Source organism: Lysobacter capsici (assembly GCF_018732085.1).
Taxonomy (GTDB): domain Bacteria; phylum Pseudomonadota; class Gammaproteobacteria; order Xanthomonadales; family Xanthomonadaceae; genus Lysobacter; species Lysobacter capsici_A.
Genome location: NZ_CP076103.1, coordinates 1,438,894 through 1,496,564, shown reverse-complemented (window position 1 = coordinate 1,496,564; position 57,671 = coordinate 1,438,894). Strand labels below are relative to the sequence as shown.

Genomic DNA, 57,671 nt, shown 5'->3' with positions numbered 1-57,671 from the left:
AAGCAGCCATCCAGGGTGCCGTCGTCGGGCAACAGCGCGGCCGGGCCGCACACGCGGATCTCGCCGGCGCCCAGGGCGCGCAGCGCCTGCAGGTCCGAACGCGCCACGCGCGAATGCTTGACGTCGCCGATCAGCGCCACGCGCAACGCGGAAAAATCCGCGCCCTTGGCCTGGCGCAGGGTCAGCATGTCGAGCAGGCCCTGGGTCGGATGCGCGCTGCGTCCGTCGCCGGCATTGACCAGGCAGGTGCCTTCGCGCGCCTGCTCGGCGAGCGCGGCGACCGCGCCGTCCTCGCGATGACGGATGACGAAACCGCGCACGCCCATCGCTTCGATGTTCTTGAGCGTGTCCAGCGCGGTCTCGCCCTTGCTGGTCGAGGAAGTGGAGGCGTCGAAGTTCAGCACATGCGCGCCGAGCTGCTGCGCGGCCAGCTGGAAACTCAGGCGGGTGCGCGTGGACGGTTCGAAAAACAACGTACACACCGCGATGCCGGCCAGCGCGCGGCTGTCGTAATGACCTTCGGCGAAGGCTTGCGCGCGGATCAACAAGGCGTCGAGCGATTCGCGCGTGCTGTCGCGCAGGCTCAGCAGATGGCGCGAACCGGCGGGGGAAACGGAGGAGTTCATGGGAGCGGGCTGTAAGTCAGGGCGGAAGCAGGTCGATATCGGTGGCGTCGCCGGGCGAAGCGGCCCAGCGCTCGACGATCACCGCCGCGGCCACCGCATCCAGCGCTTCGGCGTCGCGGCGGCGCTTGCGGCCTTCGGCGCGATCGGCGGCGAAACGGTGCGCGGCCTCGACCGAGCTGGAACGCTCGTCGACCATCACCACCGGCAGTTTGTAGCGCTGGCGCAATTGCCGGGCGAAGCTGAGCGCGCGCACGCGCGCGGGTTGATCGCCGCCTTCGAGCGTCATCGGGTCGCCGACGATCAAGCCATCGGGGCGCCATTCCTTGAGCACGCGATCAATCGCGCCCCAATCCGGGCCGCCACCGTGGACATCGATCACCGCCAGCGCACGCGCGCCATAGCCGAACGCGCTGCCCACCGCGACCCCGATCCGGCGCGCGCCGACATCGAATCCGAGCACCGTGCCGTCGCTGCGGATGGTCGATTGGCCCGAATGGCCAGGCTCGGAGCTCATGCGTGCCCGGCGTAATCGGCCAGATGCGCGAGGTCCACGCCGATGCGGCCGGCCGCGGCCTGCCAGCGCGCGTCCAGCGGCAGTTCGAACAGCAGCTCGGCGTCGGCCGGCGCGGTCAGCCAATCGTTCTCGGTGATTTCGTGTTCGAGCTGGCCCGAACCCCAGCCGGCGCACCCCAACGCGACCACGGCGTTGTCCGGGCCTTCGCCGGCGGCCATGGCTTCGAGGATGTCGCGCGAGGTGGTCAGGTACAGGCCGCTGCCGATGACCAGGGTCGAATCCCAGCGGGTGCCGCCGTCGTGCAGGACGAAGCCGCGCTCGGGATGAACCGGGCCGCCGGCGAGCACGACCTGCGCGCGCAGCGATTCGTCGCCGCCGTCCACGCCCATCTGTCCGAACACTTCGCCGAGCGTGTATTCCGACGGACGATTGACCACGATGCCCATGGCACCGTCGTCGTCGTGTTGGCAGATCAAGGCGACGCTGCGCGAAAAATTGGTATCGGCCAGCGCGGACAGCGCGATCAGGACCTGATTGGCAAGGGGCGTTGGCATCACGGGCATGCCCCATTCTAACGTGCCGGGCGCGGCTGCGGGCCGCGAAAACGGGTGCTGGCGCGCAGCTTGGGGTTCGGCCTCGGACCGATGTCCGCCGTGACGGGGTCGGTCCGGGCACGGCCGAATCCGGCCAGGCCTGGAAATATCTCGCCCGCGCGGCGCGTGAGCCGGCGTGAGCGGCCGGGGTCGGGCTTCGCGGCGATCCATGGCGGTCTACGGCCCATGGGTCCGCACGCCACTGGATTCGCCCGCGCGCCGCGCCGACAATCCAGTGCCGCGCCGGTTCGAGCGCGCTCCTTCGAGGCTTTCATGTCGGGCTACTGCAACATCGCCCCGAACCATCCCGTCCACGGCGAGTACCACGACCGCGAGTACGGTTTCCCGCAACGCGACGAATCAGACCTGTTCGAACGCCTGATCCTGGAAATCAACCAGGCCGGGCTGAGCTGGGAAACCATCCTGCGCAAGCGCGAGGGCTTCCGCCGCGCCTACGACGGTTTCGCGGTCGACAAGGTCGCCGCGTACGGACAGGCCGAGCGCCTGCGCCTGCTCGAGGACGCCGGCATCATCCGCAACCGGCTCAAGGTCGATGCGGCGATCCACAACGCCCAGGTGATCCAGGGCCTGCGCGCCAGCCACGGCGGCTTCGCGCAATGGCTGGACGCGCATCAACTGCTCGACGGCCGGCCGCGCGAGAAGGCCGACTGGATCAAGCTGTTCAAGAAGACCTTCCGTTTCACCGGCGGCGAGATCACCAACGAATTCCTGATGAGCCTGAGCTACCTGCCCGGCGCGCACCGCGAAAGTTGCCCGGCCTATCAGCGCATCGACAAGCTCAAGCCGTACTGGCGGCGTGCGCGGGAGCAGGCGGCGTCGCTGAAACCTGCTTCGAAGTCCGCGGGAACAACTGCGGGGAAAGCCGGCGACGCAAAGGCCGCGCCCGCCAAGGCCGTCAACAAAACTGTCGCCAACAAGAGCGTCAGCAAGCCGGCACCGGCCAAGAAAGCAGCCGCCAAACCGGCGGCAAGCAAGAAACCTGTCGCTAAGAAAATCGCGAGCGCCAAGCCCGCGGCGAAGAAAACCCGCTGATCGTCACGCCCCGCCCATCGTCATGGACGACATCGCGATGCGCGCCGCCCCGGCGCGCGCCGCGCGATGCTCCGCTCACCCAGCTCATCGCAAAGGATTCCGCATGACTGCGCCTCCCACTCTGTCCTCCGCCACGCGCTCGTTCATCGTCCTGGTCGCGCTGTTGCAGGGCCTGCTGCTGTATCTGCTGCGGATCGGCCCGTTCGCCGACAGCGGCCTGGAAGTGTGCGGCTACGTGATCGTGCTGTCGGTGCCGACGATGATGATACTGTCGGTGCAGCGCCTGAACGATGCGCGATTCTGGCAACACGCGGTCGGCATCGGCGTGATCTATCTGCTGCTGGCGTGGTGGGCCGGCTGGAGCGCGACAGGCGCGCCCGACATCAACGCCAGCGCGGTGCTGTGGCCGTTCGGCGCGAGCCTGGCGATCGCCCTGTTCGTCGCCCTGCCCTATCTGCAATGCCGGCTGGACAGCGGCCGCTGGCGCGCGTCCTATCACCAGTTGTTCGAACACGGCTGGCAGAACGCGCTGACCTTGCTGCTCACCGCGGTGTTCGTCGGCATCTGCTGGGCCGTGCTCGGCCTGTGCGCGGTGCTGTTCAAGCTGATCGGCATCCAGTTCTTCGCCGATGCGTTCAGCATGCGCAGCTTCATCCATCTCGCCAGCGGGATCATGATCGGCCTGGGCGTGCTGGTCGGCCGCACTCAGCAACGGCCGGTGCAGGTCGCGCGCCAGATCCTGTTCGCGATCTTCAAGGGCCTGCTGCCGCTGGTCGCGGTGATCGCGCTGTTGTTCGTGATCAGCCTGCCGTTCACCGGCCTGGACGCGCTGTGGCAGACCCGCTCGGCGACCTTGATCCTGATGTGCCTGATCGCGGTGATGGTGCTGTTCGTCAACGCGGTGTACCAGGACGGCAGCGGCGAGCCGCCGTATCCGCGCTGGCTGCGGCGGGTAGTCGAAGCGGCGCTGCTGATCCTGCCGATTTACGCGATGCTCGGGCTGTACGCGCTGGCCTTGCGCATCGGCCAGTACGGATGGACCGCCGAACGCCTGTGGGCGGTGATCGCCTCGGTCGTGCTCACCGCGTACGCGTTTGGCTACGCCTGGGCCGCGCTGCGGCCGCGCCTGGGCTGGCTGCACGGGCTGATGCGGGTCAACGTGATCGTCTCGCTGGTGGCGATGGCGTTCGCGGTCGCGGCGAACTCGCTGCTGCTCGACCCGCACCGCCTCACCGTCAACGACCAACTCGCGCGCCTGCGCGAAGGCCGCACCCCGGCGGAAGACTTCGACCTCAGCCATCTGCGTTTCCAGAACGGCCGCCGCGGCTACGAGGCCCTGCAGAGCTTGCGCGGCGATCCGCAATTCGCCGGCGACAAGCAAAGCGCCAAGCTCGAGCGCGTGCTCAAGATGAAGAACCGGTGGGAATACAGCATGGACGATCGCGTCCAGGCCCAGGCCGACACGGTCGCGGCCGCGCTGCGGCATATCCAGATCGCGCCGGGCGCCGATCAACCCGATACGGTGTGGCTGCAGGCCTTGATCGCGCAACGGCTGCCTACGCCGGACTGCCTGAACGCCGATTCGCAATGCGTGCTGATGACCCCGGACCTCGACCGCAACGGCCGCAACGACTACCTGTTGTGCAACACCGTGCAATACGGCGCGACCTGCTTCGTCTACAGCCTGGAAGACGGCCTGTGGGACAAGATCGGCCGCAGCTATCTCGGCGATCGCGCCGAGACCGTGGCTCCGGCGATGCGCGCGGGGCGAGTCAAGGCGGTGCCGCGCCGCTGGTCGGACTTCCAGTTTGGCGACGACAGCAAACTGGTGCAGTTCGAAATGGATTCGGAAGAGGAACGCGCGAAGACGCGGCTGGCGATGAAGTCGGACAAGACCTCAGCGCCGGTCGCGGCGGACAAGAAGCCAACGACGGACTCGCACTGAACTGAGCCCCTGCATCGGCCTTACAGCAGGATCCGCACCTCGCGGGCCTGCTCATCGACCGGTGCTTCACCGGTCTGCCAGAACGCTTCGACCCACGGCCGGACCAGATCGAGCTGGGTCGATGCGCCGCGCGCGCCGGGAAAACGCTGCATGTTGACCGCCTGCATCGCCAGTATCCGCGCGTCCTGATCGTTGACGCGCTTGAGCAGCGGCCACACCAGACGACGCACGAGCCACGCCGGCGCCCAGCGGTTTTCCACGTGCAAGGTCGCGAACACCGAGGTGATGTCGCGGGTCTGCGGAGTGAAATGCAGGGTGATGCGAACGATCCCGCCGTTGACGTAGCGGTATTCGATCTGCGCGCTGCCCGGCGCGTCGAAGATCGCCTGTTCGCTTTCGCGCGGCGATTCGAACAGGCGGTACAGCAGGCCCGACTGCTGCGGCTGGTCGCGATAGACCACCTTGAATCCGGCATCGTCGGGTTCGAATCGCGCCGTCATCGGCTGCCGGTTATCGCCGCTGCGCACCAGGCCCGGATGAATCCAATGCGTGTGCATCGGATCGAGGAAATTTTCGATCGCATCGATCACATGCGCCTGCCATTGGGTCTGCCACAGGAACCGCCGCGAACCCGCGGAGTTCTCGCTCAGCATCCGCGGCAACCCGCCTTGGTCGCGCCCGTCCAGACGCAGCCAGATCAGGCCGTCATGCTCGCGCACGGCGATGTTGCGCACACGCACTTGCGGTAACGGACAGTCCGCCGGCATGCCGGGAATCTCGCACAAGCGACCATCGGCATCGAAACGCCAGCCGTGGTACGCACACGCAATGCCCGACTCGGTGACGGTCCCGGCCGACAGCGGCGCATGCCGGTGCGGGCAGCGGTCTTCCAACGCGAACAACCGCCCATCGCGGGCACGGCCGAGCACGATCGGGCGATCGAGCACGGTGACCGCCACCGGCCTGTGGCCCAGGCGGTCCGCGCACAGCGCGGGGAACCAGCGTGCGTAGTGCGAGGCATGCCAGGTCGTCATGCCCGGATTATCCCGCGATTTGCCGTCGCCGCGCATGCCGGTCGCCCCGTTTGCGCAGACGCGGGTCGAGCCGCCGCGCTCACAACTCGAACCTGCGCATGATCGGCACGCCGGCTCGCCGCGTCAGCGCCGAGATGATCGTCAAAATCCGCCGCGTAGGTCGAGGCAGATGCCGCATATACACCGCGCTGTACTCGATGCTAGGCGTCCCACCGCGCAGGCGCTTGAACCCCGCCGCGCCCGCGCTGAAGTTGATGTCGAAGCCGCTGGCGATGGCGTGTTCGAAGGTGCAGGCCGTCAGCAGGCGATACAGTCCCATGCGCTGCGGCAGGTCGGTGTCGTAACCGACGATCGGCGTGGTCAGCGTGTGGCCCTGGCGGAACTGCCCGGCGATGCACAACAGCAGCCCGGCCTCGTCGCGATAGCCGTCGAACTCCAGCAGACCGGCACGGTGCCACTGACGCATGAACTGCGCGTTGTAATGCGGGTTGCAACGCGAATACTTGTCCATGTACAGCCGTTCGTAAAGCTCAGCGATGCGCGGATAGTCGGCATCGACGATATCGCCGTCGTGCGCGCGGCCGGGTTGCTTCGCCGCTAGTTTCAGGTCGATCTTCAGATTGTGCCGCTCGCGCGCCAGGCGCGCGACATCGTGGAACACATACACCTGCCGGCTCGGGATCAGCGCGAATCCCAGCCGCTCGCACTCGGCCAGCCAGTCGCGATGTTCGAGATCGTTGAGCGAACGCAGCCAGATCGCATGCCCGGGCCAGCGCGCCAACGCCTGCCGCAACAGGCTCGCCAGCGACACAGCCTGCAAAGGCGGATACAGATTGGTCGACAGCAGCCAGTTGTTGATCGCCACCGCGCGATCGATCTGCGCCGATCGCAGCCAGGCCTTGCTGCCGCGGCCGAGCAGGTTCAACGCCGGCGACAGCCAGCGCGGCGCATAACGCACCGCTTCTTCGAGTGCGTAGTCGCCGTAGGTCGTGTGCGGCGAACACACCCAGGCATTGCCGGCCTGCGCATCGTTCACCGTGACCGGAAACATCGCCTCGCCCGCGCTCAGCGTTTCGACCTGCGTATGCAGATTGGCCGCGAACGCGGTCGATGGCATCCTCGTGTGGATCTGCGCGAACGCCCGCACGCGTGCGTTGAACGATTCGACCTGCGTGGACGCCGACGACTTCATAGGTCCGGCAAAGGCTCGCCGTCCCACTCGATATCGCGCGTCGCCGCCTCGCGCAGATTACAGCCCTGGCGCAGCGCGGTGGCCGCGTACGAGCCCATGTCGACCAGGCCGCCGAGCGGCGGGCGTCGATCGCCGGCCATCGCCAGCACATCGTCGGCGCGCCGGTAATCGCGCCACCACGTCCTCACGTTGCCCTGCGCGATCGCCTGCAGCAGACCCGCGCTGACCATCACCCCGGCCAGCATCTTCGGCTGAGGCCGACTGGGCTCGACGCACTCCATGGTTTCGCCCATCAGCGCCGCTGGCAGCGCGTCGTCATCAGCGAACAGATGGACCCCGCTGGTCGCACGTGGATTGCACTCCAGCACGGTGGTCAGACCGTCATCGCCGACGATCCAGTCGAAGGAGATCTGTCCGGTGAATCCGATCTTGGCTACAAAGCGCTCGACGAATTCGCGAATCGCCGCATTAGGGCTGGGTTCGAAATAGAAACTCGAACTGCGCCGCAATCGATAGCTCGGCCGGTACACCGAATGCGCCAGCAAGCGCCCGCGGTCGGCGACGCTGTACGAGCACAGCTCGGTGCCGTGGTAATAGCGCTGCGCCACCCAGTCCTGCGCCAGCCCCAACGGCGCCGCGTCCGCCGGCAGGCCGTGCGGATACAGCCGGACGTGTACGCCGAAACGCGAGTACTCGGGCTTGAGCACCAGCGGGTCGCCGGCCGCCCATGCGCGCGCTTCGTCGATGCCGGTCACGATCGCGCTGTCGGGCACGTTGGCACCGCAGTCGCGTGCCAACTCCAGGAAGTGGCGCTTGCTGTGCAACGCGCGCAGTGTTTCGAAGTCGTCGACCAATACCCGAACGCCATCGGGCAAGGCCGAGCGATAGCGCGAAACAAAGAACACTTCCTCGCAGGTCGGCACGATCAGGTCGATGCCTTCGGCGGCGACGATACGCGTCAACGCGGCGACGAACTCGCCGGCCCGCGAACGCGGCGGCGGCAGCCGATGCGCGCGCGCCACCGAGCGCGACCACGCGCTCAAGCGACAAGACACGCTGTCGGCGACGTGGACGCTCCACCCCGCACGATCGAAGCGCCGCGCCAACTCCAGCGCCGCGGGAGCCCGGGGGCCCAATATGAGTACCTTGACCATGCGTCGTTTCGGTCCGGCGATGCGCCGGCGGCGTCGTCCTCTCGCGTTGCGGTGTCGTCGTGGGAACCGCGTTATTAGGCATCACCGCCGGGGCAAAGGGAACGCGGGGAGCGCAGCGGGACGTGCCGATCGAGGCGATCGGTCGCGATCGGTGCGCGCGTGGGTCTCGTGAAGCTCGTCGTGCGGCTCGTCGGTTGTGCGGTTGGCCCGGCGCCCAGCTTGCGCTGCGCGCGACGCATGTCTCGCATGCGATGCCTGCCCGATGGCGCTAGGCAACGATCCGACGGACGCGAACACGCGTTTGTCGGCCATGTTCGAGGACCAATCTGTTGCACGGCGCAGCGGCCCCGGACCGGAATCAAGCCAGACCGGCGGCTCCGCCCCGGACTAGGGCCGCCCCCAGGTTTCTGCGCCGCCGCGGAGTTGCTACGGTGCGCTGACAGAAACCGTTTTCATCAGGGCTGATTCTCAAGGGACCCCGTCCCAAGGAGCACTCTCATGGCAGACGCAAGTTCCGGAGTCTCGGGCTCCTCGCACGATTCGGCCGCCTCCGCGCAACAGAGCCAGGCCGCGAACGAAGCCGCCGAAGCGCAACGCGCGGCCGAAGCCGCCGCGGCTGCGTCAGCGGTCAACGCCACGCCGACGCCTTCGTTGACCACGGTCGAAGCCGCGCCGGTCGACCTGAGCGTGCCGATGAGCGCGCTATCGCAACTCAACGCGATGCAGGTCAACACACCCGCGCTCGACTTCTCCTCACTGACGACGCTGGGCGGCGTTCCCACCAACGCCACCTACGCCGATGTCGCCCTCTCCGCGATCGCCACTCCGGCACCGCCTACAGTGGAAGAGTTCAACGCCTTCTCGCCGACCTTCAGCATCGACGGCTTCAACGCCGCCAACATCGCCAACACCGACATCAGCAACGTCGGCGTCAACGTCGGCCTGAACTACACCGGCTCGCTCGACGCGACCATGAACGCCCGCTTCGGCCTGGACCCGGCCAACGTCACCGTGAGCGGCAGCATCGGCTACAGCAACGACCTGAGCAGCTTCAACCTCAGCGCCACCGCCGGTCCGTTCGGCCCCGAGGCGACCCCGAACTACGGCGCGACCGTCAAGGGCAGCCTCGACCTGGGCAACCTCAACGCCTTCGATTTCAGCGGCACCGCGAACTTCAACGCCCAGGGGTTCCAGAACGCCAACGTCAGCCTGGGCCTGACCCGCGACTTCTCCGAAAACCTCAGCGGCTACACGCGAGGGAACGTGGGCTTCAATCGCGATGGCCTCAGCAACATCACCGGCGAGACCGGGCTGAATTTCAACCAGGGCGGCACCTCGGTGGGGCTGACGGGGCGGGTAAGCGTGGATACGAATACCGGGGATTTCACTGGGTATGTGGGGGCGCGGGCTGGGATCAAGTTTTGATTGAGCGGCAGTCGCGGCTGGCATAGCGCCGCCGCGAAAAGCTGCTCTGGCCCCAATTTTCGTATTTCGTCTCTGTGCTGGAGAGGTTGAGCGCACGCTCGCCTGCGTTCCACCGTCGTAATACCTCTTGGCCGCCACTGCGCCAGTGACGGCGGTCGAAGCGCAAAGCCTAAGTTCGCCGCTGGCGCAGACCGGCGCCGCCGAGCGGAACCCCAACCGCAGCACCCCGATCGCCCCGCGCAACATCCGGCGGCCTACGTCCAAAGCGATTTATCCCGACGCCGTCTCAATGATCCTCAGCGCCGGGCCGGATTGGGCGGGTGCCGGGCGTCAATCGGCCGCCCGCAGCCCCAAAACGCCCCGCGCGCCATCAGCGGATAGCCGAAGCAACCCCGCAAGTCCCAGCCGCGAAGCAAAACCCTCTGCGCGCAAGCCAGAAAGCCTTGCGATCGGAGCTCCACCGCTTGCGAACGCAAGGTGTCTTGCCTTGCAAGCGCACTCCACAAGGCCGCGCGCGAAGCATTTAGCCTTGCGCTCGGCCCGATGAACCTTGCGCTTGAGGCTCAGCCACTCGCCGTCGCGAGCCTTTTGGCTTGCGCGCAAGCTCGCGAGGCTTGCGTGCGGCATTCGCACGGTCGTCCTCGGGCATTTGGACCTTGCGGGCAAGGAAAAACCTCTGCTGCGCAAACTTTCGCATCGCTAAGCAGTTGCGCCGCACGACGCATTCGGCGCGCAAAACCGCGACCCAGGCTGTCCGCGCTCGCCCGTCCCGGTGAATCTGACACCCCCCAAGAAACGACGATGAGTCAGAACCCTATCGTCCCGTACCTGCCAGCGCGAAGCCTCGGCGAACATGGAGACCACCCTGTCGGCCCCTTGAACCCGAACTCCAAGCCCTGCGCCGCCTGAGCCCCAAGCGAACTGACAGGGGAAAGAAGGAGCTTTTCCAAAAGGCCACTCTGACCCCTATTTTGCTCGCTTCAGCCTAGATCTGGCGAACATCACCGTGAGCGGCAGACAAATAGGGGTCAGAGTGGATTTTTTCGAAAGTTCACTCTGACCCCTGTTTGTTGCATACCCCATGCATTAATTACCGCCGCTACGCATCCTATTTTTTTGCATTCAAAATTAACGCCCAAAACTCACTGGAAACATTATTTTGCCATACCCCATCAAGCATCCGCCTAAAGGCATCATTTTTTTTTGCTGCGCCGATAATTACCCTCACAGCCATAGCTTCATCTTTAAAAATCATCGATTCAATTGGACCGGCCGCCAAATTATCCATGACATATTCACTTGAATCTTTTTCAAGAACATTGTTCACAAACTCAACAATCAAATCAAAGTTCTTGTCCCTGCTTATTATTGCCTGCAACTGATGCAAAACCCAGTCAGTTTCATCCACACCATCCGACCGTGAATCCAGCTCTCCACCAGTGATTTTTTTTAACCTAAGCAACCACGCATCAGCCATTTTGTCCACGCCACCAAACATGTGATCACCTCGGCAATGGCGCATCAGGAAAATTAGCAGTGGCTAACGTGATGTCCTCTGATGAAACCCGGCAACCTTTAGATATCGCATCTTTTATTAGATCAAAAAGTTGCTTCTGCTTACCTTCAAACTGTTGCTTATGACCTAACCAAGTTCCTTTTCTACGCATGCCGTCAGCTTTAACCGAAAACGCAATAATGAATAAGTTATTTCTGTCGGAAAGCGCCGCGAGGTAACGTTGCCTAACCTCAAAGGCAACCGCTTTAATCTGCGCCTCCAAGTATCTACAATAATAATCGAATCGGCAGTTATCCGCCGCTACAGATAACAGATCGGATATAGCACTAGCGTTTCTGTCATGAATGTAACTGCCAACCTGCCACCCAGCCCAGCCGGCAAGACCTACCCACCCGGCTCGTCCTGCAGCACCGCCAACCAATGACCAGTTGGATGGAGGAGCGGCCGGCGCAGATTGCCACGCGGCCACGCCCGCCAAGCCGTAAGGATCGACCATAATTAATGGCGACCCATCTACATAAGCATAGGTTGAAATGCCTCCGCTTAATCCAATAGAATCGCTTTGAACATACCTTCCCGCGCTTGAATCATAATATCTTGAATAGTTAAAATTTAACCCGCTAGCTGAATCGAATACCTGACCAGCAAAGCGCATATCTAAAGTAAAAGCTTGCCCATCCGTATCGGGATCCTGATTTGGCGGGCTATTGCCGAACGCCTCCCCCCTCAAGTCCCAATTCCAAACAGCTAAATTCCGAATGGGATCGATCACCACCCGCGGCGTACCCAGATGATCCGGCTCGAGATAGTGCAGCGCTTGTTGCGCGCCGCCACTCGCCCATAGACCAACGGGAAAATCATCCATCCAGATCGCTTGCTGAATCGCAATGCCGTTACTGCCGTATTCGCCTATCCAATGACCAGCTTCGTCATAGATTATGTATCTATCATTCAAGGCCGTGTACTTACGAACTTGCTCGCCCCGGCCGTTGTACTGGTAAGTCTGGACTAACGTCGCACCCTGTTTAAGTTCGCTGCTACGGCCGGCATCGCTGTAGACGAAGCTGTTACCGCCGATCTGAATGGAATTACCACTAGCGTCATAACTACGCGGACTATCCGGACCAGCCTGAGTCAGACGATGGCTGTCGGCCGGGTACGTATACGTCTTAGTGCCACTAGCCGTGGTGACGCTCTGGCGGTTGCCGGTGGCATCGTAGGTATACGCCTCGATCGCCGTGTTACTCGGCCCGTCGCGCAACGCGGTCAATCGATTCAGCGCGTCGTAGCCGAAGGTCAACAGCGCATTGGTCGCACCAGCCGGCGTGAGCTTGTCGATATTGCCGACCGCGTCGAAACCGAAGCCGACCGAGAGGCCGCCGGCGGACGGATCGATGACAGCCGTGGTGCGGTAATCCAGATCGACCGGTCGCGCGAAGGTTCGGCCGTTGCCGTAGGTCCAGCCCGCGGTCGGGCCGAACGGGTGATACGTGGCCTGGCTCAACAGCACCTCGGTCGTCGCGCCCGCGACCGCGCGCTTGGTGTCGATCTGGCTGATGCGGCCTTGCGCGTCGCGCTGATACGTTACGACCGCGCCGTCGGGATAGGTCAGGCTGCTCAGCTGCCCCGCCAGCGTGTACGCATAGCGCACCACGAACACTTTGCCGTTGGTGGTCTGCACCTTGCGAACCATGTGGCCGAAGCGGTCGTAGCAGTACTGGGTGCTGCCGCTCGCATCGGTCATCAACGACAAGCGGCCTTTGGCGAAGGTCTCGCCCGCCGCGCAAACGGTGGGCACGGCGTCGTACTCATAACCCACGTTGAGGCTGGTGGTCGGGTACGCGACGGCGGTCGGTCGGTTGAGCGCATCGTAGCTGTAGGTGCGCGTGATGTTGCGCGCATCGGTTTCGGTCTTGCGATTGCCGGCGCTGTCGTAGGTGTAGGTCGATACGCCGGTGTCGGGACTGGTCAGCTGCACCTGATCGCCGAAGCCGTTGTAGGAGTATGTGGTATCGAGATTCTTCGGGTCGGTGACCTTGGTCATGCGGTCCAGTGCGTCGTACTTGAACTCGGTCTTCGCATTGATGCCGCCGACGTCCTGCAGCGTCTTGGCCAGACGGTTGAGCGGGTCGTAATCGTTGTCGACCTTGCGGCCCAGGGCGTCGGTGGTGACATCGCCGTTGCCGCTGGCATCGTAGGTGAAGCCGGTCGGGTGATCGTAGGCCGTCTTGGCGGTTTTGAGCTGACCCAGTTGGTTGTAGATTCGCGACAAGGTGCGCTTCAGCGCGCCGCTGCTGTCGCGGGTGTCTTCCTTGGTCCGCGCGCCGGCGGCGTCGAGCGTGTAGTGGATGCGGTTGCCGGCGTTGTCGTAGATGTCGGTCAGGCGATGCGCCGCGTCGTACTCGTAGCGAATGAACGCGCCATCGGGCTGGATGACTTTCTTGACCTGCCCGATCAGGTCGTATTCGTAGCGGGTGATCACGTCATCGGTTTCGGAGCTTGGATTCGTGCCCCGCACCTTCGTGCTGGCCAGCCAACCGCGCGGCAGGTACTCCATATCGGTGACGACACCGTTGGCGTCCTTGCTGGACAGCAAACGGCCGCTGTAGTCGTAGCGCAGGAACTCGGTAACGTGTCCCAGCGAGTTGGTAATCTTCCACAGATCGCCCTTGCGGTAGGCGCAGGTCGCCGGCGACGTGGCGCACGCGGCGTCATCGTTCGCGTAGTAGGTATAGCTGGCGACGTCGTTTACGTCGGAGCGAGGACCATCGACCGACTTGACCGCCCCCACGACCGGGCACATGCCGGCCGTCACGTCGCTGGGATCGCAGTACGCCGTGGTTACGGTTCGCTCGATTGCGGTGGCCGGATCGACCTGCGTCGACGTCAGGGCTTGGCCGCGATCGTTGTAGGTCCACTTCGACTTGGCGACCAACGCATTGGCGTTGTCCAGAATGCGTCGTTCGCTCGGCAGCGAGTAGGAGGGAAACCAATCCGTCTGAGTGGTACGAGCAAACGCCGTTGCGGCACCTCCTGATGTGAGGCCGGTCTTGCGCGTAAGCTCGTGAAAATAATCGTAGGTGTACTGGGTACGCATGCCACGCGCGTCCTGGCTCCATTGTCGACGGTTCCCGGTGTAGAACGCTGTATCAGTTCCAGCCACGGACCCGTCGGTGACGGACATCGCGACCTTGGTCGGCTGGCGAAAAATCTCCGTGGAGAAGGTATAGGCCTTGGTCGACCCCGTCGGCAGCGCCACCGTGGTCCCGCCCGAAGCGTCGTAGGTCAACGTGACCTTACCGGCGCCGCCCGCGTGATCGCTGATCACGACACGGCCGAATTCGTCGTAATCGTAGGTCGCGTAGCGTTGTCCGTTCTCGTCGATGACGCCGGTCAGGTGATGACTGAAATTGACGACGTTGCATCCTGGCACCGTGGTGCCGGCGGCGTTGCGGCATAGATGGCCGGCCTCGGCGTAGAGATATTCCCTGCCCTCGCCGGCGCCGTCGCCCGCCTTGCTCGCATGGGTCAGGCGCCCCGAGCCATCGTAAACATATTCAGCCAGAACCACGCCGTCGGCGGTGATGCGCGCGAGACGGACGCCGTTGTCATCGAGTTGCGGCGCTATCGCGGCGGCATAGACGAAGCTGAGTGAGCGGCCTGACGGGCTCCTGACCCTGAGAAGGTCGCCAGCAGCCAGGCAGGTTCCGGACTGGACATCGCTGTCGGTGCAGTAATCGAGGAAGAACGCTCGACCGGCGCGATCGAAGCTGACCAAGCGCCCGTTGTCGTTAAACCATTGCAAGCCCTGCGAAGCCGCGGAAAGACGCCAGCGGCCACGCTGTGCGGCGATCTCATCGGACTCTTTGACCAGGACGACGCCGGGCCGGTTGGTGGACGCATAGGACGAGGTGGTCGAATCGAACTTCAGCGCTTCGAGATAACCTTCGGGTGTGATCCATATCTGCGGCGCGCCGGCGGACATCATGAGTCGGGTGGAAAACGAATGCGCCCAGCTATCGGTCAGGCCCGACTGCAGAACCAGGTCGTTGATCGAGTTGTAGGCGCGCGAGAATGCGCCACCTTCCCAGTCGAAATCGGATTCGCGATATTCCTTGTTGCCGGTTGCAGCGACCGCGGGATTGCCATCTTTGCAGCATGAGTCGTGCTGAGCGGATTTCCAGTAGATTTCGCCACGCGAAGTGTTGGCGCACGCGTACGGCCATTTGTCGACGTTGGGGTTTGCCCATGTTCCCTTGAATAATTCCGGGCACTTGAACCAATCCGTGCGTCGAACGCTCCAAGACCTGAGAGCAGTGCTGGACAGTCTTGCAAAGTACTTGCGCACGCTCGGATTGCTCGACAGATAGTCACGCCGCAAATAGACGTACTGCCCACTGTTTCCCCAACCAGGGCCATTCTCAAGATTGTAAGAACCCTCGTAATAGTGATCCAGGACCGGAACTGTATACGAGGCGTTGATGTCAGCCGCCAATTTATCTTCGTCGTCGCAAGCGATCTGCCCATTCGGTTGAGATACACCGTTCGAGCTGCAACCACGGCCCTTGCCCCACTCGTCGTCGGCTACGTAATAGTCTCCATAGAACGTAGGAGCCACCGGCTTGACGGCATAGGTTTCCGAAAAATTCCCTCCGCCCGCCGTCGTCGACTTCAACTCCAGCAACGAGTTTCCACTCGGCGTGGCCGGTTCGGTCCGAATGAACTGCTCTGCCTCAGCCTTGGTCTTGAAGCATGCCGACTCCTGGTTCAACGGCATGTAGCGATTGGCGCAATACCGATCGGCGGCCTGGGACAGATTGGGCACGAGGGCCGCCGCAAGCGCAAAACAAGCAAGCAGCAGGGAGCGGGTAGAAACGCTGAAAACCATGTCATTCATCCGGTGAAGAGAGCCGCGGGGAACGGTGGAACATCCGTGATCGTACGTACGCTGTCGATCGAGCGCATCGGGCAGGCAAGGAACTGGCCGTACTCTGGAGAAATCCCAGATCGATCATCACCGCCGCGCATACCAGCTTTCAAGACATGAAGCTTGCGTAATGCAAACAGTCACATACCACTGTCTCAAAGCTCGCGACCTTGATGGGAAGCACAAAAAAGCCCGGCATTGCCGGGCTTCTTCGTGAATGCGGCGACCTCACCTGACCTCAGCCACCTCAACCCCATCCAACCCCTGCGACAAGGTCCGCGCATCGCCACCTTGCGCCAGCTTGATGCGCAAACGCACTTCGTTCTGCGAGTCGGCGTAGCGCAGGGCGTCTTCGTAGCTGATCTCGCCGGCCTGGTACAGCTCGAACAGCGCCTGGTCGAAGGTCTTCATGCCGAGCTGCACGGAGTCCTTCATCAGTTCTTTGAGCTTGTGGATTTCGCCGTCGCGGATGTAGTCCTGGGCCAGCGGGGTGCCGAGCAGGATTTCCATGGCGACGCGGCGGCCCTTGCCGTCGGGGGTCGGGATCAGCTGCTGCGCGACCACGCCCTTGAGGTTCAGCGACAAGTCCATCAGCAACTGGTTGCGACGGTCTTCCGGGAAGAAGTTGATGATGCGGTCCATCGCCTGGTTGGCGTTGTTGGCGTGCAGCGTGCACAGCACCAGGTGACCGGTTTCGGCGAAGGCGATGGCGTGGTCCATGCCTTCGCGGGTGCGCACCTCGCCGATCATGATCACGTCCGGCGCCTGGCGCAGGGTGTTCTTGAGCGCGGCTTCCCAGCTGTCGGTGTCGATGCCGACTTCGCGCTGGGTGATGATGCAGCCTTCGTGGCGATGCACGAACTCGATCGGGTCTTCGATGGTGATGATGTGGCCGGTCGAATTCAGATTGCGGTAGCCGATCATCGCCGCGAGCGAGGTCGACTTGCCGGTGCCGGTCGCGCCGACGAACAGGATGATGCCGCGCTTGGTCATCGCCAGCGTCTTGATGATCGGCGGCAGGTTCAGTTCTTCGACGGTCGGGATCTTGGTCTCGATCCGGCGCAGCACCATGCCGACCTGGTTGCGCTGGTAGAAGCAGCTCACGCGGAAGCGGCCGATGCCGGTCACGCCGATGGCGAAGTTGCACTCGTGGGTCTTTTCGAACTCTTCGCGCTGCTGCGGATTCATCACGTTGAGCACGAGGTCGCGGCTTTGCTGCGGCGTCAGCGGGTTCTGGGTGATCGGGCTGATCTTGCCGTGGACCTTCATCGACGGGGGCATGCCCGAGGTGATGAACAAGTCCGAGGCGCGCTGGTGCGCCATCAGCTTGAGGAAGGAGGTGAAGTCGATCGCGCCGGAGGCGGTGGTCGGGTTGGTCGGGGCCGGGGTATTCATGGGGCTACCTCCTCGGGAGGTGTGGAGCTAGAGGGGGAATCGTGCCAAGGCCGGTTCGTCCGAGGGCCAGTGCCGGCGCGCGCGCAGCGCGGCGCCGGCGCGTGCGATCAGTCGAACAGGCGCTTGTCCTTCGCGTACTCGCGTGCCTGCGGGCGCAGGATCATGCCGCGCTTGACCAGATCCTGCAGATGCTGATCGAGCGTCATCATGCCGTAGCCCTGGCCGGTCTGGATCGCCGAATACATCTGCGCGACCTTGTCCTCGCGGATCAGGTTCCGGATCGCCGGGATGCCGACCATGATTTCCCAGGCCGCGGTACGGCCGCCGCCGACCTTCTTGAGCAGCGCCTGCGAGATCACCGCGCGCAGCGATTCCGACAGCATCGAGCGCACCATCGGCTTTTCGCCGGCGGGGAACACGTCGATGATGCGGTCGACGGTCTTGGCCGCCGAGGAGGTGTGCAGGGTGCCGAACACCAGGTGGCCGGTTTCCGCCGCGGTCAGCGCCAGGCGGATGGTTTCCAGGTCGCGCAACTCGCCGACCAGGATGTAGTCGGGATCTTCGCGCAACGCCGAGCGCAAGGCTTCGTTGAAGCCGTGCGTGTCGCGGTGGATTTCGCGCTGGTTGATCAGGCACTTCTGCGAGGTATGCACGAACTCGATCGGGTCTTCCACCGACAGGATGTGCGCGTACTCGTTCTTGTTGATGTGGTCGATCATCGCCGCGAGCGTGGTCGACTTGCCCGAGCCGGTCGGCCCGGTCACCAGGATCAGGCCCTGCGGCTGTTCGATCAGCTGACGGAAGATCGGCGGGCAGCCGAGGTCTTCCAGGGTCAGCACTTCGGAGGGAATGGTACGGAACACGGCGCCGGCGCCGCGGTTCTGGTTGAAGGCGTTGACGCGGAAGCGCGCCAGGCCAGGGATTTCGAAGGAGAAGTCGACCTCGAGGAATTCTTCGAAGTCGCGCCGCTGCTTGTCCGACATGATGTCGTAGACCAGCGCATGGACCTGCTTGTGGTCCAGGGCCGGGATGTTGATCCGGCGCACGTCGCCATCGACCCGGATCATCGGCGGCAGGCCCGCCGACAGATGCAAGTCGGATGCTTTGTTCTTAACCGAGAACGCCAGTAGTTCGGCGATATCCATGCGTGCTCCCCGCACTGCAGGGACCCGTCAGCCGGGTCCGTTAAAGCCAGCCACATTGGGCCCAGCCGCTTTGTGGTCAGATGCAACTCTAAGCTGGAACCAAACCACCCCCAAGAGGCAGTATAGCCCCCGAACGGCACGGCCGATCCAGCCCCCTCATCACAGGATTCCCCTCGTGCCCGAGCACGTCTTGCACGATATCTTGCATCAGTTGCAGCGCGCGGCGTATGACGCCGGCGGGCCGGTTCCTCGATTGCTTGCGGTCAGTAAGACCCAAGGTGAGACCGCGGTCGCGAATCTGGCCTTGATGGGGCAAACGGCGTTCGGCGAGAACTACGTCCAGGAGGCCGTGGCCAAGCATGCGGCGATGGCCGGCACCGCCGCAGCCGGTCTGGCACTGGAGTGGCACCTGATCGGTCATCTGCAATCGAACAAGGCCGCGCAGGCGGCGGCGCTGTTCGATTGGGTGCAGACCGTCGACCGGGTCAAGCTGGTGACCGCCCTGGCCCGCCACCGCGATCCGCGGGCGGCGGCGTTGAACGTGCTGATCCAGGTCAATATCGACGACGAGGCCAGCAAGCACGGCTGCCGGCCGGAGGATGTCCCGGCCCTGGCGGCATCGATCGCGGCCGAACCGCGCTTGCGCCTGCGCGGGCTGATGGTGATCCCGACCCCGCACGACGACCCGGCGCTGCGGCGGCCGGCGTTCGCCGAGGCCAAAGTCTTGTTCGATGCGCTGGCCGCACAGCACGGCGCGGCGGTGGACACCTTATCGATGGGCATGAGCGACGACTATGCGATCGCCATCGCCGAGGGCGCGACGATGGTGCGGATCGGGACGGCGTTGTTCGGGGCTCGGGTCCGGGCGGCGGGGTGATTCGGGATTCGGGATTCGGGATTGGGGATTGGGGTTTTGGGTTGGGGCGCGCGCTTAATCGCGAAGTCTCTGTGGGAGGGGCTATTGGCCCGACTGTCTCCGGTCGCCGCGTATCCGCGTGAGGACGTGTCGCTTCGAGTGTCGGGGCAAATAGCCCCTCCCACAAAAAACCTCGTTGCCCATGCCTGCTCGGTATATCGACCTCGCTCCGATGCGCTTGCGATTGCCCGCACCGCGGCCTTCGCCGTGACATGCACGGAGCGACGCCGACCGCCGGCGATGGCAAACAAAGCCGGCGGCATAGCGCCACCGCGGTTGTTATCCTGAGCCGGATTCTTCAACCGCGTGGTCGCTCATGTCCGAACCCTCTGCCCTTCCCTCCGGCCCGGTCGCCTTCATCGGCGGCGGCAACATGGCGCGCAGCCTGATCGGCGGCCTGGTCGCGCGCGGCGTCGCGGCGGGCGACATCCGCGTGGCCGAGCCGGTCGCGGCCTTGCGCGAGGCGCTGCAGCGCGATTTCGGCGTGGCCTGTTTCGACAACGCCCAGGCCGCGGCCGAAGGTGCGTCGGTGTGGTTGCTGGCGGTCAAGCCGCAGGTGATGCGCGAAGTATGCGCGTCCCTGGCCGAACAGGCGCGCGCGCAGCGGCCGCTGGCGATCTCGATCGCCGCCGGCATCACTGCCAGCCAGCTTGATCGCTGGCTCGGCGGCGAGGTCGCGGTGGTGCGGGCGATGCCGAACACGCCGGCCCTGCTCGGCGTAGGCATCACCGGCCTGTACGCCAATGCCGCCGCCGTGCCGCGATTCGCGCAGGCCGCGGGTCTGCTCGACGCAGTCGGACCGACCGTGCGCATCGATGAGGAAGCGCAGATGGACGCGGTCACCGCGGTGTCCGGCAGCGGCCCGGCCTACGTGTTCCTGCTCGCCGAAGCGATGCAGCAGGCGGGTCAGGTGCAAGGACTGTCGACCGACGCGGCGCGCGCGCTGGTGCAGCAGACCCTGCTCGGCGCGGCCACCATGCTGACCCAGAGCGAAGAACCCGCCGAGGTCTTGCGCGCACGCGTGACCTCGCCCGGCGGCACCACCCAGGCCGCGATCGAGACCTTCGAAGCCGGCGGCTTTCGCGATCTGGTCGATCGCGCCATCGCCGCGGCGACCCGGCGCGGACGCGAACTGTCGGCGGCCAACGAATGAACCGCCCCGGCCGCTATTTCATGGCTGCATGCGTATTGACTTTGCTCGCCGGTTGCGGACGCGAGCCTTCGGCCCGGCAACCCGACAGCAACGCCGCGCGCAGCGAGGAAGTGGTGCGCGCGGGCGATGTCAGCATCCGCGCCAGCGCGATCCAGACCGGGCAGTTATCGCCGGCCATCGCCCAGCGTTACGGCGCCGCCCACGACGCGCGCACCGTGCTGGTGGTGGTGTCGCTGCGCAAGGGCGACGACGCGACCTCGGTCTCGTTGCCGGCCAAGGTCACGATCGGCGTTGGCGATCTGCTCGGCCGCAAGCAGGAACTGGCCGTGCGCGAAATGCGCGATGGCGAACTGCTCGACTACGTCGGCGTGGCGACGGTGTCGCCGCCCGATACGCTGCGCTTCGAGGTGGCGGTGGTGGGAGAGGACGGCAAGCGGCATGTGTTGAAGTTCAATCGCGATTTTTTCTGAAGTTGCATCGCGTCGCGGCTTGGACAGGCGTTATTTTCTGAGCCGCCGCTGCGATCTGATGGCATCGACGCATGTGTGGTTTCGCGGTCGCGGCTTGCGCCGCTCCTACATGGACTACCTGTAGGAGCGGCGCAAGCCGCGACCGCGCTATTTCGTCAACGGCGCAAGCCCCGGCAAGCGATGTAGGCGCGTGACCTGCGTCTTGGCAACGCCCCGTCAAAACATCACCCTCGAAACCGATCGCGCAACCTATTGCCCCGGCAACATCCCGTTGCGGGTCAACGCATCCACCCGCCGACGTTCGTTCGGATCGAATCCCTGCATCAGCCCGGACAAGCGCTGCTGACGCTGTGCATCGCTGAGGTCGACATCGGCCAGCACCCGCTGGCGCTGCGCGGCGTAGCTGCGCACGCGGTCGTTCCACTGCGCCTTGCGTTGATCGAGCTCGGCCAGGCGTTGCGCGGCATCGTGGCCGTACAGCGCTTCGCGCTGCGCGAAGCGCGTGCCCGCGTCGGTGCGATTGCGTTCGAACTCGCGGCTTTGCTGCATCGCCACGTCGAGCTGCGCGCTGCGCGCCTGCAGTTCGCGCTGCTGCGGGTCCAGATCGGCATCGAGTTCGGCCAGACGGCGCGCGCGCTCGGCCGGGTCGAGACTGCGATCGGCCCATAGCTTGCGCCGCGCATCGGCGCGGTCGTAATCGCGTTCTTCTTGCGCGTACCAACTGTCCGCGAGCGCCTGGCCCAGTCGTTCGCGACGCAGCGCGCGCACCCGCGCCATCGCCGCCGCCGGCTCGGTTTCGCGTTGGGCGATGGCGACCGAATCGCGCTCCAGCGCGACGTAGGCATCGAACCACGCCAACACCGTCGCCAGCGCTTCAGATCGCAATCCCAGCGCCGGCGAATGGCCCTGCAAATGGCCAAGCAAGGCCGACCGGATCGCCTCAGGCGACTGTTCGCCGCTGCGCGCCAGGAAATAATCGAACAAGCGGCGCAGTTCGCGATCGGGCACGGGCTGGCCGCGGGCGTCCAGACTCAGCGCGCCATCGACTTCGGTATCGCGCAGCGAGTCGCTGGACGAGGACGCGGGCGCCGATGCAATCTCCGAGCGCTCGTCCTGCGAAGCGGAGTCGTCGGACTCGCCGACCGGGCCGGCATCCACTTCGCTGACCAGCGGCTTCGAACCCAGCCACGGAGACGAGCCCCACCAGCCCGCCACAACGACCGCGGCGAGCGCGAGGCCCGCCGCGATCGTGATCGCCTTCGGCCGCATCGACTACAGACCGGCGTTCTTGAGGCGGTTGAGGTGAGCGCGGTAGACGCTGGTCGGGCTGGAACTGAACACCCCGCGCAGACCGGCGATCTGGTTGACCTCGTCGAGGTGATTCCAGTCGTAGTCGTCGCGCAGCACCTGGCCCCAATGCGAGGAGCAGCGGCCGACCAGGCCGTCGTTGGCTTCGCCGCCGAACAACAGGCCGCCGGCGACCATCGCCACGTCCGATCCGTCGAACACGTTGGTCGAACGCGAGGTGCCGCCCATCGAGTAATAGCCGATGCCGTTGACCTTGGCCGCGCCCGCGCCGCAGGCGGTGCTCGGCTTGCCTTGCGGATAGCGCGCGTTGAACCGCGCCGAGCCGGCGCTGTCGAGCGCCTTGAGCGCGGCCAGCGAATCCTGCGGCGTGTTGCTGCCCGACACCAGTCCGATCAAATCGGCGAAAGCGTTGACGAACGACGCCACCAGCGGACGCAAGGGCGAGCCTTCGGGCAAGGCGGTGCCGACGAAATCGGCGACCTTGCTGCCGGCGTGCGGCGAGCCGATCGAGGTCATCGACGCGACCAGGTCCGGACGCACCGCCGCGACGTAGCGCGCGGTCGGGCCGCCCTGGCTGTGGCCGATCAGGTTGAACTTGGTGTAGCCGTGCAGGGCCTGCAGGGTTTCGAGCTGATCGATCAGCTCCTCGCCGCGCACTTCGTTGGACTGGGCCGCGGTGACCTGGGCGACATGCACCTTGGCGCCGCCGGACGTCAGCGCCTGCGGAATGCCGAACCAGTAGCCGTAGACCCCGGCGATGGAATCGAAACCGAACAGGCCATGCACCAGCACCACCGGGTAGCGGGTCTTGGTGTAGTCGTCGGCCGCGGCCGGAAACGCGGCGGCCAACAGCAGGCCGAGCAAAAGCAACGGCGCGCCGAGCAGGCGGCCTAAACGGAGTCGCGACATGATCCCTCCCGATCGTGTGTGGACGTCAGCGGTGCTGACGGGCCGACTGTACGAATGGGTATGGTTCTGGCACGCCGCAGCGCACCATACGGGGGTGAATTGTGATGAACGGGCGGGATTGGGCTGAACGCCGGGGCATTTTGGCGGGTTTATTGTTGCGGTGCAGCCAAATTGCGCGGCCGCGCCGTTTGGCGGTCTCGCAGCAGGGCGCCGCAACCCAGCACGCAACCTCGCGCCAAATCCCCCGCTGACCGACAATCGCGCTTCCTTCCTCACCGCAAAGGCCGCATGGGCCCGCAACGCATCGTCTGCCTCACCGAGGAACCCACCGAAACCCTGTACCTGCTCGGCGAGCAGGACCGCATCGTCGGCATCAGCGGTTTCACCGTGCGCCCGGCGATCGCGCGCAAGGAGAAACCCAAGGTCAGCGCCTTCACCAGCGCCAAGATCGGCGAGATCCTCAAGCTGCGCCCGGATTTCGTGATCGGGTTTTCCGATATCCAGGCCGACATCGCAAGCGCGCTGATCAAGCACGGCATCGAGGTGTGGATCAGCAATCACCGCAGCGTCGAAGGCATCCTCGATTATGTGCACCGGCTCGGCGCGCTGGTCGGCGCGGGCGACCGTGCCGGCGCGCTGGTCGCGCAACTGGAACAGCGCATCGCCGACGCGCGCGAACGCGCCGCCGCGCTGCCACGCCGGCCGAAAGTGTATTTCGAGGAATGGGATACGCCGCAGATCACCGGCATCCGCTGGGTGTCGGAACTGATCGGCATCGCCGGCGGCGACGACGTGTTCCCCGAGCATGCGGCGATGTCGCTGGCGCGCGACCGCATCCTGGCCGATCCGCTGGAAGTGGTGCGCCGTGCGCCGGAGTTGATCCTGGGCAGCTGGTGCGGCAAGAAATTCCGTCCCGAGCAGGTGGTAGCGCGCGAAGGCTGGAGCGAGGTGCCGGCGGTGCGCGACGGCGAACTGCACGAGATCAAGTCGCCGATCATCCTGCAGCCCGGCCCTGCGGCGCTGACAGCGGGGTTGGATGCGTTGGGTGAGGTGATTCAGGGGTGGGCGAAGCGGCGGGCGGGTTGACAGACAGCGATCTGTGTTCGCCGCGTCGTTGCCGCTTGCCAGCCGGCAATGCCTCAACCTCGAGAGGTCTTCGAGGTCTTTTGTGGGAGGGGCTTCAGCCCCGATGCTTTTCGCTCAGCAGCGATGATGCTTATTACTTGCTGGTGAATTCGGCGATCTGAGCCGAGAGCATCGGGGCTGAAGCCCCCTCCCACAAAAGACCTCGCAGCCTAGGTGGGAAGTTGGATGATTCGCAGCTCAGCGCGAATTCCAAGCCCAATCACAAATCCCGACTCCAAACTCGCAACCCGCAATTCCCGATTCCCGATTCCCGATTCCCGATTCCCGAATCCCGAATCCCAAGCATGACGAACATCAGTTGTGCGCCCCACGCCACGATGCGATCTTGCCGCGCATGAGCCCATCGCCCGCCATCGTCTACGCCCGCGAACCCACGATCGACGTCGCCGATTTCCGCCGCGTGCTGATCGACTCCGGCCTCGGCGCGATCCGCCCCGTCGACGATGCGCCGCGCCTGCAGACCATGCTCGACCACGCCAACCTGATCGTCACCGCGCGCCGCGAGCACGCGCACGGCGAGCTGATCGGCGTGGCCCGGTGCTTCACCGATTTCTCGTGGTCGTGCTATCTGTCCGAACTCGCCGTGTCGCCGTCGGCGCAGGGCCTGGGCATCGGCAAGGGATTGCTCGACGAAACCCGCCGCCAGCTCGGCCCGAGCGTGAGCCTGATCCTGGCGTCGGTGCCCGAGGCGGTGGGGTTCTACGAACGCGCCGGCATGGCGCGCATCGCCGATGCGTTCTGGTACAAGCGCGAACGCTGACTGCGCACGCGCTCAAGCGACGCTTCTGTAGCGCTGTCGCGCTTCACGCGGAAACGGACACGCAACGAAATCCAACGCCCTGGCGCGATGCACGCGCCGACTGACGCTTACGGATACAACATCCGCTTGGACCACTCGCCGGCGCGATCGGCCTCGTACAACCAGCGCTCGTGCAGGCGGAAATCGGCGCCGTACCAGAATTCGATCTTCTCGGGACGCACGCGCAATCCGGTCCAGCGCGGCGGCCGCGGGATCTCGCGGCCTTCGAACTGCTGCTCGACCTGAGCCAGGCGTTGTTCGAAGGTATCGCGGCCGTCCAGGGTTTCCGATTGCTTCGACGCCCAGGCGCCGAGCTGGCTGCCGCGCGCGCGGGTGGCGAAGTACGCATCGGCCTCGGCATCGCCGACGATTTCCACCGCGCCCTCGATCCGCACCTGCACCGCATGCCGCACGCGCGGCCAGTGGAACAGCAGCGCCGCATGCGGATTGGCCTGCAATTCGCGGCCCTTGCGCCCGTCGAGATGGGTGTAGAAGACGAAACCGCGCGCGTCGTGGGCCTTGAGCAACACGGTGCGCGCCGACGGTCGGCCGTCGAGCGACGCGGTCGCGACGGTCATCGCGGTGGGATCGGGCTCGCCGGCGACGCGGGCTTCTTCGAACAGGGTGTCGAAGGTGGCGAGGGCTTCGTTGAGAAGATCGTGGGTCGTGGTCATTGCGCTATTGTGATCGCATGTCGCCGCGCCTGCATCCGTCCGTCGAAAACGGCCCCGCCGCCGCGGGTTTCGATGCCTGGCTGGTCGCCGCGGTGCTGGACGATGCGCTGGCGGCAAAGGCGCGAATCTATGCGATCTGCGGCCTACAGGGCAGCGGCAAATCGACGCTGGCGCAGCAGGTAGCGGCGTTGGCGCAAAGCCGCGGGCTGTCCACCGCGGTGCTGTCGATCGACGACTTCTACCTGGGCCGCGGCGAACGCCGACGCCTGGGTCGCAAGGTGCATCCCCTGCTGGCCACGCGCGGACCGCCGGGCACCCACGATCTCGCCTTGGGCTGCGAAGTGCTCGACCGCCTGCGTGCAGGCGAGCCCACGCGCCTGCCGCGCTTCGACAAGCTGCGCGATACGCGCGTGTCGCCGTCGCATTGGCGCCGCGTCGGACCGGTCGACCTGACCGTGTTCGAAGGCTGGTTCCTGAAAACGCCGGCGCAGAGCGACGACGCCTTGCGTACTGCGATCAATGCGCTGGAACGCGAGCACGATCGCGACGGCGTATGGCGCGAGTACTGCAACCATGCGCTGGCCCACGTCTATCCGGCGCTATGGTCGCGCCTGGACCGGCTGCTGTTTCTGCAGCCGCCGGGGTTCGAGATCGTTGCCGACTGGCGTTGGCAGCAGGAGCAGGCGATGCAGGCGCGACGGCCGCTGCGCCAGGCGATGACGCGCGAGCAGGTCGAACGGTTCGTGAGCCTGTTCGAGCGGGTGAGTCGGCAGGCGCTGGCCGAATTGCCGGCAATCGCGGATTGGACGTTGGTGCTGGATGAGGCGCGGCGGGTGGTTTGACGGGCAGACGAGTTTCGGCGAGATGACGAGCGAAGACGGCGCGCGGGGTAGATTCGCGCGCTATGCGCCGCGGTGTCGCCTTGCGCTGTTTCGACGACCGCGCCGGCTCCTACCGTCATTCCCGCGAACACGGGAATCCAGCGACTTGAACGCAGGCCCGGTAGACATCGTCGTTCCCGCTGTCGCGCCAAAGTCGCTGGATTCCCGCCTTCGCGGGAATGACGAGCAAAAGCCAGATATCAGACTCAAGCCGCACTTCCTGACTTGCCCGCAATGCCGTCATTGCGACGACCGCACCCTCTCCTGCCGTCATTCCCGCGAACGCGGGAATCCAGCGACTTGAACGCAGGCCCGGCAGACGTCGTCGTTATCGCTGTCGCGCCAAAGTCGCTGGATTCCCGCCTTCGCGGGAATGACGAGCAAAGGCCAAATATCAGACTCAAGCCGCATTTCCTGACTTGCCCGCAATGCCGTCTTTGCGACGACCGCGCCCTTTCCTACCGTCATTCCCGCGAACGCGGGAATCCAGCGACTTGAACGCAGGCCCGGCAGACGTCGTCGTTCTCGCTGTCGCGCCAGAGTCACTGGATTCCCGCGTTCGCGGGAATGACGAGCAAAATCGATATCGCGGGACCGACGAGCAAGAACAAACCCCGGCAAACGAAACCCCGACGCCCCGCGCTGCGGGACCCCGGGGTCGTCGTTGCGGCCCGAAAGCCGATCGGCGCAAAAGACCGCTCGACGGCTCACTTCACCACGAACGTCACCTTCAGATTGACCCGCCATTCCTGCACGTTGCCGGAGGCGTCGGTGACGACCTTGATGTCGTTGACCCAGGCGCCCTGGATGTCCTTGACCGATTCGGCGCACTTGGCCAGGCCGGTCTTGACCGCGTCCTCGATGCCGAGCGTGGAGGAACTGTTGAGTTCGATGACCTTGGCGACCGACATGGGCTTTCTCCTGGTAACGGTTGTGGATGAAACGATTGGGTCGACGCGGCCGCCGCGCGCGCGAGGCGGCGACGGAACGCAGAGCCTAGGCCGGCCCGCGTTAAGGCCACGCAAGCGCAGGCCGCCGTGGCCTACAATCGCGGCATGAATCCGGCGAGCAATCTGATCCTGGTCGGCCCCATGGGCGCCGGCAAAACCTGCATCGGCCGGCGTCTGGCCGAGCGCTACGGCCTGCGCCTGGCCGACGCCGACCGCGAAATCGAGCAACGCACCGGCGCCAGCGTGACGGCGATCTTCGAACACGAGGGCGAGGCCGGGTTTCGCGCGCGCGAAAGCGCGGTGCTGGCCGAACTGCTGCAAACCGACGGCCTGTTGCTGGCGACCGGCGGCGGCGCGGTGCTCGCCGCCGACAACCGCCGCCTGCTGCGCGAACGCGGCTTCGTGGTGCAGTTGCAGGTCAGCGTCGAACAGCAACTCGAACGCCTCGCCGCCGACCGCAGCCGGCCGCTGCTCGCGCGCGGCGATCGCGAACAGGTGCTGCGCGATCTGGCCCAGGCGCGCGCGCCGTTTTACGCCGAAGTCGCCGACCTGCGTTTCGACACCGCGGCGCTGACTGCGGCCGAAGCGGCGGTTCAACTCGCGCTCGCCCTCGATCGTCACTGGCAGCGCGTCGCCGCGCCGCCGTCCCCATCCGTTTCCGGAGTCAATGCATGAGCGCGGTCCGCAAGGTCGAAGTCACAGGCGACAACAGCTACAGCATCGAGATCGCCCCCGGCCTGCTCGACGACGGCGCGCGCCTGGCCAGGCCGCTGCGCGGGCGGCATGCGTTGATCGTCAGTGATCGCAACGTCGCGCCGCTCTATCTCGATCGGGTCCGCGACAGTCTGAGCTCGACCAAGCCGCAGCTGAGCGTGGCGAGCTTCGTGATCCCCTCGGGCGAACACGAAAAAACCCTGGCCCGTTTCGGCGAATGCCTGCACGCGCTGGCCGAACTGGGCGCGACCCGCGATGCGACCGTGGTCGCGCTCGGCGGCGGCGTGGTCGGCGATCTGGCCGGGTTCGCCGCGGCCTGCTGGATGCGCGGCATCGACTGCGTGCAGTTGCCGACCACGTTGTTGGCGATGGTGGATTCCTCGGTCGGCGGGAAAACGGCGGTCGACTTGCCGTCCGGCAAGAACTTGGTCGGCGCGTTCCATCCGCCGCGCGCGGTGATCGCCGATACCGCCGCGTTGCGCAGCCTGCCCGAACGCGAACTGCGCGCGGGCCTGGCCGAAGTGGTCAAGTACGGCGCGATCTTCGACGCGAGTTTCCTGGTGTGGCTGGAGCAGCAGGCCGATGCGCTGCTGGCGCGCGACGACGAGGCGCTGGCCGAGGCGATCGCGCGCAGTTGCGGCTACAAGGCCGAAGTGGTCGCGCGCGATCCGTTCGAACGCGGCGATCGCGCCATGCTCAATTTCGGCCACACCTTCGGCCATGCGATCGAAACCGAACAAGGCTATGCCGGCACCACCGGCGATGGCTTGAATCACGGTGAAGCGGTCGCGGTCGGCATGGTGCTCGCGGCGCGGCTGTCGACCGCGCTGGGCCGCGCCGGTTCGGCCGACGCCGATCGCCTGCAACGCCTGCTCGAACGCCTGGGTCTGCCGACCGCGATTCCGGCCGGGCTCGATCCGCAGGCGTTGCTTGCGCGCATGCGCCTGGACAAGAAGGCCGATGCTGCGGGGTTGCGCTTCATCCTTTGGGATGCGGCCGGCGCGGCGAGGATCGTGTCGGGGGTGGCGGATGAGGCGGTGTTGGGGGTTTTGGCTGAGGGGTGAGTTTTAGTCGGGAATCGGGAATCGGGAATCGGGAATCGGGAATCGAAATTTGGGATCGGCAGTCGGTAAGTCAAGCTGATCGCCTTGGCTTGCGAAAGCGCGAAGTCTTTTGTGGGAGGGAGCTTTAGCCCCGACGCTTTTCGTTCCGGCACTGCGATCTGAGAGAAAAGCGTCGGGGCTAAAGCTCCCTCCCACAAAAGACCTCGCAGCTCCTCGCTAGACCCGGCTTGCTACTGCCTAATCCCTAATCCCAGACACACTCAAGCCGCCGCCTTCACCCGAGCCCTCGCCCGCTGATTCGACGCATACGGATTATCGATCTGCAAACTCGCGCCGCTTTGCACCGCGTCGATCCACTCATCGGTACTCGCCACCGCGGCGAAGCGGCTTTGGAACACCACCGAAAACACCCGGTGGATCTCCTCTGCGCTGACGAAGCCCGCGCTGTTTTCGTACGACAGCGAACCCGAGGCGTCGTGCAGGAATTCGACGTGGTAGCCAAGATGCGCGGCCTCGAACACGGTCGAGGCGTCGCAGTTGTGGGTCATGTAGCCGATCACGCTGATCGTGTCGATGCCGTGGGCCTGCAGCCAGTCCTGGAAGTCGGTGCCGGCGAACACGCTGGGCAGGTTCTTTTCGATGTAGTGATCGCGCGGGCGGCTGGCGACGACCTCGTTGAGCTGCCAACCCGGCAAGGCCTTGTCGAACACCGGCGTGCCGGCCGGCGCGGTGTTCTGCACCACCACGACCGGGATGCCGGCGGCGCGCGCGGCGTCCATCGCCCGGCCGATGTTGGGCAGGGTGCGTTCGACCGGCGGGTATTCGATCGGCAGGCCGTCGGCGAAGTAGTCGTTCTGCACGTCGATGACGACGAGGGCGCGCTTGCGGGTTTGAGTGCTCATGGCCGTGCTCCGAAGTAGAAAGAGGAAGGAACTGGCGCTCATTGTTCGCTCGCGCCGCGCGGCCCGATAGTGGCCCGAACGACAATATTCGATAGAATCGGGCCATGAACACCGACATCGCGATGAGCCGCCTGGCCGTGGTCGCCTTCGACCGGATCAGCCCGTTCCACCTGTCCGTGCCCTGCCTGGTGTTCGAAAACCGCGGCGAGGGCGATCTGCCTCTGTTCGAGCTGCGCGTATGCGCGGCCGAACCGGCGCCGCTGCGCACCCGCGCCGGTTTCGACATCGCCACCCGGCATGGCCTCAAGTCGCTGGACTGGGCCGACACGGTGATCGTGCCGTCCTGGCGCGACGGCGAGGAACGTCCGCCCGAGGCCTTGCTCAAGGCGCTGCGGCGCGCGCACGAGCGCGGCGCGCACATCGTCGGCCTGTGCCTGGGCGCGTATGTGCTGGCCGAGGCCGGCCTGCTCGACGGCCGCCGCGCGACCACCCACTGGGGCTGGAGCGAGCACTTCGCCGCGCGTTATCCGCGGGTCGAACTGCAACGCGACGTGCTGTATGTCGACGACGGCCGCATCACCACCTCGGCCGGCACCGCCGCCGCACTGGACTGCTGTCTGCACCTGTTGCGGCGCCGGCACGGCGCCGAGATCGCCAATCGGGTCGCGCGCCGGCTGGTGGTCGCGCCGCATCGCCAGGGCGGGCAGGCGCAGTACATCGAGCAGCCGCTGCCGGCCTCGGCCCAGGACGATCGACTGGCCGCGGTGTTGGCCTGGGCGCTGGCGCATCTGGATCAGGCCCATAGCCTGGACGCGCTGGCGCAACGCGCGTTGATGAGCCGGCGCAGCTTCACCCGGCATTTTCGCGACGCCACCGGCACCACCGTCGGCGAGTGGCTGGCCGGGCAACGCCTGGCGCGGGCGCAGCGGATGCTGGAAACCAGCGAGCACGGGCTGGATGCGATCGCCGTGCAGACCGGTTTCGGCACCGCGGCCTCGCTGCGCCAGCATTTCGCAGCGCGACTGGGGACCTCGCCGTCGGCGTACCGACGCGGCTTTCGCGGGGTGTGAGGCCGGCGGCGCGGCGGCGACGCGGCACCGCCGCGACCGATCGCGCCCTGGCTGCAACGCACCCGCCGAGGGACCGCGACACCCTGCCCACCCGGTTGCCGCCCCGCAGCCGCTACAATCGGCCGGTGCGCCTACTCCTTCAACAACGGCCCGACGGCCGCGAAGCCCCGCGCTTCGTGCAACTGATGCTGCAGCCCGACTTGCTCGGCGGCTGGACGCTGGTGCGCGAGAGCGGCCAGATCGGCGGCCGCAGCACGGTCCGGCGCGAGGTGTTCCTCGACCACGACGGCGCCTTGAAGGCGCTGGAACAGGCGCGCGACCAGCAGCTCAAGCGCGGGTTCCAGTTGATGTTCAGTCAGGGCGCCGAAGCGCCGCGATGATGAGGGTGTGGGGGCGAATCGGGCGGGTGGGTGAAGCAAATCCCCCCTGCCCCCCCTTTTTCAAAGGGGGGAATCCTTCTCGGGGAGGCGCGGTTGTTGTAGTCGCGCCGCTTCGGATTGATTCGTATCGCGCTGTATCAACCGCAGCACCGCAGTTCCGCGCACCCGCGAAGCTTTCCACTCCATCGAACCTACCTACCGGGTTCCCCCCTTCGTAAGGGGGGCCAGGGGGGATTTGCTCTGCTCTCCAAGCGCCCCCGTACCTACCTCATTCCTTCCGAACAACCGGCCCCGCCCGACCCCAATGACCAGCCAAGCCCCCACCAACGACCGCTTCCTGCGCGCACTGCGCCGCCAACCCGTCGACCGCACCCCGGTGTGGCTGATGCGCCAGGCCGGCCGCTACCTGCCGGAGTACCGCGCCACCCGCGCCCAGGCCGGCAGCTTCCTCAACCTGGCCAAGAACCCGGAACTGGCCTGCGAAGTCACCCTGCAGCCGCTGCGCCGGTTCCCGCTCGACGCGGCGATCCTGTTCTCCGACATCCTCACCGTGCCCGACGCGATGGGCCTGGGCCTGTACTTCGCCGACGGCGAAGGCCCGAAGTTCGAACGCCCGATCCGCAGCGCGCAGGACATCGCCAAGCTCGCGGTGCCGGACATGGAAACCGAACTGCGCTACGTGATGGACGCGGTGCGCACGATCCGCCGCGAACTCAATGATTCGGTGCCGCTGATCGGCTTCTCCGGCAGCCCGTGGACGCTGGCGTGCTACATGATCGAAGGCGGCGGCAGCGACAACTATTCCAAGGTCAAGTCGCTCGCGCTCAACGATCCGGCGGCGATGCACCAGTTGCTGAGCGTGGTCACCGACGCGGTGATCGAATACCTCAAGGCCCAGCACCTCGCCGGCGCCCAGGCGCTGCAGGTGTTCGACACCTGGGGCGGCGTGCTGTCGCCGGCGATGTACCGCGAATTCTCGCTGCGCTACCTGCAGCGTATCGCCGCCGAACTGCCGCGCGGCGACGTCGAGGACCGCGCACCGCTGATCCTGTTCGGCAAGGGCAACGATCCCTACCTGGAAGAACTCGCGACCAGCGGCACCGAAGCGGTCGGCGTGGACTGGACCATCGGCCTGGGCGAAGCCGCGCGCCGCATCGACGCGCGCGTCGCGCTGCAGGGCAATCTCGATCCGGTCACCCTGTACGCCACGCCCGAGGCGATCCGCAACGAAGTGCGCATCGCCTTGGACGATTACCGCGACGGCAACGCCGGCTCGCGCGAAGGCCACGTGTTCAACCTCGGCCACGGCATGTCGCCGGACATGAATCCCGACCACGTCGGCGTGCTGGTGCAGGCGGTGCATGAGTTGAGCGCGCGCTGAGTCCGGCGCGGTCGCAACGAAGAAAGCCGGCGTTTCGCCGGCTTTTCTTTTGCCGATGGTCGACGCGGGCCGAGCGCGAGCCACGGCGCTTTGGCGGCGCCCGGCGCGGCGCTCAACCCAACCGCGGCGCCATCGTCGAGCGCATCGCATCGATCGCTTCGCCGAGCAAGGCGCCGGTGACCGGTTTGCGCAGGAAGCGGTCGAAACCGGCCGCGCTGGCCTGCGGCTCGGCATCGGCATCGGCGCGAGCGGTCACCGCGATCAGCGGCTGGACGAAACCTTGCGCGCGCAGTTGCCGGGCCAGGTCGAGTCCGTTGATGCCGGGCAGGTCGAGATCGAGCAGGGCCATGTCGAAATTCGCCGTCGCCACCTCGGCCAGCGCGGCCAGGCCGTTGCCGACGTGGGTCACGCGATGGCCCTGCACGCGCAGCAGGCCGGCGATCACCTCGGCGACGGTCGGATCGTCTTCGACCAAAAGCAAAGCAAGCGCGCCTACCTGAAAGCCACGCAAGGAAGGCTCCGGCGTTGAACCCGCAACCACCCGCGGCGGCTCCACCTCAAGCAAAGGCAAATCGAACACAAACCGCGCCCCCTGCCCCGGCTCGCTGTAAACGGTGATATGCCCCTCCATCGCCGCGGCGAGTTCCTGGCAGATCGCCAGCCCCAATCCGCTGCCGCCGTAACGCGCCGTGGTGCGCGCGCCCTCGGCCTGCTCGAAGCGGCGGAACAGCCGCGCTTTTTGTTCTTCGTTCAAGCCCGGCCCGGTGTCGGCGACCTCGAAACGCACGCCCTGCGGCGTCAGCGCCTCGACGCGCAGGCTGACCGTGCCTTCCTCGGTGAACTTGATCGCGTTGCCGAGCAGGTTCATCAGCACCTGGCAGACCCGGCTGGAATCGCCGCGCAGCCCGCGCGGCGCGTTCGCCGCGACCTCGACCTCGAAGGCGAGACGGCGTTGCTGCGCGAGCGGCGCCATCAGCTTGCTGGCCTCGTCGACCAGCGCACGCAGGTCGAACGGCTCGTCGGCGAGTTCCAGCTTGCCCGATTCGATCCGGGCCAGATCCAGCGCATCGTTGACCAACCGTAAGAGGTGTTCGCCAGCGCTACGGATCGACTGAGTGTAACTACGCTGCTTCTGATCCAACTGCGTATCGAGCAACAACTCGCTCATCCCCAACACACCGGTCATCGGCGTGCGTACTTCATGCCCGAGCGTCGCCAAAAACCGCGTCTTCGCCAGCGACGCCTGCTTGGCCACCTCGCGCTCGTGTTCGGCGCGTTGCCAAGACAAACGCCGCTGCAGGCGATTGCGATGCGCCAGCAGCACCCACAGCATCAGCAGCGCGCACAGCGCGAGCAGTCCGACCAGCGCCCACCAGCTCCACCACCACGGCGAATCGACGTGCAGATCGATCACCTGCGGCGGCGTCCACACGTTGTCGGCGGTCTTGGCCATGATCTCGAGCCGGTAGTCGCCCGGCGGCAGCTGCGAGAACAGGCGCTCGCCGTTGGCGCCGACATCGACCCAGCCCGGGTCGTAATTGCTCAGCCGAAAACGATAGCGATTGGTCTGCGCGTTGTTGAACGACAACAGCCGCGCGACGATGCGCAGATCGCGATCGCCGTCGGCGATGCGCACCGGCGGCACCGACGAACGACGCCCGGCGGTCGCCGCGGCGATCGCATCGGCGGTGGCGCGGCCGGCGCTGGCGCGGTCGCCGGCGTCGGCCTGCGCGGATGCGGCCACGCCGGCGTTGGTCGCGAACGCGGTGCGCTGATTGCCACGCCGCACTTCGATGGTTTCGATCACCAGCGGCGGCGCTTGCCGCACCGGCCGCACCACCGCCGGATCGAACAAGACCAGGCCTTCCGGGCTGCCGATCAGGATGCGTCCGTCGCCCGGCCGCGGCACCGGCTTGCCGGCGAACTCCTGGCTCGGCAGGCCGTCCTTGACCCCGTACACGCGCACCGAACGCGCCTGCGGATCGACCCGCACCAGGCCGCGCGTGGTGGTCATCCACAAGCGGCCGGCGCTGTCGACGGTGAGCCCGCGCGCATCGGTCAGCGGCAGGCCCTGGCGCGCGCCGAGGCTGAATTCGCGGCGCAGGCGCAGGCCGTCCCAGCGGTACGCGGTCAATTCGCCGAAGCTCGCGATCCACACCCGCTGCCGGCCTTCCAGCGCGAACGCATCGATCTGCACTTGCGGCGAACCGGGCACGCGTTCGAACCGGCGCGTGCCGCCGTTCAAGCGCCACAGCCCCTGCGAACCGTTGACCCACAACTCATCGTCCAGGCCGTTGCCGGCGAGTTCCAGGGTCAGGTATTCGGGCAGGCCGCGCTCGCCGAACTTGAACGCATCGACCACATGGCCGTCGGCGTCGCGCGCCTGCAACTCGCCGTCGCTGCCGACCACCCACAGCAGGCCCTGGCTTTCGACCAGTTCGCTGGTGCCGCCGGGCGCGGGATCGCGGCGATCGCTGTCGCTCCAGTTGCGATGCGCGCCGGTGGCCGGATCGATCCGCGCCAGGCCGCCGTAGTAGGTGACCCAGACCATGCCGTGGCGATCCTGCAGCACCCGCTCCAGGCCGAGGTTGCCGCTGAAATCCTTGGCGACGTGGGTGATCTTTCCGCTTTCCGGATCGAGCCGGTCGAGCACGCCGCCGCTGCCGACCAGCCACATGTCGCCGCCGCGCGCCGGCGCGATGCCGCGCACGTGCGCGTTCGACAGGCTGGTCGGATCGTCCAGGCGCCGGGTCAGCACCGAGAACTGGCGCCAGTTCGGCGGCAGATACCACAGGCCGTGACCGTTGCTGGCGAACCACAGGCCGCCTTCGCGATCTTCGTACGCGCCCGACCAACTCGGCCGCACCAGGCCCTGGCTGGCGGTGCTGAACAACGGCACCACGCTGACCCCGTCGATGCTGCCGATGCCCAACCCCTGCGGCAGATCGAACCAGTACTGCCCGGTGCGATCGCGACGCAACACGTCGAGGATGTTCATGCCCGGCGCGACCTGCGCCCAGGGCTTGGCGTCGTAACGCCCGTCGGGCCGGCGCACGCCGACGCCGTGCGGGGTGCCGAACCAGGCGGTGCCGTCGGTTTCGAAGCTGATCGTGTTGACCAGATCGGAACTGAGCGCGTGCTCGGGGACGCGTTCGAAATCGCGTCCGGTCCAGCGCGCCGCGCCGGCCAGGGTGCTGATCCACAGACTGCCGTCGGGGGCGACGGCGAGGTTGGAAATACCGTCGCTGGGCAAACTGCGCCGGTCGCCTTCGCGCGGCATGTAGCGGGTGACCGAACCGTCGCTGGCCATGCGGTGCAGGCCGCCGTGCTGGGTGCCGAACCACAGCGCGCCGTCGGGCGTGGAGGCGATCGACCAGACCGTATCGTCGCCCATGCCCGGGGTGTTGGCGCGGTTGTAGTAGCGAAACGTCTTGCGGTCGGTATCGAGCATCACCAGGCCCGATTGGCCGGTGCCGATCCAGACCCGGTTATGGGCGTCGACATGCACCGCCCACAGGTAGTTGTCGCGCAGGCCCTGCTCGCGTCGCCAGACTTGATAGGAAATGCCGTCGTAGCGCGCCAGGCCTTCGCTGGTGGCGATCCACAGATAACCGAAGCGATCCTCGGCGATGCGGCTGATGGTGTTCGACGGCAGGCCGTCGGCGACGGTCAACTGGCGCGGGCGCGGGGTTTCCGGCAAGCCGGCGAACACCGGCGCAGCCACCGACGCGAGCAGGCAAGCCAGCGCGGACAGCAGCAGCCAGGCCCAGCGCAAGCCATGCGCGCGAACCGATGCCGTTCGCGCGCTGGCAGCCATCCATTGCGGTTCGACGCGTCCATGCGGCGTGCAAACCGTTGACTTCATTCCATCGCCGTCCGCGCGCGCAGGCAGGTGGCGAGCGCCTCGGCCAGCATGGCACCGGTCACCGGCTTGCGCAGGAATACATCGAAGCCGGCCGCTTGCGCCTGCGGTTCGGCCTCGGCGTCGGCGCGCGCGGTCACCGCGATCAGCGGCTGGGCGAATCCCTGGGCGCGGAACTGGCGGGCCAGGTCCAGGCCGTTGATGCCGGGCAGGTCCAGATCGAGCAGGGCCAGATCGAACCGCGCGGTCGCGACCTCGGCCAGCGCGGCCAGGCCGTTGGGCACGTGACTGACCCGATGCCCCTGCGCGCGCAGCAGGCCGCCGATGACTTCGGCGACGGTGGCGTCGTCCTCGACCAAAAGCAAAGCCAGCGCACCGACCTGGAAGCCACGCAAGGAAGGCTCCGGCGTTGACCCCACGACCGCCGCCGGCACCCTCACCTCAAGCAACGGCAAATCCAGCACGAACCGCGCGCCCTGCCCCGCCTCACTGACCACCGCGACATGCCCGTCCATCGCCGCGGCCAGTTCCTGGCAGATCGCCAAGCCAAGCCCGCTGCCGCCGTAACGCGCCGCGGTGCGCGCGCCTTCGGCCTGCTCGAAACGGCGGAACAGCCGCGCTTTTTGTTCTTCGTTCAAGCCCGGTCCGGTGTCGGCGACTTCGAAGCGCACGCCCTGCGGCGTCAACGCCTCGACCCGCAGGCTGACCGTGCCTTGCTCGGTGAATTTGATCGCGTTGCCGAGCAGGTTCATCAATATCTGGCGGACCCGGCTCGGATCGCCGCGCAAGCCCTGCGGTGCGCTGTCGGCGATGTCGATGCGGAACGCCAGCCCGCGCTGGCGCGCCAGCGGCTTCATCAGTTCGGTGGCTTCCTCGACCATCGCGCGCAGGTCGAACGCGCGGTCTTCGAGTTGCAGCTTGCCCGATTCGATCCGGGCCAGGTCCAGCGCGTCGTTGACCAACCGCAACAGGTGTTCGCCAGCGCGTCTTATGGATTCCGTATACCCCCGCTGCTTTTCATCCAGCGGCGTATCGAGCAGCAACTCGCTCATCCCCAGCACGCCCGTCATCGGCGTGCGCACTTCATGCCCCAGCGTGGCCAGGAAGCGGGTCTTCGCCTCGGACGCCTGCTCGGCGACTTCGCGCTTGTGCACGGCCAGTTGCCAGTCGCTGCGCCGGCCCAGGCGGCGGCGATAGGCGATCGCGCCGATCGCCAGCAACGCCAGTGCGATCAACGCGAACACGATCTGCGCCCAGGTCGCGCGCCACCACGGCGGTTTGACGTGCAGCGAAAATCCGACCGGTTCGGACCAGATGCCGTCGGCGCCCGCGGCCTTGACCAGCAACCGGTATTCGCCCGGTTCCAGGCGCGAGAACACCCGCTCGCCGTTGGCGCGCTGTTCGATCCAGTCCGGGTCGTAGCCTTCCAGCTTGAAGCGGTACACGTGCGAACGCGGGTCGAGGAACGACATCAGCCGCGCGACGATGCGCAGATCGCGATCGTCGGATTCCAGCTGCACGCTGCCGCGATCGACCGGCAACGACCATTCGTCTTCCTCGCGCCGCGCGCTGAGGCTTTCCAGGGTCACGCGCGGCGGCCGCGCGCTCGGGAACGGCGTGTCCAGGTCGAACAGCACCAGCCCGTCCAGCGACAGCGCCGCGGCCACGCCGTCGGCGCCGCGATGCGGCGAGGTGCGGGTCAGTTCGACATTGGGAATGCCGTCGCCCAGGCCGAACAGGCGCAGCCGCTTGGCGTCGGGCGACATCATCAGCAGGCCGCGCGCGGTGGTCGCCCAGACCGTGCCGTTGCGGCTGACCAACAGGCCCGAGACGTTGGTGTCGGGATAACCGGCGTTGTTGTCGATGCGCAGTTCCGGCCGCAGGCGGCCGTCGCGCCAGCTGTAGGCCTCCAGCGCGCCGCGGCGCGCCAGCCACAGGCGCTGCGGGCCGGCGAAGCTCATCACCTGGATGTCGTCGATGTCGCCGCCGGCGACGGCGAGGAAACGCTGGCCGTCCCAGCGCTTGAGGCCGGTGGTGCCGGCGAACCAGGGCTGGCCGTCGGGGCCTTGCACGAAGGTGCCCGGGCCGGTCAGGAAACCGCTGCTCGCGAGCACGCGCTCGGCCTCGCCCGCCGGCAAGGCGGCGCCGTCGGCGCGGTAGCGATGCACGGTGCCGTCGGAGAACCACAGCCACAGGCCGCCGTCGGGCAATTCGTGCAGGAACCACACGGTCGCGCCGAGATCCTGCGAGGCGGTCGTCGGCTTCGTCGTGCCCGACGAAGCGGCGAACGGCCATGCGCGTGCCTGGCCGGTGGCCGGGTCGAACAGACTCAACCCGGTGGAGTGACCGATCCACAACGTGCCGTCGGGACGCAGGAACAGCGTGTGCATCCACTTCAGCCCGAGGCTGCGGCTGTCGGCGACGGCTTCGAGTTCGCCGCTGCCGCGGCGCAGCCGGTACAGGTCGGTCGCGGTCAACAGCCAGAAGCCGCCGTCGCCGTCGGGCGCGATGTCGCGCGCATCGAGCCGGTCGATCTGGCTGCTGCCGACCGAGGTGATCGAGGCGAAGCGGTTCCAGTCCGGCGGCAGGTACACCAGCCCTTGCGAATAGGTGACGAACCAGATCCCGCCTTCGTCGTCGCGCAGCATCTGCATCAGGCCGCTGCGGCGGTCCCACAGCCCGTCGCCGGCATCGTCCTGCAACAGCCGCACGTTGTTGTCGGCGTCGACCCGGTACAGCCCGGCGGTGGTGCCGATCCAGCGGCCGCCGGTGAGGTCGCCGATCACGATCGCGTTGGCCGCTTCCTCGCCCAGCTGCCACGGCGCCGGGGTCATGCGGTCGTCGGCGCCGAGCCGGAACAGGCCGCGCTGGCTGCCGACCCAGACCGCGCCGTCGACGTCCTGTGACAACTCGCCGATGCGCACGCCGGCGGTTTCGTCGCGGCCGATCGGAGCGAAGCGCCCGTTTTCGAACCGCACCAGCCCGTGCAAGGTGCCGACCAGCAGACGGCCGCGCGAATCGGCGAGCAAGGCGGTGATCGGCCCGTGCGGCAGGCGCGCGCCGGCGCCGACGCCGGGCACGAAGCGCTGCACGCTGCGACCGTCGGGGGCGATGCGGCACATGTGGCCGGCGTAGGTCGCGGTCCAGATCGCGCCGTCGGGGGTGCCGGTCAGGTACGACACATCGTCGCTGCACGAAGCGTCGGCGCCGCGGAACGCGACGCGGACGAATTCCTTGCGATCGCTGCCGAGCCAGGCCAGGCCGTCGCGGCTGGCGACCCAGATGCGGTCGCTCGCGTCGATGTAGAGGTCTTCGAGCATGTTGTCCGGCAACGAGCCGGACAGGCCGATGGTGTGGCGCCAGGTGCTGAAGGCGACGCCGTCGTAGCGCGCCAGGCCGTCCTCGGTGGCGATCCACAGATAGCCCTGATGGTCGAGCTCCATCGCCAGCACCGACTTGGGCAGCCCCTGCTCCTGGCCGAAGCGGCGGAAGCGCGGGGTTTCCGGAAGGCGAGCCTGCGCCTGCATGGCGAACTGAGCGCCGAACAACAACAGCAGGAGCAGACACAGACTACGTCCCAACACGGACTCCTCCTGGACCGCGAGCGATTCTCTCCCGGTAAGGCCGGTGCGCTATCGTCGCAACGGCCCCGGTCGGGCGCAAGCGCGCAACCGTGCAGGGCCGCGTGGCGGGGTGCGAATCAGTGCCAAGCCGTGGCTAAAGACGCGCGACGTCACGGTTCTGCGCTGAAACCGGCTGTCTCACAGGCAGCGTTTGGTTATGACGAGGTCTTTTGTGGGAGGGGCTTGAGCCCCGACGCTTTTGTTTCAGGTCGCCGCGCCGGATCGAAAAGCGTCGGGGCTCAAGCCCCTCCCACAAAAGACCTCGCCGCGCCGTCCAGCAGGCGAATCATCGCGGCGAGCGCCTACTCGTCAGCCTTCGGCGCCGTTGTCGGCTGCAACACCGCGCGCAAGGCATCGGCCAGCATCGCGCCGGTCACCGGTTTGCGCAGGAAACGATCGAATCCGGCCGCGCTGGCCTGCGGTTCGGCATCGGCGTCGGCGCGCGCGGTCACCGCGATCAGCGGCTGGGCGAAACCTTGCGCGCGGAACTGGCGCGCAAGGTCCAGGCCGTTGATGCCGGGCAGGTCCAGATCGAGCAAGGCCAGGTCGAAGTTCGCCGTCGCCACTTCGGCCAGCGCCGCCAGACCGTTGGCGACATGAGTGACGCGATGGCCCTGCACGCGCAGCAGGCCGGCGATCACCTCGGCCACGGTCGGATCGTCTTCGACCAAAAGCAAAGCCAACGGCCCCACCTGCAAGCCACGCAAAGAAGGCTCCGGCGTTGAATTCCCGACCACCCGCGGCGGCTCCACCTCAGCCAAAGGCAAATCAAACACGAACCGCGCCCCCTGCCCCGGCTCGCTGTACACCGCGATCTGCCCTTCCATCGCCGCGGCCAGTTCCTGGCAGATCGCCAACCCCAACCCGCTGCCGCCGTAACGCGCCGCGGTGCGCGCGCCTTCGGCCTGCTCGAACCGGCGGAACAGCCGCGCCTTTTGTTCTTCGTTCAAACCCGGCCCGGTGTCGGCGACTTCGAAACGCACGCCCTGCGGCGACAACGCTTCGACCACCAGCCCGACCCGCCCCACTTCGGTGAACTTGATCGCGTTGCCGAGCAGGTTCATCAGGATCTGGCAGACCCGGCTCGGATCGCCACGCAGGCCCTGCGGCGCGCTCGCCGCGACCTTCACCTCGAAGCCCAAGCCGCGCTGCTGCGCCAGCGGCCGCATCAACTCGGCGGCCTGATCGACCAGCGCGCGCAGATCGAAGGCCTCGTCGGCGAGCTCCAGCTTGCCTGACTCGATCCGCGCCAGATCGAGCGCGTCGTTGACCAACCGCAAGAGGTGTTCGCCAGCGCGTCTAATAGATTGCGTATAGCCCCGTTGCCGCTCATCCAACTGCGTGTCGAGCAACAACTCACTCATCCCCAACACACCCGTCATAGGCGTGCGCACCTCATGCCCCAAGGTGGCCAGGAACCGCGTCTTCGCCAGCGACGCCTGCTTGGCCACCTCGCGTTCGTGTTCGGCGCGCTGCCATGACAGCCGCCGCTTGAGCCGGCGACGCCACGCCGCCGCGCCCGACCACACCGCCAGCGCGATCAATCCGATCAACGCCGCCAACGCCGGCGGCGTGCGCCACCACGGCGGACGCACGTTGAATTCCAGCGTGCGTTCTTCGGCGAGGTTGCCGTTGGCGTCGACCGCGCGCGCATGCAGCAGGTAATTGCCCGACGGCAGGCCGGCGAACACGCGCTCGCCGGTTTCGCCGACCGAGACCCAGTCGTTGTCGTAACCGTCCAGGCGCGTGTAATAGCGATTGCCCTGCGGATCGTCGAACGACAGCAGGCGCATCTGCACGCGCATCTCGCGATCGTCCGGCGCCAGCGACGGCATCGATTCGTAGCGCGAGGCGCGCTCGGACCCCGACGCGCGCGCCGGGTTCTGCAACGGCAGCGGCACCCAGCGCCCATGCCGGCGCACGTCGAGCTGATGCCATTGCAGGCGCGGCTGGCGCGGCGGCGGATCGGGCAAGGCGGTGTCGATCAACACCACGCTGCCGTCCGACAGCGACGCGGCCAGCACGCCGTCGCCGGTCAACACCGAGGCGCGGCGCAGGAATTCCTGGCTGCTCATGCCGTCCTGCACGCCGAAGCGGCGCAGCTGCCGGCGCAGCGGGTCCCAGCGGAACAGGCCGCGCGAGGTCGGCAACCAGATCTTGCCGCCGCGATCGCGGAACAGGCCGGTGCCTTCGACCGCGGGAATGCCGTCCTCGACGCCGGCGCGCGATTCCAGATGCCAGCGGCCGCGAGCGTCGAGGGTGTAATGCTCCAGCCCGTTCAAGCGCTGCAGCCACAGGCTCGATGCGCTTTCGAACACGAAACCGAACACCCGGTCGGCCGGCAGCCCGGGCACCGGCCGCATGACGTTGCGGGCCGCGTCGCGGCGCAGCAGGCCCTGGCCGGAGGCGATCCACAACGCGCCGTCGGGCGCGAACGCCATCGAATCCAGATCGCCGCTGCCGATGCCCTGGCGGGTGCCGACCAGGATCGAGGCCAGCACCTGACCGCTGTCGGTATCGCGCTGTTGCAGGCCTTCGGTGAGATAGGAAATCCACAACGTGCCGTCGGGCGCGATCACCATCCGGTCGGGTTCGCCGCCGAGGACCGGTTCGGGCGTGTCGACGGTCCAGTCGCGCCAGATCCCCGACGGGTCGATCCGCACCAGGTTGTTGCGGCTGGTCGCGATCCACAGCCGGCCCTTGCGGTCCTCGACCGCGGCATTGGGAATGCCGCCCTTGCCCATCGCATCGTGCGGGCCGTCGGTGACCGGCTCGACCACGCCGTCCAGGCCGAGCCGCTCGATCTCGCCGCGCGCGCCGATCAGCCAGAAACCGCCGCGCGAGGACGGCGTCACCGCGGTGTACAACTCGCTCGACAAGGTGCCGCGCTCGCGCGAGTACTGGGCGATGCGGCGCCAGTCCGAACGCAGATAACCCACGCCGACGCCGGCCAGCGGGAACCAGAACGAACCGTCGTCCTGGCCGACGATCTGCTGCACCGGACGCGCCGGGCGCGACGGCCCCAGCGCGACCGGCAGCGGCACCGTGCCCGGCGCCGCGCGCCAGATGCTGCGCTGGGTGCCGAGCCAGAAATTGCCGTCGCGGTCCGGCGCCAGGGTCAGCACCGCATTGAGATTGCCGAACATCACCGAGTAGTCCGGATCGGTCCAGCGGCCGTCGCGCTCGCGCCGGTACAGGCCGGTCTTGGCGCCGACCCACAGCTGATCGCCGACCGGCGTGACCGACATCACCCACGGGGTCGGGTCCGGGCCGGGCACGGCGATGCGTTCGAAATCGTTGCCGGTCCAGCGCGCCAGGCCCTTGAAGGTGCCGATCCACAGATCGCCGTGGTCGTCGAAGCTCAGCGACAGCACCGTCGGCGACGGCAGGCTGTGCGGATCGCCGTCCTTGGGCATGTAGCGGCGGATGCGGCCGTCGCGGTCGAGCCGGTGCAGGCCGCCGCCGTAGGTGCCGAACCAGACCTCGCCGTTGCGGCTGGCGACGGCGAAGGTGTCGTCGCTGCCGATCTGCGGCTGCTCGGCGCGGCGGTAATGCACGAAGCCGGCGCGGCGCGCGTCCATCATGCTCAGGCCGCGGCCCTCGGCCGAAACCCAGATGCGGTCGCGATCGTCGACCGTGACCAGGGTCAGGTCGTTGCCGGGCAGCGAACTCGGATCGCCCGGCGTGTGCCGCCACACCTTCATGCCGATGCCGTCGTAGCGCGCCAGGCCGTCGGTCGTGGCCAGCCACAGATAGCCGGCGTGGTCGAAGGCCATGCCGTTGACCTTGCTCGACGGCAGCCCGTCGGCGACGCCGATGATGCGCGCGCGCGGCGCCTCGGGCACGGCGGCGCCGGCCGCGAAGGCGGCGCACAGGCCCAGGCAGGCGCATAACAACGATCGCAGCATCCGGCTCCCTCTCCCCCGACGCACCGTCCTGGCGGCCGATGACTCTATCCTGACAGTGACCTGACCCCGCACTGACGCCCGCCTGACAGTTTTGCCGGGCGTGCGCAGTCCATGTCCCTAGGCATTAGGCTCGACGATCGGGCCGTGCGAAGCAAATACGCAGTTTGCGTGCCATATCGGCCGTCGCCGGAAAACCGGCCCGCCCCGGCCGGTCGAAACGGATCGTTGCGCACGACTCGACACGGCCTTACCCGGCTGTGCCTAGAATCCTCGGACCTTGCCGGAGCCGCCATGCCTGCCATCCACCGCCGCGCCCTCGCCCTGACCGTGCTCGCGGCCCTGCCGTCGGCGGCGGCCGCCGCGGAGCTGGAGACCTACGGCTTCGACCCGGTGCATACCCGGGTGATGTTCGCGATTTCCCACGCCGGTTTCTCGCAGGCGCTGGGCACCGTGTCCGGCAGCGCCGGCACCCTGCGCTTCGATCGCGACGACTGGCGCAGCGCGCAGTTGGACGTGCAGGTGCCGCTGACCCGGCTCGACCTGGGCGACGCGAAATGGAACAAGGCCGCGCTCGCGGCCAATCTGCTCGACGGCAAGCGCTACCCGCTCGCGCGTTTCGTGTCCGAACGCACCGAAGCGGTCGCCGGCGATCCGGACCGCGCCCAGGTCTGCGGCCATCTGACGCTGCACGGCGTCACCAAACCCTTGTGCATGGACGTCAAGCTCAACCAGCTCAAGCGCCATCCGTTGCCGCCGTTCCACCGTACCGCCGGCTTCTCGGCGACCGCGCGCCTGAGCCGCGCGCAATTCGGCATCGACGCATGGAAATCGGTGATCGGCGACGAAGTCGAACTGCGCATCGAAGCCGAAGCGGTGCGTGACAAATACGTCGGCGCCGCTCCGGCCGCGGCCGGCGCCGAACCCGCGGACGACGCCAGCGACACGCCGCCCGTCGATGCGCAACCCACCACGCCCCAACCCGCCGACCCCGGCGCAGCCAAGCCCCAACCGGAGCCCAGCCGATGACCTTGAAAAACACCGCCGACCGATGGGGCGCCGTCAGCCAGTTGCTGCATTGGCTGGTCGTGCTGCTGATCGCCGCCATCGCCGTGATCGGCCTCACCATGACCGACATGAGCAACGGGCCGTCGAAGATCAAGATCTACGCCCTGCACAAATCCCTCGGCCTGACCCTGCTGACCCTGGTCGTGCTGCGCCTGCTGTGGCGGATGTACGCCGGCGCGCCCAAGCCGGTCGAAGGCACCCCGCACTGGCAGGAACGCATCGCCTCGCTGACCCACTGGGCCTTGTACGGGCTGATGTTCGCCCTGCCGATCTCCGGCTGGGTGTTCAATTCGTCGTCAGGTTACCCGCTGCAATACTTCGGCCTGTTCAACCTGCCCAAGATCGCCCCGCGCGGCGAAGACCTGGCCCGCCTGAGCCACGAAGTCCACGAATACGGCTTCTGGCTGCTGCTGGCATTGGTCGTCGCGCACGCCGCCGCCGCGTTCTATCACCACCTGTTCCAGCACGACGACACCCTCAACCGCATGCTGCCCGGCGGACGGCGGACCTTCCGCGCGATCCGCGACGTCACCGTCGTGCAAGTGCTGCCCGAACCGCCTCCTCCCGCCTCCCCCTCTCCGGAGCATCGCAATGCAGATTAAATCCCTCGCCCTGGCCGCGGCCCTGTTCGCCGCCGCCGCGCCCGCGCTCGCCGCCGACTACGTGCAGCAGACCGGCTCGACCCTGACCTTCGCCACCAAGTACCAGGGCGAAGTGTTCGCCGGCAATTTCCCCGGCTTCACCGCGCGCCTGAGCTTCGACCCGACGCGTCTGGACACCTCCAAGCTCGACGTGGTGATCCCGCTGGCCGGCACCAACAGCAAGAACGCCGAACGCGACGACACCCTCAAGGGCGCGGACTTCTTCAGCATCGCCAAATTCCCGCAGGCGCGTTTCACCGCGACCAAGTTCCGCAGCCTGGGCGGCAACAACTTCGCCGCCGACGGCAGCCTGAACCTGCGCGGCGCGACCAAGCCGGTGACCTTGAACTTCACCTGGACCGCCGGCGACAAGCCGGTGCTGACCGGCAAGGCCACGGTCAAGCGCCTGGACTTCGGCGTCGGCGGCGGCGACTGGGCCGACACCTCGATCATTCCGAACGAAGTGGCGGTGAGCACGAAGGTCGTGTTCGCGCCGGCGAAGTAAGCTTTGACTCGCGGCGCGCCGATGGGCTCGCCGCAGCACGCGCGATGACGGCTTCCAAGCCGTCATCGCCGCGAAGGCGAGGATCCAGAGACTTCAGAGCGCAGTCTCGTCCAAGTACATGTCAACCGTCTGCGCCAATACCCAACCGTTCAAGCCATAGCTGGAGTCGATCAGGTACCCGCGCAGGGCGGTGCGTTCCGTGTACTCGATCGCAGCTTCCAACGTTCCCGCCCAACCACCAGGCCACGCGTTGCCCCTCGATCGAGGTTCGATCTGCGCCCACTCGTCGCGCAGCAACTTGGCGCCGGGAACTTCCTCGATCTCCGACACGATTGCCGGCAGCAGCGGCGCATCGAAACGATGCGCGGCCACACCCGAGAATTCGATCCGAAACGGACCAGCCGCCGAACCGTGATGCGGCTGCAGCGACAGGGTCAACCGTTCACTGACGCTGTCGACGCGGTAGGCGACCAGCAGGCTGTCATGCACTCCTTGAAACATCGTCTGCGATCTCCCTGTCCAGTGCGCATTGTCTGCCACTTTATGGCTCCAGACACTCCAGGCGGACAATCTTGTGTCGATCTCAGCTCTGGCTTTCGCCCTGCCCGGCTTGGTCTTGGTCCGATTTCGGATTCCACTTCCAGCGCTGCGAGGCGTGTAACTCGCAAGAACAAAAGCACACCCGGAGGGCGACGCGCATGGATGCGCGTCGCGCGCCACCGGGACATGGATGTCCCGTGTGGCGCGTGCCTGCGTATGCACCGCACTTGCGGGCACTTGATCCACAAAAAAGCGTTTTTCTTTGGTTACCTTTCTTTTGTCGCTTTAGACAAAAGAAAGTAACTCGGCCGCTTGCGGACGAAAGCTGTTGATCCTGCCTTTGGCTTCAAAGCTCCAAAGCCCCAAAGCTCCCAGCAGGATCAAAAAAGCTTCCGCCACTAAAGGTGAACACGAAGGCCATGTCCGCACCGGCGAAGTAAACCGCGCGCAGGTTCATCCCGCGCCGTCCGGCACGCTGCCACGGCGCGCCGGGCATGGCGAGATCGGCACCGAACTGCATGACAGCTCGCAGAAAAGTGCCGATTTCACCTTAATAACTCACAAAAACCCACCCAGGGCTGGCAGCGCAGCCCAGCCAGAATTGTCCGCCGAGCAGACAAGCGAGACGATTTTGTGAGAAATAAGACGAGCGGATCGCGAAAGTAGTGTCCGGCCCCGAATGTCTGCCGGCGCAGCGAACACTCGCAGTCCTGCCTGAACGTGCGAATGGATCGCACGGAGCGCCGACATGGATCGAACGTCTTCAACTCGCGCACGCCGCAACCCCGCACGCTGCATAACCGCCACCGCCTTCGCGCAAACATGCGCCGATCGCCCGGTTGCGTCGACTCCCGCCGACCCCGACCACAGGAGCCGCGCGCATGGCCGATGAGGGCGCGATGGCCCTGTACGGACGCGGCGCCGAGCTGGGCAACCTGAAGTGGTATGCCGACGATCTGGTCGGCACCGAAATCACCGATATCGCGCCCGCACGCATACGCATCCACGAGGCGACGCGGCGCGATACGTTCTTCCGCTTGCTGCGAGAGCAGGCCGCCTCGTTCAAGCTCAAGCAACTGCACGTCTACTCGCATGCGATCGGCGCGGGCTTGTTTCTGGGCTACAAGGACGAGGAACTCAAGAAAGCGCGCGGCGCGATCTTCTCGTTACGCCGCGGCCAGCTCGCCAACTACACCTCGGTCCTGCAGACCGAGCAAGGCACGGTGTTCACCGACGACCTGATCCGCGAGCCGTACAAAAGCTACCGCGCCGCGCTACGCAAGCTGTTCGTCGCCGACGCCTACATCAAGCTGTGGGGCTGCAACGCCGGCGTGGACGGCTGGGTCTATTCCGACGAATCCGAGCACGATCCCAACACCCAGGTGTACGCACTGGATGCGCCCGGAAAGTATTACTACTGGCGCTCGCTCAACGAGCGAAATACGCCAAAACCGAGCATCGCCCAAGCGTTCGCCGATTACTTCGGGGTCAAGGTGTTCGCCGCGACCAGCGGTTCGCACGGGCAGGCCCGGCTTGGCGGAAAATGGGTCAACCCCACGCCGGAGGGCAAGATCACGGTCAAGGGCCGCCTGCGCTACATCCAGGAACACGACACCATCCGGCTGGAGCCGGACAAGGGGAAGTACCGTGAATACCTGCCTCGCTGAACCAACCTCGCAACCTCGCTCGCCAGGTGCGGCGATGCGCGCGAAGCTGCTGTTTCCGTTGTTGCTTTGCGGGCTCATCGCCTGCTCGCACAGCGATGGCGCCCGCGCACGCGAGCAGCTCTGCAATCCGCTCAAAGCGCGCGCACCGATCGTCGAAGACGTACACGCCCAGGCCTTGCAGGACGCCGTTCTACAAGGCGATCTCGACACCGTGCGCAGCCTGCTGGACAAGGGCGCTCACGCCGACTCGCTGACCCGCGGCTACCGCTCGCCCCTGCACGCCGCGCTGGCGCCGACCATCGCCGACCCGGGCGAGAACCCCCTGGACGTCCAGCGCTCGGTGGCCGCGCGCCTGCCCTCGCAACTGGCCTTGATCGAGCTGCTGCTGAGCCGCGGCGCCGACCCCGGCGCGGTCGATATCGTCGGCTACACGCCGTTGCATTTCGCCGTCGTCGGCGGCTACAGCGATGCGCAATCGACCGCTTTGCTCGCGCCCCTGCTGCGCGGCGCGGGCGATCGCGACGCCAAGGACGTGTTCGGATCGACCGCGCTGATGCAGGCTGCCGCGCTCGGCAAGACCCAGAGCGTGCGCGCCTTGCTGCAAGCCGGCGCCGATCCGCGGGTGACCGATTGCCATGGCCGCACCGCCGCGCAGATCGCACGCCAGCGGCGCCATCCCGACACCGCGCGGTTACTGGAAAAATAATCCATCACAAGGAGAAGCGTCATGGGCGACGCGCTTGCTGCACCGGCGGTGGCTTGCGAAACCAACCGCATACTTCGCATCAAGTTCCCGCACGACGACGGGCCGGCCTCGAAACTGTATGTCGAACAGTTGGTCGCCTCGGAAGGACTGTCCCAGGACTTTCGTTTCATGGTCAATCTGCTGTCGCTGGATGCGCGCATCGCGGCCAAGGATCTGATCGGCAAGCTGGTCACCGTCGAACTCGACCGCAACGACGGCAGCGTGCGTTATTTCAACGGCTACGTGTTCGAGTTCCGCCGTTCCCGCACCGACGGCGGCTGGTCTCATTACGACATGGTCCTGGGGCCGTGGCTGGGCTTTCTGCGCCTGCGCCGCGACAACTACCTGTTCCACGACAAGAACGTGTTCGACAGCACGGTCGAGATCTTCGAGGACTATCAGCAACGCGACTTCAAGTCCAAGCTCGGCGCGCTGCCCGACCCGGCCATCACCCAGGCGATGCAGTGGGACGAGACCGACTACAACTACCTGCATCGCCGCTGGGAATCGCGCGGCTGGCATTACTGGTACGAGCATCGCGCCAACGGCCACACGCTGGTGCTGTGCGACGACTCCGGGCAGGCCGATCCGATCGACTGCGAGTCCAAGGTGCGCTTCCACGACGCCGGCGGCTCGCAGGACGAGGACGGCGTCGCCGACTGGTCGCCGATCAGGCAACTGATGCCGACCCAATACGCCGTCACCAGTTTCGACTTCAAGAATCCCAAACCGGTCGCGGCCAACACCAACACGATCAATCGCCAGGGCGAGGTGCCGGCGCTGGAAATCTACGAGCACACCGGCGCCTACGGCTTCAACGGCAGCGGCGCCGGCCAGGAACTGGCCAAGCTGCGCATGGAGGAGATCGAGGCCCGCGGAAAACGCTTCGAAGCCGGCGGCAACTGCCGGCGCGTGCAGCCGGGACGCTGGCTGGAACTGTGCGGGCATTACGAGCACGAGGACGGCGGCGAGGACGAGCGTCAGTTCCTGGTGATCGAAGCCCAGCACACCGTCAGCAACAACCATCTCAACGCGCGCGCGCCGGCCGAATACCGCAATCAGTTTCTCGCCATCCGCAAGAAGATCCCGTGGCGGCCGGGCCGTAATCTCAACAGCGAAGAACCCAGGATCTACGGGGTGATGTCGGCGATCGTGGTGGGGCCGTCGGGCGAGGAGATCCACTGCGACGAATTCGGACGCGTGCGCGTGCAGTTCCACTTCGACCGCGAAGGCCAGTACGACGAGAACGCCTCGTGCTGGGTGCGGGTGGCCTCCAACTGGGCCGGCGAGCGCTTCGGCTTCATGGCGGTTCCGCGCATCGGCCAGGAAGTGCTGGTGCAGTTCCTCGGCGGCAATCCCGACATGCCGATCGTCGTCGGCCGGGTGTTCAATCAGGACAACATGCCGCCGTGGGATTTGCCGGCCAACAAGACCCAGACCGGCATCCTGACCCGCTCCAGCAGCGCCGGCGGCTACGACAACGCCAACGCCATCCGCTTCGAGGACAAGAAAGGCGCCGAGCAGTTGTGGATTCACGCCGAGAAGAACCAGGACATCGAAGTCGAAAACGACGAAACCCACTGGGTCGGCCAGGACCGCAAGAAGACCATCGACCGCGACGAGACCGTGCAGGTCAAGCGCGACCGCACCGAGACGGTGGACCGCAACGAAACCATCACCGTGCATGGACAGCGCATCGAGACGGTCGACAAGGACGAGACCATCACCGTCCATCAGAACCGCAAGGAAAAGGTCGACCTCAACGAGAACGTGCATATCGGCAACAACAAGAACCAGACGGTCGACATGAACTACCTTCAGAACGTCGGCATCGCCAAGATGACCAACGTCGGCGCCGCCTATTCGATCAACGTCGGCGCGGCGATGAACACCCTGGTCGGCGCGTTCAAGGCCGAGGAAGTCGGCCTGTACCGCACCTCGATGGTCGGCCAGGACTACACCATCCACGTCGGCAAGAGCTATCGGCTCACCGCCACCGACGAGATCGAAATCAAGGTCGGCAAGTCGCGCCTGCACATGGATGCCAAGGGCAACATCACCTTGAGCGGCGTCAATCTCAGCGTCGACACCACGAAGAAACAAAAATTCACGGCCAAGGGCAACATCAGCCACAAGGCCAAGAAAATCCAGGAGAACTGAGATGAAGCGCGATCCATCCGCCACCGACACCGAACTCGATCCACCTCGCGCGCCGTCCCTGCCCGACCCGGCGCACGCCATCGGGCGCATCGACGGCGTGGTGATCGGAAGGGTGGTGCGGATCGACGGCGGCGCGGTGCATGTCGCGTTCGCGGGCGCGCCCGCGCAGGAGGTCGCCGCACGTTCGCTGGTGGCGGTGACGCACAGCGACAACGGCCGGGCGGCGGCGTTGAGTTTCGAGCAGGCAGACCCGCGCCGTCCGATCGTGCTGGGATTGATCTGGCAGGGCGCGCCGACGGTCAGCGTCGATGCGCTGCCGGAAAAACAGATGATCGTCGCCGAGCACGAACTGACCCTGCGATGCGGCGAAGCCAGCATCACCCTGACCTGCGACGGCAAGGTGCTGGTGCGCGGCGCCTATGTGTCCACCCATGCGAAGGGCACCAACCGCATCAAGGGCGGTTCGGTCCGGATGAACTGAATTCGCCTCGACCGGGCACGCGTACATTCACGGAGAGTCGGCACATGGAAGTCATCAACGGCACGCGCTATTCATTGCTGGCCACCGAGGCCGCGGACCGCGAAGGCCAGCCGCATTTGTTGGTGATCGCCAAGGCGACGTATCGTCTGCCGCAACGCGATGGCGGGACGCTGACGCTGCGCGAAGTCGCGCGCGAGATATTGCTGACCGATGTCTTCGAAGGAGAGCCCGGGTATTCCTCTCCGCTGATCGAGGCCGACCTGGCGTTCCGCAAACCCGCCTGCGACGTGGTGTTCAAAGGCAGCGCGCACGCGCCGGGCGGCGCGCCGGTCACCGAACTGCCGGTCGTGCTCAAGCTCGGGCCGATCCAGAAAACCCTGCGCGTGGTCGGTGCGCGCACCTGGAAGCGCGGGCTGATGGGCATCTCGGCGAGCGCGCCGGAGTCGTTCACGAGCATGCCGCTGAATTGGGCGCGCACGTTCGGCGGCATGCACGAGGCCGAAAACGAAAACGACGACCGCCGGATGTGCAGCGCCAATCCGGTCGGCTGCGGTTACGCATCGGCCGGCATCGGCAAGAACCTGCGCGACACCTTGGCGCCGTCGATCGAATGGCCGAACCAGCCGATCAAGAAACCCGGCGAGCGCTATCGGCCGGCCGGTTTCGGGCCGATAGGACGCAGTTGGACGCCGCGGCTGGCCCTGGCCGGCACCTACGACGAACAGTGGAAAGAGCAGGTATTCCCGCGCCTGCCCGCGGATTTCGACGAGGCCTTCTTCCAGTGCGCGCCGGTCGATCAGCGCATGCCCTACCCCACCGGCGGCGAACCGGTGACCTTGATCAACCTCACCCCGGGCGGCGGCGCGCTGCGCTTCGCGCTGCCGCGCCGCCTCGACCTGTCGATGGCGGCCATCACCCGCGACCGGGCGATCGCGAAACTCTCGCCGGTGGTGGACACCGTGCTGATCGATTCCGACGAAGGCGCGCTCGATATCGTCTGGCGCGCCAGTGCGCCGCTGAAGCGTTCGATCCTCGAAATCGAAACGCTCGGGGTCGGCAACGTCTGCCGGCGCTGGTGGACCTCGCGCGTGTACGGCACCGACGACTGCGGCTGCGGCGGCCAGGAAACCGACGACGAAGACCTGGCGCCGGTGGCGCAAGCGCTGGACGCGGCGCCGGCCGAAGCGGTGACCGCATGAGCCTGCCGAGCCGCGCCACGCCGGCCGCGCAAACGGCGCCGGCAACGGCATCGACACCGGCGCTGGGAGTGCTGCGCACCGGGGTGGCCTGCGCGGTCGGCCTGTCGGCGGCGCAGGCCTGCGCCGCGATCCGCAGCGCCATCGACCGTTTCGAAGAATCCTCGTTCCGCGACGTGCAGGGCGAACCGATCCTCGCCGCGCAGGCGCCGCTGCATCTGCTCGATCCTGCGCACGGCGGCGGCGACCACGACGACGACCGTGGCGTGCAGCTCGGCGGCGCCAGCCGCTGCGCGCGCCTGTTCGAACGCGCGCTCGAGGACTGCCTGGGCGATCGCGCCGCGGGCAACGACAGCCTGGACGACCCGTCGCCGGCGCTCGACACGGTGGTCTTGCTGACCTTGCTGCCAAGCCCAGGGCGCGCCGGCGTTCCCGAACATCTCGAAGCGGCGCTGGACGCGGTCCGCGAGCGCCGCGGCTGGCGCTTCCACGCGCATTCGCGCGTATTCCGCCACGATCGCGCCTCGCTCGCGTACGCGGTGGCCCACGCCACGGCGCTGCTGTCGCGCGAGGCCGGCCTGAGCGTGCTCATCGTCGGCGTGGACAGCCTGATCAACGCCGGCGCGATCAATCACTACCTGCGCCGCGATCGCTTGCAGACCGATGGCAACTCCAACGGTTTCATTCCCGCAGAAGCCGCCGCGGCGGTGTGGCTGGCGCAGGCGGCGGGGCCGGGACAACTGACCATCCGCGCCTGCGAGCGCGCGCTCGAAACGATCACCGTGCTCGACACCGAGCGCAAGTCGCGCTTCGAGGCGTTGCCGCAAGCCAGCGCCGCCGCGCTCGCTTGCGCGGGCTGCGCCATGCACCAGATCGATGCGCGCCTGGTCAGCGCATCGGGAGAGGAATACTTCTTCGAGGAACTGGCGATGGTGCTGGCGCGAACCCTGCGCGAACACCGCTCGACCATTGCGCTGTGGCATCCGGCCGACTGCATCGGCGAAGTCGGCGCCGCGATCGGGCCGTTGCTGCTGGCCGTGGCCCACGACGCCATCACCAAGGGCTACGCGCCCGGCCCGCGCTTTTTGATCGAATTGAGCAACGACGACGGCGACCGCGCCGCGCTGGTGCTGACGACGTCGCCGTCGAGCTGAGGACGCCCATGGAAACCCACGTTTACGCGAACGACCGCGAGATCTGCAGCAAGGCCGCCGACGGCAAGTCCACGGCCTTTCCCGACGTGTGCTTCAGCCCCGGTCCGCCGCCGCCGGGCGTGCCGGTGCCGTATCCCAACACCGCGTTCGCCAAGGACCTGGCGAAAGGCGCGCGCACCGTGCTGGTCAAGCGCTCGCATCCGGTGTGCCGCAAGAACAAGTCCTACATCGGCACCAGCATCGGCGACGATCCGGCCACGCCCGGGCTGAAGAAAGGCGTGGTGTCCTCGAAGATCAAGGGCAAGGCCTACTTCATCAGCTGGTCCATGAACGTCAAGGCCGAAGGTCTCAACGTCACCCGCCATCAGGACAAGATCACCCAGAACCACGGCTCGCCGGCCAATACGCCGCCGACGGTGTACATGGACACGCCCGACGCCGCGGCCGCCTGCGCCAACGACAAGAAGAAGATCAAGGAAGAGTGCGGCCCGGAGGACGAACAACACAACAAGGACAAGCCCAAGCGCCGCTCCAGCTTCAAGCGCCTGCTCGGCCCGAAGTACGCCAAGCACAGCAAGACGCTGTCCAAGGGCGGCACCGACAACACCAGCTGGATGCGCGAGAACTGCGACTTCCTCTGGATCAAGCCCAGCGCCACGGGCCATGAGGATTTTCTCAACAAGATCGAGGAACTCAAGGGCGACCTCACCGGCGCGGCCGAAGCCGCGCTGGAGGAACTCAAGGGCAAGGTCACCCAGGAAGTGCTGGAAATGGCGCAGAAAAAGGGCGGCCGGCTGGCCGCGCGCGCCGGCGCGAAATGGGTGGTGGCGGCCGGCGGCGCGGCGATCGGCGGCGTGGGCGCGGCGTTCACCGAAGCCGCGGCGACCATCTGGAACGTCGGCGACACCCTGGTCACGGTCGGTTCGGGCGTGGTCGACGGGTATCAGATCTACCAGGAGATCGACAAGATCAAGCAGCAGGTGGCCGACTTCAAGAACGTCGCCGAGGAGCTGGACCGGTTCAGCCAGAACGTGCGCAACGATCCGCAAAAGGCCGCCGCGGATTTCATGTCGATGGCGGCCAAGGCCGACGGTTGCGCGCGCGCGCGCCGCTGCGCGATGGTGCCCTACGGCAAGACCGACAGCCTCACCGGCCAGGGCTGCTGCCCCGGGCAGACCGGGCACCATCTGATTCCGGAGGAAATGGTCGCCGCCGGTTGTCCGGGCTACGTGCATGCCGACGCGCCGACCATCTGCGTGGAAGGCACCAACAACTCGCACGGCTCGCACGGCGCCATCCACCGCAACCTGAGCAAGATCGTCCAGAACCAGAAGGACGGATACGCCTTGTTCGGCGGCGGCGAACAGATCGGTTACAAGAAAGCCCGCAACATGGCCATCGAGAGTTTCTACGACACCTTTCCCGAATCGCTGTGCGACGAGAAATGCCTCAAGGCGCAGCTCGACGGTTACTACAAGAACAAATGCACCGGCAACATGAAAGCGGCCGCGGGTACCGCGGGCGGAACGCCCTCGCCATCCACGTCCACGGGCAAGAATCGATAAGGCGCCTCCATGATCCTGCGCGAAAAAGACTACAAAGAGCATTTTCACGGCTACCACGTCATCGACTGCGTGGTCCGCGACCGCAACATCCTTTACTGGACCTTGCTGTCGTCGTACGACGACGCCCGCTCGCCGCCGCCCGACGAGCAGCGCACCACCAGCATCGTGTCGTGCTTTCTCGACGAGCCCGACGACGCCTGGGGATGGACCCGCATGACCGGCATGCGCGACCTGCACGCGGGCGTCAGCCTGAAGCCGCAGGAGCGTTTCGTCGGCGTGGACCTCGCCGATGACGCGGCGGCGGCGATCACCTGAACGCCGCAGCCTGGACGCGCCGCGGCGCGGTCACGCGGCTGAAGACGCTGTTCGGCCATCTGTACGCCAGCGGCGGCCTGCGACCTGCGCCGATCCCAACGCCTGGACCAACCGCGCCGCGGCGCGGTCACGCGGCTGAAGACGCTGGCCGCGCGCGCACGCGGCTGCGGCGCGCAGCGGCGCTGCGACGGCGCTGTCCGGCGCGACGGCCGCCGGCGCGTCGCAACCCGCCGCCGCGCGAGCGAGCGGCGCGACGCCGCGGACGGTCGCGGGCGACGATTTCGATGCACCGGCCGATCCTTTGGGGCCGGGGTGTGGCTGTGGCTGGCGGCGTCCCCAGGGCGTGGCGCGGAAGGCGGGGCGATCGTTCAGCTACGCGCTGTGGGCCACGGCGATCGGGCAACTGAGCGACCTATGCGCTCGCCCGAATTCGGTTCGGCGCTGCACGATGGCCGGCAATGGCGGCTGCTGTTCGATCTCGCCACGCTCGCACGCGATCAGGCCAAGAAGCCGTCCGCATGACCGCGCTTGCGACCATCGCGATCGTCGTCTATCAACACGCGTCCGACGCCGCGTTCTATTGGCAGTTCCGCGACGAGGGATCGCGCTCGCCCGAGTTCGACCTGGACGAACTCGCGCACGGCGACGGCCTGCTCGAAGCCAACCTGGAAGGCCTGCGGGTCAACGGCGAGGCCGGATGGCGCCAGGCGCTGGCCGAGCTTGCGCGTTGGCGGATGCCCGGCGAGGCGTTCGTGTGCGCGGTCCTCGCATTCGACCGCGCCGCGACCGACCGCGCCGGCACGCGCTGGGACGAATTGCTGGCATCGATCGAAGACGCCACCGAGACCTTCGCCGGCCTGATCGATGCTTGCCGATGGCTTCCGTGGTCGTGCGTGGCGGCATCGGCGTCGGCGTGGCTCGACAGCCCCGATCCGCGCCTGCGCCGCCTGGCCGTGGCCGCGCATTCGTTCCATCGGCACAGCCTGGGCGACGCCTTCGATGCCTTGT

44 protein-coding genes and 2 pseudogenes (2 of these 46 only partly in view) are annotated in these 57,671 nt (G+C 66.5%); 27 read left to right on the top strand and 19 right to left on the bottom strand.

The features are described from left to right. The 3 genes in view from KME82_RS06040 to KME82_RS06030 are tightly spaced (at most 16 nt apart) and all read right to left on the bottom strand, a layout consistent with a single transcriptional unit that may run on beyond the window. A protein-coding gene (locus KME82_RS06040; RefSeq protein ID WP_215497725.1) for an aspartate carbamoyltransferase catalytic subunit crosses the window boundary here: on the bottom strand, nt 1-626 show its 5' portion. 307 nt of this gene lie to the left of the window's left edge; the window shows 626 of its 933 coding nt (coding positions 1-626); it begins with the start codon at nt 624-626; the stop codon falls past the left edge of the window. A 16-nt stretch (nt 627-642) separates the two neighbouring features. Further along, nucleotides 643-1,140: a Holliday junction resolvase RuvX gene (gene ruvX / locus KME82_RS06035; protein ID WP_215497724.1), complete on the bottom strand. Its 498-nt coding sequence runs from the start codon at nt 1,138-1,140 to the stop codon at nt 643-645. After that, nucleotides 1,137-1,703, bottom strand: coding sequence for a YqgE/AlgH family protein (locus KME82_RS06030; RefSeq protein ID WP_036102347.1), 567 nt, complete (start codon nt 1,701-1,703; stop codon nt 1,137-1,139). The genes ruvX and KME82_RS06030 overlap by 4 nt, the downstream gene beginning before the upstream one ends. Before the next feature lie 303 nt (nt 1,704-2,006). On the opposite strand from KME82_RS06030, the pseudogene KME82_RS06025 reads away from it, so the two are divergent. Beyond that, nucleotides 2,007-2,573 (top strand): annotated as a pseudogene (locus KME82_RS06025) (DNA-3-methyladenine glycosylase I); the annotation flags it as partial. A gap of 316 nt (nt 2,574-2,889) precedes the next feature. Then, a complete protein-coding gene (locus tag KME82_RS06020) occupies nt 2,890-4,731 on the top strand; it encodes a DUF4153 domain-containing protein (RefSeq protein ID WP_215497722.1) in 1,842 nt (613 codons plus the stop codon). 20 nt (nt 4,732-4,751) lie between these two features. Here the strand turns inward: KME82_RS06020 and KME82_RS06015 are convergent, their stop codons facing one another. The 3 genes from KME82_RS06015 to KME82_RS06005 all read right to left on the bottom strand — a co-directional run bounded on the left by KME82_RS06015 (nt 4,752) and on the right by KME82_RS06005 (nt 8,111). Then, a complete protein-coding gene (locus tag KME82_RS06015; RefSeq protein WP_215497721.1) occupies nt 4,752-5,765 on the bottom strand; it encodes an aromatic ring-hydroxylating oxygenase subunit alpha in 1,014 nt (337 codons plus the stop codon). A gap of 79 nt (nt 5,766-5,844) precedes the next feature. Continuing rightward, a complete protein-coding gene (locus tag KME82_RS06010) occupies nt 5,845-6,957 on the bottom strand; it encodes a GNAT family N-acetyltransferase (protein ID WP_215497720.1) in 1,113 nt (370 codons plus the stop codon). After that, nucleotides 6,954-8,111, bottom strand: coding sequence for an ATP-grasp domain-containing protein (locus KME82_RS06005; protein WP_215497719.1), 1,158 nt, complete (start codon nt 8,109-8,111; stop codon nt 6,954-6,956). Before KME82_RS06005 ends, KME82_RS06010 begins: the two co-directional genes overlap by 4 nt. 498 nt (nt 8,112-8,609) lie before the next feature. Here KME82_RS06005 and KME82_RS06000 point away from each other — a divergent pair, with 498 nt between their 5' ends. Next, on the top strand, nt 8,610-9,536 hold the full coding sequence (locus KME82_RS06000) for a hypothetical protein (RefSeq protein WP_215497718.1): 927 nt from the start codon (nt 8,610-8,612) through the stop codon (nt 9,534-9,536). Nucleotides 9,537-10,644: 1,108 nt separating this feature from the next. On the opposite strand, the gene KME82_RS05995 is transcribed toward KME82_RS06000, so the two are convergent. The 4 genes from KME82_RS05995 to KME82_RS05980 form a co-directional block, all read right to left on the bottom strand. After that, nucleotides 10,645-11,034, bottom strand: a complete 390-nt coding sequence (locus KME82_RS05995) for a DUF6869 domain-containing protein (protein WP_215497717.1) — start codon at nt 11,032-11,034, stop codon at nt 10,645-10,647. A 4-nt stretch (nt 11,035-11,038) separates the two neighbouring features. Continuing rightward, complete coding sequence (locus tag KME82_RS05990; RefSeq protein WP_252255640.1) at nt 11,039-15,940, bottom strand: RHS repeat-associated core domain-containing protein; 4,902 nt, start codon at nt 15,938-15,940, stop codon at nt 11,039-11,041. Between the two features lie 267 nt (nt 15,941-16,207). Then, nucleotides 16,208-17,374: a PilT/PilU family type 4a pilus ATPase gene (locus KME82_RS05985; protein ID WP_046655750.1), complete on the bottom strand. Its 1,167-nt coding sequence runs from the start codon at nt 17,372-17,374 to the stop codon at nt 16,208-16,210. Between the two features lie 107 nt (nt 17,375-17,481). Further along, nucleotides 17,482-18,519, bottom strand: a complete 1,038-nt coding sequence (locus KME82_RS05980; protein ID WP_036109068.1) for a type IV pilus twitching motility protein PilT — start codon at nt 18,517-18,519, stop codon at nt 17,482-17,484. A 175-nt stretch (nt 18,520-18,694) separates the two neighbouring features. Here KME82_RS05980 and KME82_RS05975 point away from each other — a divergent pair, with 175 nt between their 5' ends. From KME82_RS05975 to KME82_RS05965, 3 genes are all read left to right on the top strand, one after another. After that, nucleotides 18,695-19,396 (top strand): YggS family pyridoxal phosphate-dependent enzyme, encoded by a 702-nt coding sequence (locus KME82_RS05975; RefSeq protein ID WP_345777968.1) that lies wholly within the window; start codon nt 18,695-18,697, stop codon nt 19,394-19,396. A 355-nt stretch (nt 19,397-19,751) separates the two neighbouring features. Then, a complete protein-coding gene (gene proC, locus KME82_RS05970; protein WP_215497715.1) occupies nt 19,752-20,588 on the top strand; it encodes a pyrroline-5-carboxylate reductase in 837 nt (278 codons plus the stop codon). Further along, a complete protein-coding gene (locus tag KME82_RS05965) occupies nt 20,585-21,058 on the top strand; it encodes a DUF4426 domain-containing protein (RefSeq protein ID WP_215497714.1) in 474 nt (157 codons plus the stop codon). Before proC ends, KME82_RS05965 begins: the two co-directional genes overlap by 4 nt. 249 nt (nt 21,059-21,307) lie before the next feature. Here KME82_RS05965 and KME82_RS05960 read toward each other — a convergent pair whose 3' ends face one another. Next, entirely contained in the window at nt 21,308-22,327 is a 1,020-nt protein-coding gene (locus KME82_RS05960) for a lipase secretion chaperone (RefSeq protein WP_215497713.1), read from the bottom strand. A gap of 3 nt (nt 22,328-22,330) precedes the next feature. Beyond that, nucleotides 22,331-23,275 (bottom strand): lipase family alpha/beta hydrolase, encoded by a 945-nt coding sequence (locus tag KME82_RS05955; RefSeq protein ID WP_215497712.1) that lies wholly within the window; start codon nt 23,273-23,275, stop codon nt 22,331-22,333. A gap of 288 nt (nt 23,276-23,563) precedes the next feature. Here KME82_RS05955 and KME82_RS05950 point away from each other — a divergent pair, with 288 nt between their 5' ends. Further along, nucleotides 23,564-24,361: a cobalamin-binding protein gene (locus KME82_RS05950; protein ID WP_215497711.1), complete on the top strand. Its 798-nt coding sequence runs from the start codon at nt 23,564-23,566 to the stop codon at nt 24,359-24,361. A gap of 394 nt (nt 24,362-24,755) precedes the next feature. Beyond that, on the top strand, nt 24,756-25,181 hold the full coding sequence (locus tag KME82_RS05945) for a GNAT family N-acetyltransferase (RefSeq protein ID WP_215497710.1): 426 nt from the start codon (nt 24,756-24,758) through the stop codon (nt 25,179-25,181). A 107-nt stretch (nt 25,182-25,288) separates the two neighbouring features. Here KME82_RS05945 and pdxH read toward each other — a convergent pair whose 3' ends face one another. Further along, complete coding sequence (gene pdxH, locus KME82_RS05940; RefSeq protein ID WP_215497709.1) at nt 25,289-25,894, bottom strand: pyridoxamine 5'-phosphate oxidase; 606 nt, start codon at nt 25,892-25,894, stop codon at nt 25,289-25,291. A 17-nt stretch (nt 25,895-25,911) separates the two neighbouring features. On the opposite strand from pdxH, the gene KME82_RS05935 reads away from it, so the two are divergent. Next, nucleotides 25,912-26,736: a kinase gene (locus KME82_RS05935; RefSeq protein ID WP_430538800.1), complete on the top strand. Its 825-nt coding sequence runs from the start codon at nt 25,912-25,914 to the stop codon at nt 26,734-26,736. Between the two features lie 746 nt (nt 26,737-27,482). Here the strand turns inward: KME82_RS05935 and KME82_RS05930 are convergent. Then, complete coding sequence (locus KME82_RS05930; protein ID WP_215497708.1) at nt 27,483-27,686, bottom strand: dodecin family protein; 204 nt, start codon at nt 27,684-27,686, stop codon at nt 27,483-27,485. Nucleotides 27,687-27,830: 144 nt separating this feature from the next. On the opposite strand from KME82_RS05930, the gene KME82_RS05925 reads away from it, so the two are divergent. Both KME82_RS05925 and aroB read left to right on the top strand, forming a co-directional pair. After that, complete coding sequence (locus KME82_RS05925; RefSeq protein WP_215498983.1) at nt 27,831-28,400, top strand: shikimate kinase; 570 nt, start codon at nt 27,831-27,833, stop codon at nt 28,398-28,400. Then, nucleotides 28,397-29,503, top strand: a complete 1,107-nt coding sequence (gene aroB, locus KME82_RS05920; protein ID WP_215497707.1) for a 3-dehydroquinate synthase — start codon at nt 28,397-28,399, stop codon at nt 29,501-29,503. Before KME82_RS05925 ends, aroB begins: the two co-directional genes overlap by 4 nt. A 260-nt stretch (nt 29,504-29,763) precedes the next feature. On the opposite strand, the gene KME82_RS05915 is transcribed toward aroB, so the two are convergent. Beyond that, a complete protein-coding gene (locus tag KME82_RS05915) occupies nt 29,764-30,405 on the bottom strand; it encodes a cysteine hydrolase family protein (protein WP_215497706.1) in 642 nt (213 codons plus the stop codon). 104 nt (nt 30,406-30,509) lie between these two features. Here KME82_RS05915 and KME82_RS05910 point away from each other — a divergent pair, with 104 nt between their 5' ends. From KME82_RS05910 to hemE, 3 genes are all read left to right on the top strand, one after another. Next, nucleotides 30,510-31,475, top strand: coding sequence for a GlxA family transcriptional regulator (locus tag KME82_RS05910; RefSeq protein ID WP_252255639.1), 966 nt, complete (start codon nt 30,510-30,512; stop codon nt 31,473-31,475). A 125-nt stretch (nt 31,476-31,600) separates the two neighbouring features. Further along, nucleotides 31,601-31,855, top strand: coding sequence for a WGR domain-containing protein (locus KME82_RS05905; RefSeq protein WP_215497705.1), 255 nt, complete (start codon nt 31,601-31,603; stop codon nt 31,853-31,855). 304 nt (nt 31,856-32,159) lie between these two features. Next, nucleotides 32,160-33,236, top strand: coding sequence for a uroporphyrinogen decarboxylase (hemE, locus tag KME82_RS05900; protein WP_215497704.1), 1,077 nt, complete (start codon nt 32,160-32,162; stop codon nt 33,234-33,236). A 112-nt stretch (nt 33,237-33,348) separates the two neighbouring features. On the opposite strand, the gene KME82_RS05895 is transcribed toward hemE, so the two are convergent. The 3 genes from KME82_RS05895 to KME82_RS05885 form a co-directional block, all read right to left on the bottom strand. Continuing rightward, entirely contained in the window at nt 33,349-37,101 is a 3,753-nt protein-coding gene (locus tag KME82_RS05895; protein WP_215497703.1) for a hybrid sensor histidine kinase/response regulator, read from the bottom strand. Next, a complete protein-coding gene (locus tag KME82_RS05890) occupies nt 37,098-40,682 on the bottom strand; it encodes a hybrid sensor histidine kinase/response regulator (RefSeq protein WP_215497702.1) in 3,585 nt (1,194 codons plus the stop codon). The genes KME82_RS05895 and KME82_RS05890 overlap by 4 nt, the downstream gene beginning before the upstream one ends. 341 nt (nt 40,683-41,023) lie before the next feature. Then, nucleotides 41,024-44,629, bottom strand: a complete 3,606-nt coding sequence (locus KME82_RS05885) for a hybrid sensor histidine kinase/response regulator (RefSeq protein ID WP_215497701.1) — start codon at nt 44,627-44,629, stop codon at nt 41,024-41,026. 291 nt (nt 44,630-44,920) lie between these two features. Here KME82_RS05885 and KME82_RS05880 point away from each other — a divergent pair, with 291 nt between their 5' ends. The 3 genes and pseudogenes from KME82_RS05880 to KME82_RS05870 all read left to right on the top strand — a co-directional run bounded on the left by KME82_RS05880 (nt 44,921) and on the right by KME82_RS05870 (nt 46,840). Beyond that, nucleotides 44,921-45,655 (top strand): YceI family protein, encoded by a 735-nt coding sequence (locus KME82_RS05880; protein ID WP_215497700.1) that lies wholly within the window; start codon nt 44,921-44,923, stop codon nt 45,653-45,655. Then, a pseudogene (locus KME82_RS05875) lies at nt 45,652-46,194 on the top strand (cytochrome b); the annotation flags it as partial. The gene KME82_RS05880 and the pseudogene KME82_RS05875, both read left to right, overlap by 4 nt. Nucleotides 46,195-46,285: 91 nt before the next feature. Then, the gene (locus KME82_RS05870) at nt 46,286-46,840 is read left to right on the top strand and encodes a YceI family protein (RefSeq protein WP_215497698.1); all 555 of its coding nucleotides are present in this window, start codon (nt 46,286-46,288) and stop codon (nt 46,838-46,840) included. Nucleotides 46,841-46,933: 93 nt separating this feature from the next. Here KME82_RS05870 and KME82_RS05865 read toward each other — a convergent pair whose 3' ends face one another. Continuing rightward, nucleotides 46,934-47,329 (bottom strand): hypothetical protein, encoded by a 396-nt coding sequence (locus KME82_RS05865; RefSeq protein ID WP_215497697.1) that lies wholly within the window; start codon nt 47,327-47,329, stop codon nt 46,934-46,936. A gap of 379 nt (nt 47,330-47,708) precedes the next feature. On the opposite strand from KME82_RS05865, the gene KME82_RS05860 reads away from it, so the two are divergent. The 10 genes from KME82_RS05860 to KME82_RS05815 form a co-directional block, all read left to right on the top strand. Then, nucleotides 47,709-48,017, top strand: a complete 309-nt coding sequence (locus KME82_RS05860) for a hypothetical protein (RefSeq protein ID WP_215497696.1) — start codon at nt 47,709-47,711, stop codon at nt 48,015-48,017. 244 nt (nt 48,018-48,261) lie between these two features. Further along, nucleotides 48,262-49,047: a hypothetical protein gene (locus tag KME82_RS05855; RefSeq protein ID WP_215497695.1), complete on the top strand. Its 786-nt coding sequence runs from the start codon at nt 48,262-48,264 to the stop codon at nt 49,045-49,047. Between the two features lie 34 nt (nt 49,048-49,081). Continuing rightward, the gene (locus KME82_RS05850) at nt 49,082-49,753 is read left to right on the top strand and encodes an ankyrin repeat domain-containing protein (protein WP_215497694.1); all 672 of its coding nucleotides are present in this window, start codon (nt 49,082-49,084) and stop codon (nt 49,751-49,753) included. A 21-nt stretch (nt 49,754-49,774) separates the two neighbouring features. Next, nucleotides 49,775-51,952: a type VI secretion system Vgr family protein gene (locus KME82_RS05845; protein WP_215497693.1), complete on the top strand. Its 2,178-nt coding sequence runs from the start codon at nt 49,775-49,777 to the stop codon at nt 51,950-51,952. Nucleotide 51,953: 1 nt separating this feature from the next. Then, entirely contained in the window at nt 51,954-52,433 is a 480-nt protein-coding gene (locus KME82_RS05840) for a DUF6484 domain-containing protein (RefSeq protein WP_215497692.1), read from the top strand. Between the two features lie 44 nt (nt 52,434-52,477). Next, complete coding sequence (locus KME82_RS05835) at nt 52,478-53,632, top strand: DUF2169 family type VI secretion system accessory protein (RefSeq protein ID WP_215497691.1); 1,155 nt, start codon at nt 52,478-52,480, stop codon at nt 53,630-53,632. After that, on the top strand, nt 53,629-54,783 hold the full coding sequence (locus tag KME82_RS05830; protein WP_215497690.1) for a hypothetical protein: 1,155 nt from the start codon (nt 53,629-53,631) through the stop codon (nt 54,781-54,783). Before KME82_RS05835 ends, KME82_RS05830 begins: the two co-directional genes overlap by 4 nt. 8 nt (nt 54,784-54,791) lie before the next feature. After that, the gene (locus tag KME82_RS05825) at nt 54,792-56,348 is read left to right on the top strand and encodes a PAAR-like domain-containing protein (RefSeq protein ID WP_215497689.1); all 1,557 of its coding nucleotides are present in this window, start codon (nt 54,792-54,794) and stop codon (nt 56,346-56,348) included. Between the two features lie 9 nt (nt 56,349-56,357). Next, nucleotides 56,358-56,663 carry a hypothetical protein gene (locus KME82_RS05820; RefSeq protein ID WP_215497688.1) on the top strand — a complete coding sequence of 102 codons (306 nt, stop codon included), beginning with the start codon at nt 56,358-56,360 and terminating at the stop codon, nt 56,661-56,663. A 518-nt stretch (nt 56,664-57,181) separates the two neighbouring features. Beyond that, a protein-coding gene (locus KME82_RS05815) for a HEAT repeat domain-containing protein (protein ID WP_215497687.1) crosses the window boundary here: on the top strand, nt 57,182-57,671 show its start. 806 nt of this gene lie beyond the right edge of the window; the window shows 490 of its 1,296 coding nt (coding positions 1-490); the start codon lies at nt 57,182-57,184; its stop codon lies off the right edge, out of view.

Bases quoted from the DNA above. Each gene is read 5' to 3' on its own strand.
- ruvX (WP_215497724.1), bottom strand. From the start codon at position 1,140: ATGAGCTCCGAGCCTGGCCATTCGGGCCAATCGACCATCCGCAGCGAC.
- KME82_RS06030 (WP_036102347.1), bottom strand. From the start codon at position 1,703: ATGCCCGTGATGCCAACGCCCCTTGCCAATCAGGTCCTGATCGCGCTG.
- KME82_RS06020 (WP_215497722.1), top strand. From the start codon at position 2,890: ATGACTGCGCCTCCCACTCTGTCCTCCGCCACGCGCTCGTTCATCGTC.
- KME82_RS06015 (WP_215497721.1), bottom strand. From the start codon at position 5,765: ATGACGACCTGGCATGCCTCGCACTACGCACGCTGGTTCCCCGCGCTG.
- KME82_RS06010 (WP_215497720.1), bottom strand. From the start codon at position 6,957: ATGAAGTCGTCGGCGTCCACGCAGGTCGAATCGTTCAACGCACGCGTG.
- KME82_RS06005 (WP_215497719.1), bottom strand. From the start codon at position 8,111: ATGGTCAAGGTACTCATATTGGGCCCCCGGGCTCCCGCGGCGCTGGAG.
- KME82_RS06000 (WP_215497718.1), top strand. From the start codon at position 8,610: ATGGCAGACGCAAGTTCCGGAGTCTCGGGCTCCTCGCACGATTCGGCC.
- KME82_RS05995 (WP_215497717.1), bottom strand. From the start codon at position 11,034: ATGTTTGGTGGCGTGGACAAAATGGCTGATGCGTGGTTGCTTAGGTTA.
- KME82_RS05990 (WP_252255640.1), bottom strand. From the start codon at position 15,940: ATGGTTTTCAGCGTTTCTACCCGCTCCCTGCTGCTTGCTTGTTTTGCG.
- KME82_RS05985 (WP_046655750.1), bottom strand. From the start codon at position 17,374: ATGAATACCCCGGCCCCGACCAACCCGACCACCGCCTCCGGCGCGATC.
- KME82_RS05980 (WP_036109068.1), bottom strand. From the start codon at position 18,519: ATGGATATCGCCGAACTACTGGCGTTCTCGGTTAAGAACAAAGCATCC.
- proC (WP_215497715.1), top strand. From the start codon at position 19,752: ATGTCCGAACCCTCTGCCCTTCCCTCCGGCCCGGTCGCCTTCATCGGC.
- KME82_RS05965 (WP_215497714.1), top strand. From the start codon at position 20,585: ATGAACCGCCCCGGCCGCTATTTCATGGCTGCATGCGTATTGACTTTG.
- KME82_RS05960 (WP_215497713.1), bottom strand. From the start codon at position 22,327: ATGCGGCCGAAGGCGATCACGATCGCGGCGGGCCTCGCGCTCGCCGCG.
- KME82_RS05955 (WP_215497712.1), bottom strand. From the start codon at position 23,275: ATGTCGCGACTCCGTTTAGGCCGCCTGCTCGGCGCGCCGTTGCTTTTG.
- KME82_RS05950 (WP_215497711.1), top strand. From the start codon at position 23,564: ATGGGCCCGCAACGCATCGTCTGCCTCACCGAGGAACCCACCGAAACC.
- KME82_RS05945 (WP_215497710.1), top strand. From the start codon at position 24,756: ATGAGCCCATCGCCCGCCATCGTCTACGCCCGCGAACCCACGATCGAC.
- pdxH (WP_215497709.1), bottom strand. From the start codon at position 25,894: ATGACCACGACCCACGATCTTCTCAACGAAGCCCTCGCCACCTTCGAC.
- KME82_RS05935 (WP_430538800.1), top strand. From the start codon at position 25,912: ATGTCGCCGCGCCTGCATCCGTCCGTCGAAAACGGCCCCGCCGCCGCG.
- KME82_RS05930 (WP_215497708.1), bottom strand. From the start codon at position 27,686: ATGTCGGTCGCCAAGGTCATCGAACTCAACAGTTCCTCCACGCTCGGC.
- KME82_RS05925 (WP_215498983.1), top strand. From the start codon at position 27,831: ATGAATCCGGCGAGCAATCTGATCCTGGTCGGCCCCATGGGCGCCGGC.
- aroB (WP_215497707.1), top strand. From the start codon at position 28,397: ATGAGCGCGGTCCGCAAGGTCGAAGTCACAGGCGACAACAGCTACAGC.
- KME82_RS05915 (WP_215497706.1), bottom strand. From the start codon at position 30,405: ATGAGCACTCAAACCCGCAAGCGCGCCCTCGTCGTCATCGACGTGCAG.
- KME82_RS05910 (WP_252255639.1), top strand. From the start codon at position 30,510: ATGAACACCGACATCGCGATGAGCCGCCTGGCCGTGGTCGCCTTCGAC.
- hemE (WP_215497704.1), top strand. From the start codon at position 32,160: ATGACCAGCCAAGCCCCCACCAACGACCGCTTCCTGCGCGCACTGCGC.
- KME82_RS05895 (WP_215497703.1), bottom strand. From the start codon at position 37,101: ATGAAGTCAACGGTTTGCACGCCGCATGGACGCGTCGAACCGCAATGG.
- KME82_RS05885 (WP_215497701.1), bottom strand. From the start codon at position 44,629: ATGCTGCGATCGTTGTTATGCGCCTGCCTGGGCCTGTGCGCCGCCTTC.
- KME82_RS05880 (WP_215497700.1), top strand. From the start codon at position 44,921: ATGCCTGCCATCCACCGCCGCGCCCTCGCCCTGACCGTGCTCGCGGCC.
- KME82_RS05870 (WP_215497698.1), top strand. From the start codon at position 46,286: ATGCAGATTAAATCCCTCGCCCTGGCCGCGGCCCTGTTCGCCGCCGCC.
- KME82_RS05855 (WP_215497695.1), top strand. From the start codon at position 48,262: ATGGCCGATGAGGGCGCGATGGCCCTGTACGGACGCGGCGCCGAGCTG.
- KME82_RS05850 (WP_215497694.1), top strand. From the start codon at position 49,082: ATGCGCGCGAAGCTGCTGTTTCCGTTGTTGCTTTGCGGGCTCATCGCC.
- KME82_RS05845 (WP_215497693.1), top strand. From the start codon at position 49,775: ATGGGCGACGCGCTTGCTGCACCGGCGGTGGCTTGCGAAACCAACCGC.
- KME82_RS05840 (WP_215497692.1), top strand. From the start codon at position 51,954: ATGAAGCGCGATCCATCCGCCACCGACACCGAACTCGATCCACCTCGC.
- KME82_RS05835 (WP_215497691.1), top strand. From the start codon at position 52,478: ATGGAAGTCATCAACGGCACGCGCTATTCATTGCTGGCCACCGAGGCC.
- KME82_RS05830 (WP_215497690.1), top strand. From the start codon at position 53,629: ATGAGCCTGCCGAGCCGCGCCACGCCGGCCGCGCAAACGGCGCCGGCA.
- KME82_RS05825 (WP_215497689.1), top strand. From the start codon at position 54,792: ATGGAAACCCACGTTTACGCGAACGACCGCGAGATCTGCAGCAAGGCC.
- KME82_RS05820 (WP_215497688.1), top strand. From the start codon at position 56,358: ATGATCCTGCGCGAAAAAGACTACAAAGAGCATTTTCACGGCTACCAC.